The 57671-nt window shown below is 26.1% G+C and carries 51 protein-coding genes, 1 CRISPR repeat array and 1 riboswitch (1 of these 53 running past the window's edge); of the genes, 33 read left to right on the top strand and 18 right to left on the bottom strand.

Features of this window, described 5'->3' with window-relative positions:
* Positions 1 to 438 carry the end of an AbgT family transporter gene (locus HF862_RS06230; RefSeq protein ID WP_170187051.1) on the top strand. 1095 nt of this gene lie to the left of the window's left edge, so 438 of the gene's 1533 nt are visible here — the last part of the coding sequence; its start codon lies off the left edge, out of view; its stop codon occupies positions 436 to 438.
* Between the two features lie 161 nt (positions 439 to 599).
* Here HF862_RS06230 and HF862_RS06225 read toward each other — a convergent pair whose 3' ends face one another.
* From HF862_RS06225 to HF862_RS09945, 3 genes are all read right to left on the bottom strand, one after another.
* Positions 600 to 1886, bottom strand: a complete 1287-nt coding sequence (locus HF862_RS06225) for an FAD-binding protein (protein WP_206039045.1) — start codon at positions 1884 to 1886, stop codon at positions 600 to 602.
* Entirely contained in the window at positions 1831 to 1980 is a 150-nt protein-coding gene (locus HF862_RS09950; protein ID WP_206039043.1) for a hypothetical protein, read from the bottom strand. The genes HF862_RS06225 and HF862_RS09950 overlap by 56 nt, the downstream gene beginning before the upstream one ends.
* Positions 1981 to 2043: 63 nt before the next feature.
* Entirely contained in the window at positions 2044 to 2217 is a 174-nt protein-coding gene (locus HF862_RS09945) for an FAD-binding protein (RefSeq protein ID WP_206039042.1), read from the bottom strand.
* A 149-nt stretch (positions 2218 to 2366) separates the two neighbouring features.
* Here HF862_RS09945 and HF862_RS06220 point away from each other — a divergent pair, with 149 nt between their 5' ends.
* From HF862_RS06220 to HF862_RS06205, 4 genes are all read left to right on the top strand, one after another.
* Positions 2367 to 3758: a Cof-type HAD-IIB family hydrolase gene (locus HF862_RS06220; RefSeq protein WP_170187050.1), complete on the top strand. Its 1392-nt coding sequence runs from the start codon at positions 2367 to 2369 to the stop codon at positions 3756 to 3758.
* 9 nt (positions 3759 to 3767) lie between these two features.
* Positions 3768 to 4520, top strand: coding sequence for an exodeoxyribonuclease III (locus HF862_RS06215; protein ID WP_170187049.1), 753 nt, complete (start codon positions 3768 to 3770; stop codon positions 4518 to 4520).
* Between the two features lie 100 nt (positions 4521 to 4620).
* Complete coding sequence (locus HF862_RS06210) at positions 4621 to 4812, top strand: hypothetical protein (RefSeq protein WP_170187048.1); 192 nt, start codon at positions 4621 to 4623, stop codon at positions 4810 to 4812.
* A 139-nt stretch (positions 4813 to 4951) separates the two neighbouring features.
* Complete coding sequence (locus HF862_RS06205; RefSeq protein WP_170187047.1) at positions 4952 to 5920, top strand: P1 family peptidase; 969 nt, start codon at positions 4952 to 4954, stop codon at positions 5918 to 5920.
* A 53-nt stretch (positions 5921 to 5973) separates the two neighbouring features.
* Here HF862_RS06205 and HF862_RS06200 read toward each other — a convergent pair whose 3' ends face one another.
* Entirely contained in the window at positions 5974 to 7335 is a 1362-nt protein-coding gene (locus HF862_RS06200) for an MATE family efflux transporter (RefSeq protein ID WP_170187046.1), read from the bottom strand.
* A 160-nt stretch (positions 7336 to 7495) separates the two neighbouring features.
* On the opposite strand from HF862_RS06200, the gene HF862_RS06195 reads away from it, so the two are divergent.
* From HF862_RS06195 to aroF, 4 genes are read left to right on the top strand one after another with little or no spacing between them, the layout of a single operon-like run.
* The gene (locus tag HF862_RS06195; protein WP_170187045.1) at positions 7496 to 8413 is read left to right on the top strand and encodes an AEC family transporter; all 918 of its coding nucleotides are present in this window, start codon (positions 7496 to 7498) and stop codon (positions 8411 to 8413) included.
* Positions 8414 to 8429: 16 nt separating this feature from the next.
* Complete coding sequence (locus HF862_RS06190; RefSeq protein WP_170187044.1) at positions 8430 to 9758, top strand: Na+/H+ antiporter NhaC family protein; 1329 nt, start codon at positions 8430 to 8432, stop codon at positions 9756 to 9758.
* A 21-nt stretch (positions 9759 to 9779) separates the two neighbouring features.
* Complete coding sequence (locus HF862_RS06185; RefSeq protein ID WP_170187043.1) at positions 9780 to 12563, top strand: ATP-dependent DNA helicase; 2784 nt, start codon at positions 9780 to 9782, stop codon at positions 12561 to 12563.
* A 55-nt stretch (positions 12564 to 12618) separates the two neighbouring features.
* Positions 12619 to 13641, top strand: coding sequence for a 3-deoxy-7-phosphoheptulonate synthase (aroF, locus tag HF862_RS06180; protein ID WP_170187042.1), 1023 nt, complete (start codon positions 12619 to 12621; stop codon positions 13639 to 13641).
* A gap of 45 nt (positions 13642 to 13686) precedes the next feature.
* Here aroF and HF862_RS06175 read toward each other — a convergent pair whose 3' ends face one another.
* The 4 genes from HF862_RS06175 to HF862_RS06160 all read right to left on the bottom strand — a co-directional run bounded on the left by HF862_RS06175 (position 13687) and on the right by HF862_RS06160 (position 16708).
* The gene (locus tag HF862_RS06175; protein WP_170187041.1) at positions 13687 to 14094 is read right to left on the bottom strand and encodes a hypothetical protein; all 408 of its coding nucleotides are present in this window, start codon (positions 14092 to 14094) and stop codon (positions 13687 to 13689) included.
* Positions 14091 to 15425 (bottom strand): cell wall metabolism sensor histidine kinase WalK, encoded by a 1335-nt coding sequence (locus HF862_RS06170; protein WP_170187040.1) that lies wholly within the window; start codon positions 15423 to 15425, stop codon positions 14091 to 14093. Before HF862_RS06170 ends, HF862_RS06175 begins: the two co-directional genes overlap by 4 nt.
* A gap of 1 nt (position 15426) precedes the next feature.
* Positions 15427 to 16086, bottom strand: a complete 660-nt coding sequence (locus HF862_RS06165; RefSeq protein ID WP_170187039.1) for a response regulator transcription factor — start codon at positions 16084 to 16086, stop codon at positions 15427 to 15429.
* Positions 16087 to 16306: 220 nt separating this feature from the next.
* Complete coding sequence (locus tag HF862_RS06160) at positions 16307 to 16708, bottom strand: hypothetical protein (protein WP_170187038.1); 402 nt, start codon at positions 16706 to 16708, stop codon at positions 16307 to 16309.
* Positions 16709 to 16856: 148 nt separating this feature from the next.
* Between HF862_RS06160 and cas9 the strand changes: the two genes are divergently transcribed.
* The 4 genes from cas9 to HF862_RS06140 all read left to right on the top strand — a co-directional run bounded on the left by cas9 (position 16857) and on the right by HF862_RS06140 (position 22610).
* Positions 16857 to 20153, top strand: coding sequence for a type II CRISPR RNA-guided endonuclease Cas9 (cas9, locus tag HF862_RS06155; RefSeq protein WP_170187037.1), 3297 nt, complete (start codon positions 16857 to 16859; stop codon positions 20151 to 20153).
* A gap of 153 nt (positions 20154 to 20306) precedes the next feature.
* Complete coding sequence (gene cas1, locus HF862_RS06150; RefSeq protein ID WP_170187036.1) at positions 20307 to 21212, top strand: type II CRISPR-associated endonuclease Cas1; 906 nt, start codon at positions 20307 to 20309, stop codon at positions 21210 to 21212.
* Positions 21202 to 21525: a CRISPR-associated endonuclease Cas2 gene (gene cas2 / locus HF862_RS06145; protein WP_206039040.1), complete on the top strand. Its 324-nt coding sequence runs from the start codon at positions 21202 to 21204 to the stop codon at positions 21523 to 21525. Before cas1 ends, cas2 begins: the two co-directional genes overlap by 11 nt.
* Before the next feature lie 11 nt (positions 21526 to 21536).
* Positions 21537 to 22610, top strand: coding sequence for a hypothetical protein (locus HF862_RS06140; protein ID WP_170187035.1), 1074 nt, complete (start codon positions 21537 to 21539; stop codon positions 22608 to 22610).
* Positions 22611 to 22643: 33 nt separating this feature from the next.
* Positions 22644 to 23735: a CRISPR direct-repeat array (repeat unit 36 nt; unit sequence GTTTTAGTACCTTGTAAAATTTAAGTATGAAAAAAT).
* A gap of 36 nt (positions 23736 to 23771) precedes the next feature.
* Here HF862_RS06140 and der read toward each other — a convergent pair.
* From der to trmFO, 8 genes are all read right to left on the bottom strand, one after another.
* The gene (gene der, locus HF862_RS06135; protein ID WP_170187034.1) at positions 23772 to 25085 is read right to left on the bottom strand and encodes a ribosome biogenesis GTPase Der; all 1314 of its coding nucleotides are present in this window, start codon (positions 25083 to 25085) and stop codon (positions 23772 to 23774) included.
* Between the two features lie 88 nt (positions 25086 to 25173).
* Positions 25174 to 26976, bottom strand: coding sequence for a YgiQ family radical SAM protein (locus HF862_RS06130; protein ID WP_370456850.1), 1803 nt, complete (start codon positions 26974 to 26976; stop codon positions 25174 to 25176).
* Between the two features lie 9 nt (positions 26977 to 26985).
* Positions 26986 to 28380 carry an NAD(P)/FAD-dependent oxidoreductase gene (locus HF862_RS06125; protein ID WP_170187032.1) on the bottom strand — a complete coding sequence of 465 codons (1395 nt, stop codon included), beginning with the start codon at positions 28378 to 28380 and terminating at the stop codon, positions 26986 to 26988.
* A 12-nt stretch (positions 28381 to 28392) separates the two neighbouring features.
* Entirely contained in the window at positions 28393 to 28878 is a 486-nt protein-coding gene (locus HF862_RS06120) for a hypothetical protein (RefSeq protein WP_240934798.1), read from the bottom strand.
* Between the two features lie 14 nt (positions 28879 to 28892).
* Positions 28893 to 30017, bottom strand: coding sequence for a ribosome biogenesis GTPase YqeH (gene yqeH, locus HF862_RS06115; RefSeq protein ID WP_170187030.1), 1125 nt, complete (start codon positions 30015 to 30017; stop codon positions 28893 to 28895).
* 14 nt (positions 30018 to 30031) lie between these two features.
* Positions 30032 to 30556 (bottom strand): ATP-dependent protease subunit HslV, encoded by a 525-nt coding sequence (hslV, locus tag HF862_RS06110; RefSeq protein ID WP_170187068.1) that lies wholly within the window; start codon positions 30554 to 30556, stop codon positions 30032 to 30034.
* A gap of 27 nt (positions 30557 to 30583) precedes the next feature.
* Positions 30584 to 31471: a tyrosine-type recombinase/integrase gene (locus HF862_RS06105; RefSeq protein WP_240934797.1), complete on the bottom strand. Its 888-nt coding sequence runs from the start codon at positions 31469 to 31471 to the stop codon at positions 30584 to 30586.
* A 33-nt stretch (positions 31472 to 31504) separates the two neighbouring features.
* Complete coding sequence (gene trmFO, locus HF862_RS06100; protein WP_170187028.1) at positions 31505 to 32818, bottom strand: methylenetetrahydrofolate--tRNA-(uracil(54)-C(5))-methyltransferase (FADH(2)-oxidizing) TrmFO; 1314 nt, start codon at positions 32816 to 32818, stop codon at positions 31505 to 31507.
* A gap of 172 nt (positions 32819 to 32990) precedes the next feature.
* On the opposite strand from trmFO, the gene HF862_RS06095 reads away from it, so the two are divergent.
* The 3 genes from HF862_RS06095 (at position 32991) to rd (ending at position 34024) form a co-directional block, all read left to right on the top strand.
* Positions 32991 to 33404: a hypothetical protein gene (locus HF862_RS06095; RefSeq protein WP_027128369.1), complete on the top strand. Its 414-nt coding sequence runs from the start codon at positions 32991 to 32993 to the stop codon at positions 33402 to 33404.
* Positions 33405 to 33605: 201 nt separating this feature from the next.
* A complete protein-coding gene (locus HF862_RS06090) occupies positions 33606 to 33848 on the top strand; it encodes a hypothetical protein (RefSeq protein WP_170187027.1) in 243 nt (80 codons plus the stop codon).
* Positions 33849 to 33865: 17 nt separating this feature from the next.
* The gene (gene rd / locus HF862_RS06085) at positions 33866 to 34024 is read left to right on the top strand and encodes a rubredoxin (RefSeq protein WP_170187026.1); all 159 of its coding nucleotides are present in this window, start codon (positions 33866 to 33868) and stop codon (positions 34022 to 34024) included.
* 84 nt (positions 34025 to 34108) lie between these two features.
* Here the strand turns inward: rd and gltS are convergent, their stop codons facing one another.
* Complete coding sequence (gene gltS / locus HF862_RS06080; RefSeq protein ID WP_170187025.1) at positions 34109 to 35296, bottom strand: sodium/glutamate symporter; 1188 nt, start codon at positions 35294 to 35296, stop codon at positions 34109 to 34111.
* Positions 35297 to 35740: 444 nt separating this feature from the next.
* On the opposite strand from gltS, the gene HF862_RS06075 reads away from it, so the two are divergent.
* Positions 35741 to 36799 (top strand): autotransporter outer membrane beta-barrel domain-containing protein, encoded by a 1059-nt coding sequence (locus tag HF862_RS06075; RefSeq protein WP_170187024.1) that lies wholly within the window; start codon positions 35741 to 35743, stop codon positions 36797 to 36799.
* Positions 36800 to 37134: 335 nt separating this feature from the next.
* Here the strand turns inward: HF862_RS06075 and HF862_RS06070 are convergent, their stop codons facing one another.
* Positions 37135 to 38484, bottom strand: coding sequence for a hypothetical protein (locus tag HF862_RS06070; RefSeq protein ID WP_170187023.1), 1350 nt, complete (start codon positions 38482 to 38484; stop codon positions 37135 to 37137).
* 149 nt (positions 38485 to 38633) lie between these two features.
* Between HF862_RS06070 and HF862_RS06065 the strand changes: the two genes are divergently transcribed.
* The 16 genes from HF862_RS06065 to HF862_RS05985 all read left to right on the top strand — a co-directional run bounded on the left by HF862_RS06065 (position 38634) and on the right by HF862_RS05985 (position 57567).
* Positions 38634 to 38870: a YdbC family protein gene (locus tag HF862_RS06065; RefSeq protein WP_170187022.1), complete on the top strand. Its 237-nt coding sequence runs from the start codon at positions 38634 to 38636 to the stop codon at positions 38868 to 38870.
* Between the two features lie 9 nt (positions 38871 to 38879).
* Positions 38880 to 39875, top strand: coding sequence for a dipeptidase (locus tag HF862_RS06060; RefSeq protein WP_170187021.1), 996 nt, complete (start codon positions 38880 to 38882; stop codon positions 39873 to 39875).
* 26 nt (positions 39876 to 39901) lie between these two features.
* Positions 39902 to 40864 carry a Gfo/Idh/MocA family protein gene (locus tag HF862_RS06055; protein WP_170187020.1) on the top strand — a complete coding sequence of 321 codons (963 nt, stop codon included), beginning with the start codon at positions 39902 to 39904 and terminating at the stop codon, positions 40862 to 40864.
* An 8-nt stretch (positions 40865 to 40872) separates the two neighbouring features.
* Positions 40873 to 41760 carry a cobyric acid synthase gene (locus HF862_RS06050; protein ID WP_170187019.1) on the top strand — a complete coding sequence of 296 codons (888 nt, stop codon included), beginning with the start codon at positions 40873 to 40875 and terminating at the stop codon, positions 41758 to 41760.
* Complete coding sequence (gene cbiB / locus HF862_RS06045; RefSeq protein ID WP_170187018.1) at positions 41747 to 42703, top strand: adenosylcobinamide-phosphate synthase CbiB; 957 nt, start codon at positions 41747 to 41749, stop codon at positions 42701 to 42703. Before HF862_RS06050 ends, cbiB begins: the two co-directional genes overlap by 14 nt.
* Positions 42700 to 43716 (top strand): GNAT family N-acetyltransferase, encoded by a 1017-nt coding sequence (locus HF862_RS10030; protein WP_240934796.1) that lies wholly within the window; start codon positions 42700 to 42702, stop codon positions 43714 to 43716. The genes cbiB and HF862_RS10030 overlap by 4 nt, the downstream gene beginning before the upstream one ends.
* On the top strand, positions 43717 to 44784 hold the full coding sequence (locus tag HF862_RS06030) for a histidinol-phosphate transaminase (RefSeq protein WP_170187017.1): 1068 nt from the start codon (positions 43717 to 43719) through the stop codon (positions 44782 to 44784).
* A 47-nt stretch (positions 44785 to 44831) separates the two neighbouring features.
* Positions 44832 to 44933: riboswitch (purine riboswitch) on the top strand.
* Positions 44934 to 45168: 235 nt separating this feature from the next.
* Positions 45169 to 45654, top strand: a complete 486-nt coding sequence (gene purE, locus HF862_RS06025; RefSeq protein ID WP_206039039.1) for a 5-(carboxyamino)imidazole ribonucleotide mutase — start codon at positions 45169 to 45171, stop codon at positions 45652 to 45654.
* Positions 45654 to 46763 carry a 5-(carboxyamino)imidazole ribonucleotide synthase gene (gene purK, locus HF862_RS06020; protein ID WP_170187016.1) on the top strand — a complete coding sequence of 370 codons (1110 nt, stop codon included), beginning with the start codon at positions 45654 to 45656 and terminating at the stop codon, positions 46761 to 46763. The genes purE and purK overlap by 1 nt, the downstream gene beginning before the upstream one ends.
* A 43-nt stretch (positions 46764 to 46806) precedes the next feature.
* Positions 46807 to 50499 (top strand): phosphoribosylformylglycinamidine synthase, encoded by a 3693-nt coding sequence (locus HF862_RS06015; protein WP_170187015.1) that lies wholly within the window; start codon positions 46807 to 46809, stop codon positions 50497 to 50499.
* A 29-nt stretch (positions 50500 to 50528) separates the two neighbouring features.
* Positions 50529 to 51593, top strand: coding sequence for a phosphoribosylformylglycinamidine cyclo-ligase (gene purM, locus HF862_RS06010; RefSeq protein WP_240934795.1), 1065 nt, complete (start codon positions 50529 to 50531; stop codon positions 51591 to 51593).
* Positions 51587 to 52159 carry a phosphoribosylglycinamide formyltransferase gene (gene purN, locus HF862_RS06005; protein WP_170187014.1) on the top strand — a complete coding sequence of 191 codons (573 nt, stop codon included), beginning with the start codon at positions 51587 to 51589 and terminating at the stop codon, positions 52157 to 52159. The genes purM and purN overlap by 7 nt, the downstream gene beginning before the upstream one ends.
* Before the next feature lie 11 nt (positions 52160 to 52170).
* Positions 52171 to 53706: a bifunctional phosphoribosylaminoimidazolecarboxamide formyltransferase/IMP cyclohydrolase gene (gene purH / locus HF862_RS06000; protein ID WP_170187013.1), complete on the top strand. Its 1536-nt coding sequence runs from the start codon at positions 52171 to 52173 to the stop codon at positions 53704 to 53706.
* Positions 53707 to 53726: 20 nt separating this feature from the next.
* Positions 53727 to 54962 (top strand): phosphoribosylamine--glycine ligase, encoded by a 1236-nt coding sequence (purD, locus tag HF862_RS05995; protein ID WP_170187012.1) that lies wholly within the window; start codon positions 53727 to 53729, stop codon positions 54960 to 54962.
* A 104-nt stretch (positions 54963 to 55066) separates the two neighbouring features.
* Positions 55067 to 56524: an IMP dehydrogenase gene (gene guaB, locus HF862_RS05990; RefSeq protein WP_170187064.1), complete on the top strand. Its 1458-nt coding sequence runs from the start codon at positions 55067 to 55069 to the stop codon at positions 56522 to 56524.
* 128 nt (positions 56525 to 56652) lie between these two features.
* Complete coding sequence (locus HF862_RS05985; protein WP_170187011.1) at positions 56653 to 57567, top strand: DUF5655 domain-containing protein; 915 nt, start codon at positions 56653 to 56655, stop codon at positions 57565 to 57567.
* Positions 57568 to 57671 lie beyond the last annotated feature (104 nt).

Below are 57671 nucleotides of genomic sequence, written 5' to 3'. Positions count from 1 at the left end.
TTAGGAACAATAGTTGCTGTTAAAGGAGCTGACTTCTTACAATCAATAGGATTTACAGGATTCCCATTAGTAGTAGCATTTATCTGTGTAGCAGCATTTATTAACCTATTTATGGGTTCTGCTTCAGCTAAATGGGCTATCATGGCTCCAGTATTTATTCCAATGTTTATGAGATTAGGATTCTCTCCAGAATTAACTCAAGCAATGTATAGAATAGGAGATTCTTCTACTAACATTATTTCTCCATTAATGTCATACTTTGCTTTCATAGTTGCTTATATGCAAGGATTTGATAAAGAAAGTGGAATGGGAACTCTTATTTCAACAATGTTACCATACTCAATTACATTCTTAGTTGGATGGACATTATTACTAATGATATTCTTCTTCTTAGGACTTCCTATTGGACCTGGTGTTGTAATGCATTATGTAATGTAATAATAAAAATTAAAGGCTATAGAAAATCTATAGCCTTTTTTATATTTAAAAAAATAATTAATATAAAAATGATAAAAATAGAGAAAACATATTAATAAATAAAAATTTTATGATAAATAGATTTATTTAAAATATAAATTAATATAAAATATCATATTGATTTATATTTTTAAAGTTTTTACTATGAAATTATTATTTTTTCTTGAAAGAATAATTTTATAATTATTATCTGAAGAATAAGGATAATCTTCTCTATAGTGAGCTCCTCTACTTTCTTTTCTTTCTAACATACTTAAAACTAACATTTTAGTTACTTCTAATCTCAGATAGATTTCTAAACCTTTACTTTTAATATTTTCTTTTATACTAAAATTATTTTTTAAATTTTCTAACTCTTTAAGTGAAGCTTTTAAAACTTTTTCATTTCTTTTTATATTACAAGCTTTTGAAGTGATAATTTTTAATTTAGTTAAAATTTCATTTTCAGATAAAATATTTTTTCCATCTATTAAAGAATCTAACCAATCATTAAATTTTAATTGGAAATCTAAGAGAGAATATTCTTTAAAATCAGAATTTTTTAAGTAGTTTAGAGCTGAAATTATAGCTCTTTTACCAAAGACTAAAGAACCACCTACAGAATTTCCCCCTAATCTATTAGCCCCCTCAATGCAAGAAGATATTTCTCCAACTGCATATAATCCTTTTACAGAAGATTCAGAATTATTATTTATTTTTATACCTCCATTACAACTATGAACAAAAGGAGTAATTATAACTTCATCTTTACACATATCTATTTCCATAGTATCTTTTAACCAACTTAAATAAACTTTATAAAATTCCCCCTCATCTTTATATAAATCTTTTGAATATTTTAAAATTACCCCTTCATTATCTAAAGAATTTATCATTTTTAAATCTATTTTATGACTTTTAAAATCAAAACTAAAAGGAGCATAACCACTTCTTTCTATCCATAAATTTTTATTTTCAGGATTATTTATACCATCAAAAATTAAATTGTTATTTAAGTCAAACATCCCTTCACAATATTTAAGAGTGTGTTCTCCAAATAAAGTATTATATTTTGGTTTTAAAAAACCAGAGATAAATTGAATAAACTCCATATTTTGTACTTCTGCTCCAGAATCTAAAGCTACAATATGTCCTATTCCATTAACATCTTCAGGATATAATTTATGTTTAAAATTTCCAGCAATTCCACCTGTAGCAAGAATGATAATAGGTGAAGAAATACCAAAGAATCCATCTTTATTTTTAAATATTCCTCCAATAACTTTTTCATTATCTTTTATAATCTTAACTATAGATGTATTTTCAAATATTTTTAAATTTTCAAAATTTGAAAATATCTCTTTTCCTTTTTCTCTAGCCTTTTCCCAATCTTTTATAAGATTTAGCAAAACAAGCTGGTCTTCTATCATTTCTTAACCAAGGTTCAAAACCAATTTCTTTTAGAGAGGAAATATTATTAGGAATTTCCTCTATATAAGTTTTTATTAAATCTTCATTTTCCATTTTGTTTCCTATATTTTTTATATCTTCTAAAAATTTTTTTCTATCTTCATTATTTAAAGTAGATTAAATTCCTAAAGTACCTTTTAAAGGAAAATAACTAGCTCCACCACCAAAATTTTCATTTGTAATTAAACAAATATTTTTACCAGTTTTTACAGCTTCTTTTGTTGAAACTAATCCAGCTATTCCACTACCTACTACAACAATATCAAAATTTAAAATAAAATCTAACTTCAATTTTCCTCCTTAATCTAATATTAATATATTAGATTATATAAATAAATTTAAATCTTTTCAATAAATTAACAGAAAATTTCTTTTTTAGTTTGAAATCTTAACAATGAAAAAAAATTATGGTATAATTTAATTTAGGATAAGGAGGAAAGATGGATAGACTAAAAAAACAAATAGATTTTTTAATAGAAATTGATAAATTAAAAGGAGTTCTTCGTCAAAGTCTTGTATTAAATGGAACTAGAAGAGAAAATGACACAGAACATTCATGGCATATGGCAACTTCAGCTTTTATACTAAGAGAGTATTATAAAAAAGAAGTTGATATGTCAAGAGTGATAAAAATGATATTAATTCATGATATAGTAGAAATTTTAGCTGGAGATACACCAGCTTATGGAGAATTTTCACCAAAAGAAAAATATAAAAAAGAGGTTGAAAGTGCAAATATAACTTTTGGAATGTTGCCTGAAGACCAAAAAAAAGAATATTTAAATTTATGGTATGAATTTGAAAATATGGAAACTGATGAATCAAAATTTGCTAATGCTTGTGATAGATTTCAAGGTTTTATTCAAAATGTAACATCTGATGCTCATACTTGGAGAAAGTTCAAACCTAATAAAAGTAAAATTTTAAAAAGAATGAGACCAATTATTCAATATATGCCAGAAGTTTATAATGGATATATAAAGGATTATTTACAAAAATATATTGATTTAGGTGTGGTAGAAGATGATTTTCCAGTAAAAGCTATTGCTAGTGATTTAGATGGAACTTTTGTAACTAAAGAGAAGAAAGTAACTGATATAAATAGAGAGGCAATAATAAAAGCTCAATCTAAGGGAATAGAATTTATAGCAGCTTCTGGAAGAGATAGAACAAGTATAAATGATTTATTAAAAGATATTCCAAATATTAAATATTTTATCTGTCTAAATGGAGCAAGAGTTTATAGAGAAGATGAAATTATATATGAAGCTTCAATAGATAGAGAGGTATCTTATGATATTTTTTTAAGAGCTAAAGAGGTTGGATTAAATTATAGTGCTACAAGTAGAAAAAATATTTATTATTCTCAATTAGATACAGAATATTATAGAGAATTTTCATTAGAAAATAAAAACTTTAATTTTATTTTTGATGAGAAAAAAGAAAATATTTTAAAAGAAGATTATCAAAAATTAGTTTTTTATGGAGATAAAGAAAAATTTAAAAAATTGAGAGAATATGTTGAGGAGAAATATTTAGATAAAGTAAATATTTTTGAATCTGGTGACAGTGTAATGGATATAGTAAATAAAGAGGCAAGTAAAGGGAATGCTCTAAAAATAGTAACTAATGATATGGGAATAGCATTAGATGAAATAGTGGTTTTTGGAGATAATGAAAATGACTTGGCTATGTTAAAAGATGTAAATTATTCTGTAGCTGTAGAAAATGCTAAAGATTTAGTAAAAGAAAATGTAAGATATAATACTAAATCAAATGAGGATAGTGGAGTAGGAAGATTTTTAAATTTATTTTTGAAATTAGATGTATAAAGGAGGATTATGAAGTTTATTTCGTGGAATGTAAATGGGCTTAGAGCTTGTGTAACAAAAGGATTTATGGATTTTTTTAAAGAAGTAGATGCTGATATATTTTGTCTTCAAGAAACAAAATTACAAGAAGGACAAATAGATTTACAATTAGAGGGATATCATCAATATTGGAATTATGCTGAGAAAAAAGGATATTCAGGAACAGCGATTTTTACAAAAGTTGAGCCTATAAGTGTAGCCTATGGTTTAGGAATTGAAGAGCATGATAAAGAGGGAAGAGTGATAACTTTAGAATTTGAAGATTATTACTTTATAACTGTATATACACCAAACTCTAAAACAGAATTAGAAAGATTAGATTATAGAATGGTTTGGGAAGATGAATTTAAAAATTATTTAAAAAATCTTGAGAAGAAAAAACCTGTAATTTTCTGTGGAGATTTGAATGTTGCTCATAAAGAGATAGATTTAAAAAATCCTAAAGCAAATAGAAGAAATGCTGGATTTACAGATGAAGAAAGAGGAAAATTTGATAATTTAGTAAATGATGGATTTATAGATACTTTCCGTTATTTTTATCCAGATGTAACAGATGTTTATTCGTGGTGGTCTTATAGATTTAATGCTAGAGGAAGAAATGCTGGCTGGAGAATAGATTATTTTGTAGTATCAGAAAGTTTAAAAGCTAGATTAGAGTCAGCAAAAATTTACACAGAAGTATTAGGTTCTGACCATTGTCCTGTAGAACTTGTAATAAAATAGAATAGATTTATAAAATTAAAATTTATTTAAAATTAAATATTGAAATTTTTGTTATAAAGATTTATAATTGGTTTGCTGGAGAGTTTAGGAGATGGTTTTAATGAAAGAACATAAATATGTAAACTTTTTTCAGGATTCAGATATACATTATATAATTAATAAATATCACAAAAAAGAACATGAAGCTGTAAAAGAGTATCTTGAAACTTTAAAAGGTCAAAAGAATTTGACTCATGAAGCTGTCTTTGCTCTAATAGAAAAAAATTTGAAATTTAAAAAAATTGAAAAATAAATTTTAATTTAATTAGTTTTCTCCAGTATAAATAAAAAACAGTCAGTTGTCTGACTGCTTTTTTATTTTTTGATAAAAAGTGAATGTTGAAGAAAAATAAAAATTTTTATATAATTAAAAATATAAAAAGGAGGGGAAAATGAAAGAGATAAATATAACTGAAATAGATGGAATAAAAATAGGTAATGCCCAAAATTTTGAAGCTGGAACAGGTTGTACAGTAATTTTATGTGAAAAAGGTGGTTGTGCTGGAGTAGATGTAAGAGGTGGAGGACCTGCTTCACATGAAACTGAACTTTTAAATCCTATAAATACTATAGAAAAAGTTCATGGGATTGTATTATCTGGTGGAAGTGCTTATGGTTTAGAAGCATCTAGTGGAGTTATGAAATATTTAGAGGAAAAGGGAATAGGTTTTGAAGTTGGAGTAGGAGTTGTACCTATTGTTTGTGGAGCATCTCTTTTTGATTTAGCAGTGGGAAATTCTAAAGTTAGACCTGATAAAAATATGGGATATGAAGCTTGTTGTAATTCTGAAAAATATAATATTCAAGAGGGAAATTTTGGAGCTGGAACAGGGGCTTCTGTTGGAAAATATAAAGGAATGGATAGAGCAATGAAATCAGGACTTGGAGTTTATTGTGTACAAGTTGGAAGATTAAAAGTTGGAGCTATTGTAAGTGTAAATGCTATAGGAGATGTAATTGATGTAGATACTAATAAACCATTAGCTGGAATTTTAAATGAGGAGAAAAATAAAATATTAAGTACAAGAGAGCTTATGTGGGAAGATTTAGGAAAGGATATAGATGTATTTCAAAATACAAATACAACAATAGGATGTATAATAACAAATGGAAAATTAACAAAAGCTCAAGCTACAAAAATATCTTCAATGGCACATAATGGATATGCAAGAGCAATTTGTCCTGTACATACATCTTTAGATGGAGATACAATATTTACTATAGGAACAGGAGAAGTTGAAACTACAGTTGATATAATTGGAAGTTTGGGAGCTTATGCAATGGGGAAAGCTATAAATAGGGCAGTAATAAAGGCAAAATCTAGTTATGGATTAAAATCTTACGAAGAATTAAATAGATAAAAATAAAGGGACTGTTAAATACAACAGTCCTTTTAATATTTTTTAATAAAATTTTATTGAATATTTCTATCTACAACTTTTTTAAAAATAAATACAAATATAAATAGAGTTGTTAAAGCTGAAAGAGTATCAGATATAAGTTCAGCATAGAATACTCCCATAACTCCCATATAATTAGGTAAAATTAAAGCTAAAGGAATAAGAAGTAAAATTTTTCTAAATAGAGCTAAAAATATAGAAGTCTTAGCAAGTCCAATTCCTAAAAATACAGCTTGTCCTCCATTTTGTATTCCAAATATAACCATTCCTCCCATATAAACTGGAAGAGTTTTTCCCATTAGAGCAAGAAGTTCTGGGTCTTTAGTAAACATTGATGAGAAAAATTCTGGGAATATTATTGTCATTAAAGAGGAAAGACCTAAAATTAAAGTAGCATATCCAACAATAATTTTTGTAGCTTTCATAACTCTTTCTTTATTTTTTGCTCCAAAATTATAACTTACTATAGGTTGAGAACCATAAGTAAATCCTCTTATTGGTATAGAAATAAGTTGCATTATACTTTGAGCTATTGCCATAGCTCCAACATATAAATCTCCTCCATGGATTTGAAGACTTTTATTTAAAGTTACTCCTAACATACTTTCTGTTATCTGCATTGTAAAAGAGGAAGTTCCTAATACAAGAATATTTTTTATAATTTTAAAATCAGGAATAAGATTTTTTAATTTTATTTTTATAACTGATTTATTAGAAGTTAAAAAGAAAAATATCCAACAGGCACTAAGTCCTTGAGAAATAACAGTAGCCCATGCTGCTCCTTTAATTCCCATATGAAATTTAAAGATGAAAATAGGGTCTAGTATAAGATTTATAAGGGCACCTATAAGTATAGAAAACATTGCTTCTTTTGGAAAACCTTGACTTGATATAAAAGGATTAAGACCAAGGGCAACTAGAACAAAAATAGTTCCAATTAAATATATATTAAGATAGTCTAAAGCATAGGGTAAAATATTTTCACTAGCTCCAAAACTAAATAAAAGTTTTTCTCTAAAAATATAAACAATAGTGGGAATAATCAGAGTAAAAAATAAAGTAATTGTTACACTATTTCCAAGAATTTTTTCAGCTTTTTTATAATTTTTTCTTCCTAATTCTATAGAAGAAAGAGGAGCACCAGCATAACCAGCAAAAGCACTAAAAGCTGATATTCCAACAATTATAGGGAAAGTAACTCCAATTCCTGTAAGAGCTAAAGTTCCAACTCCCTTAATATGTCCTAAATAAACTCTGTCTATAATATTATAAAGTACATTTACAATTTGAGCTATAACAGCTGGAATAGAAAGTTTTAAAATTAATTTACCAATAGGTTCAGTTCCCAAACGTTCACTAGCTTTTGTTGTTTCCATAAAAATAAATCACTTCCATAATAAAAATTCATATATAAAATATTTTATCATAAAAAATAGAAATAAAATATAATATTTATTAAAAAATTGATAAAAGAAAAAAAATGTAGTAAAATGAGATAGAAAGAGATTTTTAAAGACTTAATAGGGAAGTGAGGGTATGGATTTTAATAAAATAATTTCATTACAAGGAATGTTATTTTTATTAATACTTACAGGTTTTTTTGCAAGAAAGAAAAATATTATACCTAAAACTTCTGGGGAAGTAATGACAGATTTATTAATTAACATAATACTTCCATGTAATATAATAGATTCCTTCAGAACAGAATTAGATATGGATGTTTTAGTAAATTTTGTAAAATTATTTTTCTTAGCTCTAGGAATACAATTTTTTGCTATTGGAATAAATTTCTTTATATACAGAAATCAAGATATAGAAAAACAAAAAGTTTTAAAATATGTAACAGTTCTTTCAAATGCCGGTTTTATGGGAATAGCTGTAATAGATGGAATATATGGAAGTATTGGTTGTATGTATGGAGCTATATCTTTAATATCTCAAAGAGCTCTTTTATGGTCAGTAGGTTTAGCTTATTTTACTAATGCAAGTTCTAAAAAAGAATTGATTAAAAAAATTCTTACTCATCCTTGCTTAGTAACTGTTTATATAGGAATTTTAATAATGGTATTTCAAATACCTTTTCCAGAATTTTTAGGAGGAGCTATAAAAAGTATTGGAAAAACTACAACACCTTTTTCAATGATGTTAGTAGGAGTTATACTTGGAGAAATGAAAAATGTTAAAAACTTCTTTTCTAAAATAATTATATTTTTTTCAAGTATAAGGCTTATAATCTTACCATTAATAGTTTTTATAGTTGGAAAACTTTTAAATTTTGATGATATTATAATTGGGGTTCAAGTATTAATTACAGGAATGCCAGCAGCTAGTACATCAGCAATACTAGCTAGTAAATATAATGGGGATGTGGATTTTGCAACACAATGTATATTAGTAACATCAATGTTATCTATGATAACTATACCAATCTGGTGTATGATATTAAAAGTTTAGTATGGGGGGAGAAAAAATGAAAAAAATAGGTTTTTTAGGTTTACTTGGGGTGATACTTTTTTATGTATTTTATACTAAATTTACTTTAGGTCTAATTGTAATAGGAGTATATTTTTTATTTGTACTTTTATCTTTAAAAAAGAAAAACACAATAGATTCCATAGTAAATGTATCTATTGAATATAGTAAAAAATCAAAAATAGTTTTAATGGTATTTATGTTTGTAGGGGCTTTGACAGCTAGTTGGTTAGCCTCTGGAACAATACCAGGAATTATTTATTATGGAATAAAATTTATAAATCCTAACCTTTTTATATTTTTCTCATTTTTAATAACAAGTATTGTGGCTTTTTTCTTAGGAAGTTCTTTTGGAGCAGCAAGTACAATAGGGGTAGCTCTTATGGCTATTGCTAGAAGTGGAAATATAGATGTAAATATAGTGGGAGCTACAATAATTTCAGGAATATATTTTGGAGATAGATGGTCACCACTTTCTTCAAGTGCCAATCTTGTAGCTAGTCTTACAGGAATAGATATTTATACAAACTTAAAAAATATGATAAAATCAATGATAGTTCCTTATATTTTAACAAGTATTTTTTATATTTTTCTTTCAAAAAATTATGTTTTAAATACAAGTGAAAGTAATCTTTTAGTTTTATTAGAAGATGTTTACAATATAGATGTGAGATTTATATTTATCCCTGTAATATCTATAATTGTTTTCTCTTTGCTTAGAATAAATGTAAGAAAATCTATGGCAGTAAGTATAGTTTTAGCTTCAATAGTGGCTATATTTGTACAAGGAGAAAATATTTTAAAAATATTTGAATATTTATTACTTGGTTTTTACAAATTTAAAGGAACATCTTTAGAAACAATTATAAAAGGTGGAGGGATAAAATCAATGTTAAATGCTTCAGCTCTTATAATTGTATCATGCTCTTTAGTTGGTGTATTTGAACAACTTAATATTTTAAATTATATAAAAGCAAAAATTCAAAATGTAAAAACTAGAGGGGAATTATTTAGAAATACAATATTAGTAAGTATAATAACAGGAATAGTAGGAGCAAATCAAACTATTGCTGTTATAATGACAGAACAGATTATAGAAAGTGTCTATGATGATAAAAAAATTGAGAGAAAAGATTTGGCAAAGGACATAGAAAATACAGCTATTGTAATACCAGCTATCACTCCAACAAATATAGCTTGTTATGTACCTTGTACAATGCTTGGAATTAGTAATGTACAATTTATTCCTTTTGCTGTATATATTTGGTTAATTCCTCTATGTACATATATTTATTATAGATTTATATTAAAAAATAAAGAATTTTAGAAAGGAAGTGAGGACTAGTCTATGGAAAATCTTAATGAAAGACAAAAGGAAGTTGTAAATCAAATAGATGGACCTGTTTTGGTTATAGCTGGTCCTGGTTCTGGAAAAACAAAAACAATGATAGAGAGGGTGGCTCATATATTAAATCAAAAAGGAGTTGAGCCAGAAAATATTTTACTTGCTACTTTTACAGAAAAAGCTTCAAAAGAGCTCATAAGTAGAATATCTAAAAAAATAAAAAATACTATGGATATAAGTGGAATGTATATTGGAACTATACATTCCATTTGTTTAAGAATAATTGACGAAAATTTAGAATATTCATTTTTGGAGAAAAATTATAAAATATTTGATGATTTAGAGCAGAGATTTTTTATCTATTCAAAAATTAAAGAATTTGAAAAAATAGAAGGATATAGAGAATTTATATTGACTACAGAAAGTAGTGGAGCCTGGAAAAAGGCTGGAGAATTTCAAAAATGGATAGATAGAATAAATGAAGAGGGATTATCTAATAAGAAAATTTTAGATACTACTGATGAGAATATAAAATTTTTAAAAAGATTACATAAAAGATATGTAGAGCTTTTGAGAGAGGAAAATGGAGTAGATTTCTCAAATATTCAATTAGAATGTTATAGAATTTTAAGTGAAAATCCAGAGGTATTAAGAAAATTACAAGAAAAAATAAAATATATAATGATAGATGAATATCAAGACACTAATAAAATACAAGAAAAATTATTTTTTCTGATAGCAGGAGATAGAAAAAATATCTGTGTAGTAGGTGATGATGATCAAGGGATATATAGATTTCGTGGGGCAACTGTGAGAAATATATTAGAATTTCAAAAAAATTTTAAAGAGGGACAATGTAAAAAAGTAGAACTTAATATAAATTATCGTTCTAACCAAGATATAATAGAGTTTTGTGAAAAATGGATGGAAGGGACAAATTGGGATAATTGGAGATATAAAAAGGAAATTATTTCAGGTAGAGAGGATATAAACCAATGTAGTGGAGTGGTAAAAATATCTGTAAATGGTTCTCAAAGACAGTGGAATGAAAAAATTTATAAATTTATAAGTTATTTAAAAGCTAGTAGAAAAATAGATGATTACAATCAAATAGCTTTTTTATTTAGAAGTTTTAAAGATAGTAAGATAAAATATTTAGTAGAATATTTAGAAAAAAATGGAATAAAAGTTTATTGTCCACGTTCTGGAAATTTTTTTGAAAGAGATGAAATAAGATTTGTAATAGGTTTTTTACTTTGTATTTTTCATCAAGGAAAAGACTATCTTTTGGAGCAGTATTATAATGAATGTTATATATATGCTAGAAAAGAAATAGTATTAGATGAAGAAGCTGTAGAGTATATAAAAGATATAAGAGAAAAAATAACTGATATGGTGGAAAATGAAAATTCTCAAGAAAAAATAGGAAGCTTTTTAGATATATTTTATAATCTTTTTAATTTTAAATGTTTCTTAAAGTATATAAATCTTTTTGAAGAGGATATTTTACAAAATAGGACAACTTATAATTTAGGGATATTTTCAGATATTTTATTAAAATTTGATATACTTTGTAAAGTTGGTGATATTAATAAGAAAAATCTAAAAAAAGTAAGTGATTACTTTTTTAATCATCATTTGAAATATTTAAAAGAAATAAAACTTCATGAATATGAAAGTGAGGAAACTCCAAAGGGAGCAGTATCTTTTTTAACTATTCATCAAGCTAAAGGATTAGAATTCCCAATAGTTATAATTGGTTCTTTAGATAATGAACCTCATGTATTTGATACTCCACAAAAAAAATTAGAGTTTGAAATATTAGAGGAGTTTGAACCAAAATCAAAGATAGATATTTATGATTTTTATAGATTATATTATACTGGATTTTCTAGAGCAAAAAATCTATTAGCTTTAACATGTATAGAAAGTCAAGGAGATTATAAAGTTCCTAAACCAATATTTAAAAAAGTTTATGATGAATTAAATGATATAAGAAGTGAGAATTTTAAATATCACAGATTAGAAATAGATAAAATAGATGAAAGCAAAAGAAAAGATATATTTTCTTTTACTTCTCATATAGCTTTATATGAAAAATGTCCTCTATTATATAATTTCTTTAGAAAATATAAATTTGTAGAAAAAAGTACAAGAGAAGCTATAATTGGAGTATTGGCTCATGATACTTTAGAATATATAAATAAAAATTTAAAGAGAAATAATCTAATAACAATTGAAGAAATTAAAGATGAATATTATAAAAATTACAATAATATTTTAAGACAAAATACAATAAAAATAGATGAAAAAATTATTTCAAAACTTCTAGAAAATATAATAAAATATTTTATAGAATATAAAAATATAACAAGTTTTATAAAAGAAAATGAAATAAAAATTTCTTTCATAAGAGAGAACTATATCATAGAAGGAATAGCAGATTTAGTACTTGAAAAAGATGGAGAAATTGAAATAATTGATTTTAAAACAGGAAGAGTAGCACAAGACATAAGTAGTTATGAAGCACAGCTTAGAATATATGCTTATCTAATAGGTGAAAAATATAAAAAAACTGTAAAAAGAGCTAGATTATTTTATATTAATGAAAGAGAAGATAGAAAAATAATTGAAATAGATATTAGTCAAGAAGCTATAACTGAAACTATTAAAAATTTTGATATTGTTACCAATAAAATTTTAAACAATTATTTTGATTGTGATGAATTAAAAAAAGAAAGATGTGAAAATTGTTTTTTAAAAAAATATTGTGAAAAAACTTTGTGATTTTCAATAAAAAGTTATATAATATAAAATAGACTAAAATAGAAAGAGGAATATAATGTATATAAAATTTAAGGAAAATACACAAGAGATATTTTTAGATAAAATAAAAAAGTTTATAGAAAAAAGAAAACTTGGAGTTTTAGATATTGAAGATAATGGAATTAGAAAATTTGGGATTTTAGGAAATCAAAAATCAAATCTAAAAGAGGAGCTTTTAAATAATCAAGAGATAAAAGATGTTATAGATGAGATTTTAGAAATATCTGTTCCCTATAAATTTTCTAGTAGAGAGTTTAAAAAATCAGATACTATTATAAAAGTTAAAGATGTGGAAATTGGTGGAGATGATTTTGTTCTTATAGCAGGCCCATGTTCTGTAGAAAATAGAGAGATGGTTATGAAGATAGCCAAAGAAATAAAGAAAAATGGTGGAAAAATTTTAAGAGGTGGAGCTTTTAAACCAAGAACTTCTCCTTATGATTTTCAAGGTTTAGAGGAAGAGGGATTAATCTATATGAGGGAAGCTTGTGACAAATATGGATTAATTCTTTGTACAGAGATAATGGATGGAAAAAATATAGATATGATTTGTAAATATGCTGATATTTTACAGGTTGGAACAAGAAATATGCAAAATTTTTCTTTACTAAAAGATTTAGGAAAAGTTGATAAGCCAATACTTTTAAAAAGAGGCATGAGTGCTACTATTACAGAGTTTTTAATGGCTGTAGAATATTTGATTGCTTATGGAAATAAAAATATTATTCTTTGTGAAAGAGGAATTAGAACTTTTGAGAGAATGACAAGAAATACAATAGATATAAATGCTATTGCTCTTATAAAGGAAATCTGTCATTTTCCTATTTTAATTGATGGAAGTCATGGGACAGGAATAAGAAATTTAGTAGAGCCAATAACTTTAGCTGGTATTATGGCTGGTGCTAATGGTTGTATGATAGAGGTTCATGAAAATCCATGTTGTGCTTTATCTGATGGAGACCAAACTTTAGATTTTAATCAATTTAAAAATACTTCTAAAAAAATATTTAAAACTTATAAATTTAAGAAAAGTTTATAAAAAATTAGGGGGATTGCAAATTTATGCAATATCCCCCATTTTATTTTATATACTTACTTTATATTCAAATTGTTCTTCTTCCATATAAAGATTTATAGGAAGTTCAATCTGTAAAATATTTTCAATTTGTTTTTTATATATTGCTCTTACAAGGTTCCTTTCATTTTTTAAAATACTTATTTGAGAAAGGATAGCTCTATATTCAACTTCATTTCTTTCTTGCATAGCTTTATTTGATAAAGACCTCAAAGATATTAATTTATTTTTAAAATCAATTTCATCTTCAATAATATTTTTTCTTATTAAAAGAAGTTCATTGATTTTTTCTTCTGGTAGTGCTTCTATAATTCTCTCTACTTTATGACGAGTAGATTCATTTTTAGCAAAATATTCTCTGGCAAAAGAGAAAAAAGGCATATTAACAAGTAACAAACCAATTATTAACAGTCTCATTTTTCTCCTCCTTTTATCCAAAATACAATTTTATCTTCTTCCTTGAAAGCACCAAATTTAAAATTTTGTTTTTCTAATAACTCTTTTACAATTGCAAGTCCAAGTCCTGTACCAGAAGTTCTATCTCTAGCAGAGTCAACCCTATAAAAAGGTATCCAAATTTTATCTATTAAAGATTCATCTAAAGAGGATTTATTTGATATTTTAAAAGTATTATTATCAGTAAAAATGTAAATAAATTCGTCCTCTGAATATTTACAAGCATTTTCTAAGAGATTTTTTATAATCACTGAAAAAGTCTTAGAATCTCCTAAAAATTTATGTCCTTTAAAATTATTTTTAAAAATTTTATCAGGATATATTTTACTCAATCTCTCAATCTCACTATTGATAATAACTTTAATATCAAAAGTTGTAGGATTAAATTCTAAAAAATTTCTTTCAGAACGAGAGAGAAATAATAATGAATTAACAAGATTACTCATATTTTCTGTTTCTTCTAAAATAGTATCTAAATAAAAATTTCTAGTTTCTTCATCATCAGCAATTCCTTCACGAAGTCCCTCTGTATAGTTATTGATAATGGCTATAGGAGTTTTTAATTCGTGACTTATATTAGATATAAATTGTTTTCTAGTTTTTTCATTTTCTTTTTCTATTTCTATATCCTTTTTTAATAGTTCAAAATTTTTCTTAAGATTTTCTTCCATTATATTAAGATTTCTTCCTAATTCTCCAATTTCATCATTACCAGAAAAATTAAATCTTTCTGAAAAATCAAGTTCAGCAACTTTTTTAGCTGTATTCACCATAGAAATAATAGGATTACTTAAAATTTTTGTAAGTAATAATGACATAAGATATCCAAAGGCTAAAGCAAATAAAATTAACTTTATATAGATACCATTAATTATTTCAACAGGCTCTATAACAGTACTAAGAGGTGAAAACATAACTAATAGAAGTTCTTTATCATACTTTGTTACAAGTAATAATTTTCTATCAGGAGAATATTTCTCATTAGTAATCTTATAAATAATACTTCCATTTTCAAAAATATCTTTAATTTCCTCTTTATTTAGTGGAAAATTAGTTTCATCTAAAAATTCATGCTTTGTTAAGAAAATTTTAATGTTATTTTCTTCTTCTAATTTTGTAAAATCTACAAAAAAATCAGGTCTTTTAATAAAATCAACAACAGAAATAAGTTTTTTCTTTTTTATATTAAGATAATATTTTTCAAAAGCAAATTGATTAAATCCCAATATTGATACTAAAATAACTGTAATAATCGAGGAGGTAAGTAAAAGGATTTTAGTTTTTATTTTCATATTATTCCTCCTCTATTTTATAACCTACTCCTCTTACTGTAACAATATATTTTCCATTTAATTTTTTTCTAAGTCTTTTTATTTGAGAATCTACAGCTCTTAAATCTCCTTCATAGTCATATCCCCAAAGAGAAGTAATAATTTTATCTCTAGTAAGCACTTGATTTCTATTTTTTATTAAAAACATAAGTAATTCAAATTCCTTTGAAGATAAATCAATAGATTCTCCATCTAAAGTGATTTCCATACTTTCTACATTAATATTAAGTCCACCAAAAATTATTGTTTCAAAAGAAGTTTTATTCCTTAGGAAAGCCTTTATTTTTGCAACTAAAACTTTAAGACTTACAGGTTTTACAATATATTCATCTACTTTTAATTCGTAACCTTTTAAAACATCATCTTCATTTCCACGAGCTGTAAGCATAATCACAGGAATTGTTTTATCAATTTCTCTAATCTCTTTTAAAACTTCAAACCCATTAAGTCCAGGTAACATAACATCAAGGACTATAATATCGGGCTTTTCAGAAAAAAATAAATCAACAGCTTCGATGCCATCGCCACTTTCAATAACTTTATAATTTTCTTTTTGTAAAAAATCTTTCATAATTCTTCTTAATTTTACTTCATCTTCAACAATAAGCACTTTATTTTCCATAAAAACTCCTTGAAAATTTTTATAAGTTTATCTATATTATAATTGTAACAAAAATAGGAGAAGAAAGCTATCATCTCCTATTTTTTAATTTTTATAAATTATATACTTAATAGATTTAAGTTATACGTACATTTTATATAATAAGTTTTTTTAGGCAATGGAACAAATATATAATTTATGTATTTAGTCTAAAAAAAAATTATGTCAATTTTATGTCAAATTATGCTTTATTTTGAACCTTTAATGGCTTTTCTTCAATTTGACGAGTTCTAGCTGGTTCAGGAATTGGGTTTTCTACAAAATATTTTTGTAGTTTTGTTTTTAATTGAGCTCTTTCTAAAGCAATTTCTTTATTTAAATCTTCAACTTTATTCCAATCTATTTTGTCATCCAATAAAAGTTTTTTTACTTGTATTTCTTTTTCACGGATGTCTAAATTAGTTCTTCTAAATTCTTTTTGTAATTGAGGGGTTAAACAATTAAACATTTTACCACCTTTAAAGCCTTCGTGATGGAAATACTCATAATTTTTTGTATATTTAGGTGTTCCATGTACTCTTGTTGGATGAGCTAAGGCTATTGTTGAAAGAATAAATAATCCTGCTAAAATTTGTTTTTTCATAAATATCACCTCATATTTTATTTGTTAAAATAATTTTATTTTAGGATTGTGACATGGGAATGACAATAGAAAAATAGATAAATTTATATTATGAAAGATAAAAATATGATATACTTATAATAAGAAAATTATAAAAATGGGTGATGTTATGAAATTTAGATTAGGGTTAGATATTGGAATTGCTTCAGTTGGTTGGTGTTTATTAGATGATGATAACAAAATAATAAATGCAGGAGTAAGATTATTTCCTGAAGCTAAAAGTGATGAAAATGGAAAAAGAAGAATGAGAAGGGCTTCAAGAAGATTACTTAGAAGAAGACAACATAGGTTAGAAAGACTAAGAGAATTATTATTTGATTATAAAATCATAGATAATAAGGAATATGATTTCTATACAAATGAAGTTTTACCTTATGAGATTAGAAAAAAAGGATTATATAATCAATTAACAAATAAAGAATTAGCAATAGCTCTTTTTCATTTAATTAAAAGAAGAGGAGCAGGAGAATTTAATATTGAAACTTCAAGTGTAGAAGAAGAATCTACTAAAAATATTTTATCTAAAAATGAAGCTAGATTGAAATCAGAAGATATTTTTGTTTGTGAATTACAATTAGAAGCCTTAAAAGAAAATAAAAAAATAAGAGGAATTGAAAATAATTTTAAAACTACATCATATATAAAAGAAGCTAGTCAAGTTTTAAATACACAAAAAAATTATTTTTCTCAAATTGATGATAAATTTATAGAAAAATATATAAATATTTTAGAAGGAAGAAGAAAATATTATGATGGTCCAGGAAAAACTAGTCCATATAGTTGGAAAGATGAAGAAGAATGGATGGATAATTTAGTAGGAAATTGTTCTTATTTTCCAGAAGAACGCAGAATGGTAAAAAAATCATATACAGCAGAGTTATTTAATCTTTTAAATGATTTTAATAATCTTAATTTAAAAAGAGAAGAGAATACTAAACTAACAAAAGAAGAAAAGTTAAGATTAATAGAAATCTTTAAAAAAACAAAAGAAGTTTCTCTTAAAACAGTAGCAAAAACTTTAAAAATAGATGAAAATGATATTTCAGGATATAGAATAAATAAGGATAATAAAGCTATATTTACATCTTTAGAAAGTTATATAGAAATAAATAAGATTTATTTTTGTAATGATACAGATATTTTAAATGAAATTGGAAAAATTGCAACTTATTATCAAGATGTAAATACAAGAACTTTAAAATATAATGAATTGTTTAGTGAAAAGAAAATAGAAATTGATAATGAAATAGTAGAAAAATTAGCAAATAAATTAAAATATACAGGAACTCATTCTTTATCTAAAAAAGCTATGGATTCAATAATGGAAGATTTATTAGAAACTTCTAAAAATCAAATGGAACTTTTTACAGAAAAAGGAATCATTCCATATAAAATGGATTTTAGAAGTGAAAAATATAAATATATTCCAAAAACTTTTGTAGATAATTGGGTAGTAAGTCCAGCAGTAAAAAGGTCTATGATTCAGAGTATAAATGTAATTAATGAAATTTTAGCTCTTTATGGAATTCCTGATGAAATTGTAATAGAACTTGCTAGAGAAAAAAATTCTGATGAAGCTAAAAATATACAAAAAGAAATCCAAAAAAGAAATGAAGTTGAAAAAAATAAAATAAAAGAAATTTTAGCAGAAAGAAAACTTGATAAAAAATATTTTGAACTTATTAGATATTGGGATAAACAAGATGGAAGATGTATGTATTCTAATGAATATATTCCAATAGAAAATTTAATAGAAAATCCACTTGCTTATGAAATAGACCATATAATACCTCGTTCTATATCTTTTGATGATAGTCAAGATAATAAAGTTTTTGTAAAAAGAATAGAAAATCAAAATAAAGGTCAAAGAAGCCCTTATGAATATTTTTCTTTAAGTGGTACTAATAGAAGTTATGAAGATTTTAAAAAGCAAGTGTTAGAAATGTATAATAGAAAAATGATTTCTATGAAAAAAAGAGATAATCTTTTATTAGAAGAAGAAATTACAAAATATTCTCCTAATTTTATAGCTCGTAATTTGGTAGATACTCGTTACTCTACAAGAGAACTTATGAATTTGTTAAGAAGATTTTTTATTGATAAACAAAAAAATGTTAAAATAAAATCTATTAAAGGAAGCTTTACAAGTCAAATTAGAAAACAATGGGATTTAACTAAATTAAGAGATGTATCACATATTCATCATGCACAAGATGCCTTTATTATTTTAATGGGAGAAAAAATTCTTAATAATTTAAGATGGGTTAAGGAATATTACCATAAAGATGAAAATATTAGATATCATATTAGGACAGGAGAAATTTTAGATGATAAATCTTTTAAAGAATTGTTTAATTATGAATATTCAAAAATTATAAAAAATTATAAAGATTTTAAATTTTCTTATTTTGTAGATAAAAAACCTAATCGTCAACTTATGAATGAAACTATTTATAGTACTAGAAAATATATAGAACAAGATAAAAAAGGTAAACCAATAGAAACAGAATATGTTATAGGAAAAATTACAGATATATATGATAAAAAAAGTAAAATTGTTAAATATTTTTCTGATGAAAAATTATATAAAGACCTTTTAGTATATCATAATGACAGACAAACTTTTGATAAAATGTTAAAAATATTTAATGAATATGGAGGAAAAACTGCTAAAGTAAATCCGTTTACTAAATATTTTGAAGAGTTTGGACCGATTACAAAATATGCTAAAAAGGATAATGGACCAGCTATAACAACTTTAAAATATAGAGTTTCTCAATTGGGAAATCATTTAGATATAACACATAAATATAATACTACTAAGAAAAGAATAATAATGGATACAATTCCAACATATAGAGCTGATGTCTATTTTAATGGAAAAGAATATAAGTTTGTAAGTACTAGATATTTAATGTTGAGGGATAAAGGAAATTACTTTGAAATAGATAATGTAAAATATGAAAATGAAAAATTAAGAAAAGGAATAGATAAAAGTTATAAATTTGAATTTTCTATTTATAATGGAAATATTATAAAAATAACTAAAAAAGATGGTAGCATAGAAAAAGTTAGATTTAAAGGTGTCAATAATGATGAAAGAAAATATATAGAAGTTGATTTGATAGATAAAAATTATGGAAATGTAATTGAAATTTTAAAAAGCTTAAAAGAGTTATCAAAAAATAATAAAGAATATCCAATAGAAGACACTATAAATTTACTTTTTAAGAAAAATTTATCAAATGAGGAAGCCAATATATTTTTAAATAAATTACCACTAAGTTCTAAACAAAAAATTATAACTATTGGAAAAGATGTAGTTAAATTTGAAAAAATTCATACTAATATGTTAGGAAAAGAGTATGTGGCAAAAGATAGGTTTGAAAATATTATAAAAAAATAGTTGAAATAAAAAAGTAAAAATGTTATACTGTGAATGACAAAGGACGCTTTGTCTTCATACTTAAATTTTTCAAGACCTACTAAAATAAGGTCTTGTACCGGAATCGTCCCTCTTTTGAGGGACTTTTTCTTTTTTTGAATTTTTGGAGTAAAATTGAGTTGGAGAACGATCTATATAACTGAAAGTGAGAGATTATCTCTTTATTTAGATAGCTTAATGATAATAAAAAACGGTGAAGAATATAAAATTCCTTTAAAAGACATTGGAAGTATAATTTTAGAAGATAATAGAACATCTTTAACTGTAAAACTTATGAATAAAATTACTGAATATAATATTTTATTAATATTTTGTGATGATAAATACAATCCAACAACTATGATTTTTCCTTTAAATAGTTATTTTAGACAATATAAAATAGTTGAAGAACAAATTAATTGGGATAATAATCTAAAAAAATTGTTATGGAAAGAAATTGTAAAAGTAAAATTAGAAAATCAAAAAGAAATTCTAAAGAAATTAAAAAAAATAGGAGAAACAACTATACTTTTAGATAAATATATATCTGAAGTAAAAGAAAATGACTTAGAAAATAGAGAAGGTCTTGGGGCAAAAATATATTTTAGAGAATTGTTTGGAGAAAACTTTATAAGGGGTAATAATGATGTTGTAAATAGTGCTTTGAACTATGGATATACTATTTTTAATAGTAAAATTTCTAGAATAATAGCAAGTAAAGGACTATTAACTTATTTAGGTATACATCATAAAAATGAATATAATCAATTTAATTTAGCTAGTGATATTATAGAAGTATTTCGTCCTATTATAGATTATTATGTTTTTTTAAACATAAAAGAAAGTGAGTATTTTTCACGAGAAGATAGAATAGAACTTATCAATCTTTTAAATAGTAAAATTAAATATAATTCTTATATGGAAACTGTTTATAATTCTATGGAAAAGTACATAGAATTTATTATAGAATTTTTCAAAACAGGAAAATTTAATAAAAATAAAATGCCATATCTTGAAATAATAGAGTTTTATGAGTTATAAATACATGCGACTTTTAATTATGTTTGACCTTCCAATGAATGATAATTTTGAAAAAAAAGAGTATAGGGAGTTCAGACATTTTTTAATAGAAAATGGATTTTTAATGTTACAATATTCTGTATATACAAGAATATGTACAAATCAAGCTATGGCAGATAATTATATAAAAAAGATTGAAAATTATATTCCAACTGATGGTTCTATAAGAGGACTTATAATAACAGAAAAACAATATGAAAAAATGAAAATATTTTTAGGTAAAAAAAGTAAGCAAGAAAGTATAATAACAGATAAAAAAATGATAATTTTTTAAAAGGAGAAACTATGTTAGAGATAAATAATTTTAGAAATATCTCTTTTCTTCAATTTAAAAATAGAAATTATACTGTTCTTACAGGAGATGATGAGATACTACTAAAAAATATTTGTGATAGTATATATTTTTATTTTTCAGGAAAAAAGATAGGAAAAAATGATAAAAACTTAGATGATTTAAAATTAAATATAGTAAATTATTTTTCAAGAAAAAAAGAGCCTATTTCTTCAAAAGAATGTATATATCTTGATAAAGAAAATTTAGATATAGAATTTGAATTAGGAAGTAAAAGTGAATTATATTCAAAACTAAACAATTTTTTTAAAGAAAAATTACCAACAGAACCTTTGCTTATAACAATTAATAATTTAATAAAGGATTTAGAAATAGAAGAAACAACAGAAAATTTATCAAAAGAAATTACAAAATATAGTAATTTAGATATTATATTTTCCTTTAATGAATTAACTTCTTCTGATTTAGTAAAAAAGATAAATATAATTATAAAAAAAGAAAATAAAGAAATTATAATGAATGATTTAAGTACTTTTGAAAAAATAAAATTAAATTTAGGAATTTTAGAAAAAGAAAATATAAAGGATAAAATATTTATTTTTCTTTTTCCTGAAAGAAGTTTATCTTTAAAAGAATTAATGAAATTAAAAAAATTTCTAAAAAATCTTTCTATTGATAATCAAGTTATAATAGCAACCTTTTCAAAATATCTTTTTGATTTTTCTAATTTAGATTTGATTAATATTTATCAAGAAAATAAGTTAAAAAATTTTTTATTAGAAGATGAAGTAATAAATAAGTTTGAAGAAAATTATCCTATTTTAGAAACAGAAGAAAATATAAAAAATAAATTAAAGTTTGTTTTGGAATTATATTTAGGAGAGATTTTTTATAAGGATACTATATCTAACAAATTTATTTTAGATGAAAGTAGATGTTTTATAGAAAATTATGAATATATATTTTTATTATTATTTTATTTAAAGCTATCAAATATAAAGTATAAAAAGGATATTCTATATGATAACTCTTCTCCATTTTCAAATTATATAGAGAAATTACTTTAAAAACTAGATAAAAAATGTTAAAATAAATTTGAGGTTTTAGTACCTTGTAAAATTTAAGTATGAAAAAATCAGGAATTAGAAAAGAAATAGACAAGCTGTGTTTTAGTACCTTGTAAAATTTAAGTATGAAAAAATCAGGAATTAGAAAAGAAATAGACAAGCTATGTTTTAGTACCTTGTAAAATTTAAGTATGAAAAAATGAATAAAGCAAAAACTAGAATAGAAGATAAGTTTTAGTACCTTGTAAAATTTAAGTATGAAAAAATCGGCCACTTCTGCAACTATTAATGATATTAGTTTTAGTACCTTGTAAAATTTAAGTATGAAAAAATTCTGGTATCCTCCAGCAGTAACAGTAAATTGTTTTAGTACCTTGTAAAATTTAAGTATGAAAAAATTTGTGTCATCCCGCCTTTTATAAAACAAGTGTTTTAGTACCTTGTAAAATTTAAGTATGAAAAAATTATAACAAATTTAAAGAGAGAGAAGAGACAGTTTTAGTACCTTGTAAAATTTAAGTATGAAAAAATTTAGATTTTCTTGAAGTTCGTTTATGATGTGTTTTAGTACCTTGTAAAATTTAAGTATGAAAAAATAAGTGATGATGTATACGAAATAACAATTAGGTTTTAGTACCTTGTAAAATTTAAGTATGAAAAAATCTGCGTCTACTTATAATAACTCTAAAGAAGGTTTTAGTACCTTGTAAAATTTAAGTATGAAAAAATTTAAAAAATTATTTGGAGAAAGCATAATGGGTTTTAGTACCTTGTAAAATTTAAGTATGAAAAAATAATCAAGAAGTTTATTCCCTAGTCCTCCTAGTTTTAGTACCTTGTAAAATTTAAGTATGAAAAAATAGGGAGACCCTGTTATTCTTCCTTTAGGTGGTTTTAGTACCTTGTAAAATTTAAGTATGAAAAAATCAACAGGAAGTATTGAATGGACTGATACCTGTTTTAGTACCTTGTAAAATTTAAGTATGAAAAAATAAAAAGAACAATTGACAGCCGAAATAATTAGTTTTAGTACCTTGTAAAATTTAAGTATGAAAAAATATACATTTCTTCTGAGATTTCTTTAATAGGGTTTTAGTACTTTGTAAAATTTAAGTAAAATAAAAATGTGTAGATATTTTACCTACACATTTTTTTATTTCATTAATTTTTCTTTTCAAAAGAAATCTCTATTGGAGAACCTTCAAATCCAAATGCTTCTCTTAATTTATTTTCTATATATCTAGAGTATGAGAAGTGTACAAGCTCTGGATAATTACAGAATAAAACAAATTTAGGTGGTGCAGTACCAACTTGAGTAGCATAATTGATTTTAGTAACTCTACCTTTTCTTGTAGGAGGTGGATTCATAATAACAGCTTCATTAATAACAGTATTAAGAAGTCCTGTAGAGATAGTTCTAGTATACTCTTCATAGATATTATCAGCTATTTCAAAAAGATTTATAGTTCTTTGTCCTGTTAAAGCTGAAATAAATTCAATAGGAGCATAAGCAAGGAAAGGTAACTCAGCAAGTAAACTTTCTTTCATCTCTTTCATAGTATCCTTAGATTTTTCTATTAAGTCCCATTTATTAACAACTATAACTATTGGTTTCTTTTCTTCATGAGCAATACCAGCTATTCTTTTATCTTGTTCAGTAAGTCCCTCTTTACCATCAAATAATAAGAAACATACATCAGCTCTTTTTATAGCTTTTAAAGCTTTTAATACTGAATAATACTCTAAAGCTTCTTCAACTTTAGATTTTCTTCTAATTCCAGCAGTGTCAATTAAAATATATTTATTCTCATTGAACATTACAGGAGTGTCAATAGCATCTCTTGTAGTTCCAGCAATATTACTTACAATAGTTCTATTTTTTCCACATAATTTATTAACAAGAGAAGATTTTCCAGCATTAGGTTTACCGATAATGGCAATTTTTAATCCATCTTCCTCTTCTTCTGGAATTTCAACAGTATCAATTAATTCCACAACTAAATCTAACATATCTCCTAAGTTTGTTTTATGTTCAGCTGAAATTCCTATAAGATTATCAAAACCTAAAGCCCAGAAATCTATTAAATCATCTTGTTGTTCTGTATAGTTATCTATTTTATTTACACAAAGGATAACAGGTTTTGTTTTTTTTCTAAGATAGTAAGCTACCTCTTCATCTAAAGCTGTAAGTCCAGCTTTTCCATCAACAACAAATAAAATAACATCAGCTTCAGTAACAGCAACCTCAGCTTGTTCTTTTATTTTTGTCATCATAAAATCATTATTTCTAGGTTCTAGTCCTCCAGTATCAACTAAAACAAATTCTCTTCCATTCCATTCAGTATCTCTATAAAGTCTATCTCTTGTAACACCTGGTTGGTCATCAACAATAGCAACTCTATCTCCAACTAGCTTATTAAAAAGAGTAGATTTTCCAACATTAGGTCTTCCAATAATAGCAACAATTGGTTTCATATTTCCTCCTTTATACAAATTTTTTATAATAAAAATTTAAGTTTTTTATCTTAAAGGGTTCAGGATTTAAGATATGAAATTAAATTTATTATCTAGTTTTTTTGAAATTTTTATTTTTAAAATTATTTTTATCAGATTTATTTGATAAAACTTTTTTATCTTTATTAAATGTAGATTTATGAGAAGTATTTTGATTTTTCTCACGAGGAATAATAATATTTTTTTGTTTTTCTTTTTTACCATTATCCTTTTCTACAAATATTTTCTTTTCTGTAAAAGGATTTATCTCTGTATAATACATCAAAGTAGCATAAGTAGATGGTGTAGGGGTAAAGATTTGAACTTGTTCAGGGCTTATTTTTAATTCCTCAGAAGCAAAAATCTTTAAATCTAACATATCTTTTTCGTTACAACCTGGATGAGCAGCTATTAAATAGTAAGTTAAAAATTGTTTTTTATCTAACTTTTTATTTAATTCATAAAATCTTCTTTTAAATTTAATAAGTTCATCTTTTCCAGGCTTTCCCATTAAGTCAAGGATTTTATCCTCTGTGTGTTCTGGAGCAATTTTCATCTGTCCAGATACATGATGAGCAACTATTTCTTCCAAATATTTATCACCATTTACTTTATCTCCTAAGATTAAATCATATCTTATACCAGAAGCAATAAATACTTTTTTTATTTTATCAAGATTTCTTATTTTTGTCAAAATATCAATTTGTTTTTTGTGGTTAGGTTTTAGAGCTGGACAAACATTTGGATAAAGGCATCTTTTATCACTACAAGCTCCAAATTTTAATTTTTTACTACATTCCATTTGATACATATTAGCAGTAGGCCCACCTAAATCTGATATATGACCTTTAAATTTTTTATCCTTAGTAATATCTTTTATCTCTTTTAGTATTGATTCTTCGCTACGAGATGAAACTGTTCTTCCTTGATGAATAGCAATAGCACAAAAATTACATTCTCCATAACAACCTCTATGAGTTGTAAGAGAATATTTTATAGTATCAATAGCTCTTACAAATCCTTGAGCTTTATAATATGGATGTACATCTCTTTCGTAGTCTAAACCATAGATTTCATCAAGTAATTCTTGAGAAAAAGTTTCTGATGGTGGATTTTGTATAAGCCATCTATCTCCATGTTTTTGATTTAATCCCTTAGCTGTAATTGGGTCACAATTTTTATAGAATATATTAAACATATCTATAAATTTAAATTTATCTTCAACACATTCTTCAAAAGATGGAACAGTAATATAATCAGGATTTGCTTCTTTTGAAATATATGCAAGTCCACGAATATTTCTCCAATCTTTGTTGTTTTTTATAGCCTCAGCTAGAGAAAGCATAGATTTTTCTCCCATTCCATAAGAGAGAATATCAGCTTTAGCATCGAAAATAAGAGAACGACGAAGATTATTAGACCAATAATCGTAGTGAGTAATTCTTCTAAGACTTGCTTCTATTCCACCTAAAACAATAGGAATTTTACTGTTTTTAAAAAATCTTCTAATAAGTCCTGTATAAACTATAGAAGCTCTATCAGGACGACGATTATTTTCTCCACCAGGAGTGAAATCATCTTTATGTCTTCTTTTTTTTGTAGCTGTATAATTGGCTACCATTGAATCAACACAACCAGCAGAAACTCCCCAATAAAGTTTTGGTTCACCAAGACGAGTAATATCATCTGGAGAATTTATATCAGGTTGAGCAATAACTCCAACTTTATAACCATTTTTTACAAGCCATTTTCCAATAAGGGCAGTTCCATTGTATGATGAATCAATATAGGTATCTCCTGATATAAGAATTACATCAAGAGAATCCCAACCTAATTTTTTTACTTCTTCTAAAGTAGTAGGTAAAAACATAATTTCCTTCCTTTATATTCTAGTTAGCATATGTCTAACAGCCAATATTCCCATTACAGCAGCAATATTTAATCCACTACCATAACCAGAACCATCTCCAGCAGCATAAAGTCCATCTATATTAGTCATCATATTAGAATCAATTTCCATTCTTGTACTTCTGAATTTTATTTCTGGGAAATAAAGAAGTAAATCAGCAGAAGCAAATCCTGGAGTAATTTTATCATGAGCTTCTATAAACTCAATAATGTTATCTAATATTCTTTTTGGACAAGCAAGAGAAATATCTCCAGCTACATAATCAGAAGTAGTAGGAACAATATTAAGTCTTTCTAATTTTTCTTCAGTAGAACGTTTTCCCTCTTTTAAATCTCCATAAGATTGAAGAAGAAGTTTTCCCCCTGTAAGCATTGATGACATTTTTGCTATAGCTGTAGCATACTCAAATGGTTTGTCAAAAGGTTCTGTAAATGTTTTTGTACATAGTAAAGCTAAGTTTGTATTTTGAGATTTTTTATTTTTATAGGCATGTCCATTGGCTAAAACTACATCATCAGCATGTTTTTCCATAGCTATAAATCCACTAGGATTACTACAGAAAGTTCTCATTTTATCTTTATAAGTTTTTGAATAATATATCATTTTAGCTTCATAGAAATTTTCATTTATTTCTTTCATAACAATATCAGGAATCTCAACTCTAACTCCTACATCAATAGCTCCGTTAGAACATTTAACTCCAGTTTTATGGCACATTTCCATAACTTTTTGAGCTCCACTTCTACCCATAGCAAGTAAAACATTATCAGAATAATATTCTTCTGGCTCACCTTTATATAAAACTTTAGCTCCATAAATTTTTCCATCTTTTATAAGAAGCTCTTCTATATCTCTTTCAACTTTAAACTCTACACCTTTTTCTAAAAGAAAATCTATAAGTTTTGTATATAATTTTCTAGAACCATCAGTTCCTAAATGCATAGTAGGAGTATCTATAAGTTGAACTCTATTCTCTATACATTTTCTTTTTATTTCTATCATAGCTGGATTATATTTAAGTCCTGTAGGCTCTTCATTAAATCCAAATTTTCTATATATATTAACAACATCTTTTATAGTTTCATTAACAATCTCTTTTCCTGTAACTTTATGAACATCTCCTCCAACTTTATAATCCATATTAAATTTTGAGTCAGAGAAAGCTCCAGCTCCACTTACTCCATATATAATAGAACAAGTAGGGCAATTAGCACATTTTCCTGTAAGTTCCTTTGGACAAACTCTATTTTTTAACATTTTTCCTTTATCAATTACTAAAACTTTTAAATCAGGATTTTTTGTTATAGCTTCATAAGCTCCAAAAACTCCAGCTTGTCCACCACCAAGAAAAATTATATCGTATTTCATTTATCCTCCTATTTATCTTCTAGTCCAAATAATATTTTGGAAATAAGCATTTTTTGGTAAATTAGGGTGAATTTCTCCTGTTTGACCAGAAGAATCATATAGCCAACCACCATTTAATTCAGCATTTTTAAAATCATTTGTATCTATAACTTTATTAGTTCTTATTAATTTTTCTGTATCTTCTGTAGGTTTTAAAGAATCATTTCCATAAATATCAGCAAAGGAAATAAGAATTCCTTTTTTATTTGTATAATCTAAAATTCTCAAGTTATCAGCAGCTCCATCTTTACTAAGTTCTGGATAATGTCCAGCTATTTGATAGTATTTTTCAAGTGCTATTCTAAGTTCTATAAGATTTTTTTCTACAATTTCAGCTTTTTTAACATATTTTATTTCATAAAAACTAGGTTTTAAAAAATAAATTCCTAAAAATATAATGGATACAATAATTATTATAATTTCAATATAATATCCCTTTTCTTTTAAAGAGTTAAGCATCATATTATCACCTGTTATCTTTTTGGTTTAATAAAAGCTCTTCTAGTGATAATTTCACCTTTTTTAGGGTAAGTAACTTCTAAATGAAGAGGACCTCTTTTTACAGATAGCCAAGCTAGTCCTTTAAATACCAATTCTTCTCCACTTTCTACAATAAATTCTTCTGTAACCAAATCTTTTAAATCTGGATTTGTATAACATTCTTCACAAGGTGGATAGAATAAATCTCTTCTATTAGAAGATTCTAACTCTTGAGCTTTTTCTAAATTTGTATCGTGATAAGTTATATTTTTAGAAGCATATACAGAGAAAATAGGGTCAAATTCATTTTCACTAAGAACTCTTATTTTTACAAGTCCTCCTATAAATATTACTCTATCTTTTCCTGTTTTATATGTTTTTCTTGAAATCTCCATTGATGGAACTATATCAAGATTACATTTTTCACAAACTAAATCAGAAAATCTTCCTTCAGGAATTAATCCTGGAGTATCTATTAAAGTTATATTTCCATTAGTAATTTTTTTCTTAGAACTTTTCAATGTAGTTCCAGGATATTTTGATTCAGTAGCTATATTTTTTCCAATGATTTTATTTATAATACTAGATTTTCCAACATTTGTAACACCTAAAACTATGGCAGTTACACCCTCAGGGAAAAAGTGATTAAGTTTTTTATAAATTCCACTTATTCCATAACCTTTTTTACTACTTACAATAGCTACATCAAGAGGAGCTATTCCTTCTTCACCAAGACGATATTTTATCCAATCAGCTACTTCTGATGGATGTTTATCATCAGGAATTAAATCTATTTTATTTAAAACTACTATTGAATCCATCTCTCTTAAAATATCTAAAATTTCATAATCAAAAGAACCTTCAAAGTCTATAGCATCAAATATAGCCACAGCCACATTAGCTTCTTTTAAAGTTTCATGAACTTCTTTTCTATAATCAGCTCTTGTAAGATTGATGGGGATATATTCCCCATAATTTTTTATTTTAAAACATCTTTGACAATATAAATCTTTTCCTTGATTTTCCTCTTTTTCTAATACAGATAAAGGTAAAAATCCCTCTTTATTTTTGTCAATTCCTTGTAATTCTACTCCACAACCTACACAGAATTTTGCCATATATCCTCCAAAAATTAAATTTCTTCTACTATAATATTAGAACTTGTATATATACATATAGAACTAGCTATATTTAAAGATTCACGAGCTATTTCAGAAGCTGTCATATTTGTATGTTTAAGTAAAGCTAATCCAGAAGCATAGGCGTAATTTCCACCACTACCAATAGCTATTAAATCTTCTTCAGGTTCTAATATATCTCCATTACCAGATATAGAATAAATTCCATCTTTTCCACCAACTACAAGAGCTGCTTCCATAACTCTTTGGAATTTATCATTTCTAATATCTTTAGCAAGTTCAACAGCTGCTTTTTTTAAATTACCTCTATACTCATCAAGGTATTGTTCAAATTTTTCTTCTAAAACAAAGGCATCAGAAGCTATTCCAGCAAATCCCAAAAGAATATTATGGTCTTTTATTTTACGAATTTTTTTAGCCTTTGATTTTACAATAGTATCCCCTAAAGTAACTTGTCCATCTCCAGCTATAGCTACATTTTCACCTTTTTTTACAATCAAAATTGTAGTTGCTTTCATTTTTTCCACAAAAATATACCTCCATTTTTATGAATTATTATCTATAATATTTAAACTTTTTAATATAATTGGTTTTTTAATAAGTTCTTGATAAATTTTAGTAGTTTCTATATTTAAATGTCCCATAAGTTTTTTTAAATGATAGATATTCATTCCATGAGAAAGCATGTAAGCACCAAAAGTATGTCTAAATATAAATGGGTTTACCTCTTTTTTAATTCCTGCTCTCTTTCCATATCTAACCAATAATCTTCTTAAAGACCTATCGCTTAATCTATCTCCAGAACCATTTACAAAAATAATATCTTCATTATATTTATCTTTATATTTTATTTTTTTTGCTTCTAAATATAATTTTAAATATTTTCTAGTAGTTTCACTAAAAAATATCCGTCTAATCTCTTTTCCATTGGAAATAATTGCTTCTCTTTCATCTATTTTTATAGCTCTTTCACTAAGATTTATAAGCTCAATAGGAGTTATCCCAGAAGAAAAAAGCAATTCTAAAATAAGTCTATCTCTAATACCATTACATTTAGAAGTATCCATAGAATTTCTTAAGATATTTATCTCGTCTAAAGATAAAATTTCAGGAATTTCTATATTAAAATTAGGTGTCTTTATTGGTGCCATCGGATTTTTGTCAATGATTTTATTTTCCATAAGGTATTTAAAAAACACTCTAATAGATGATAATTTTCTACTTAAACTTCTTTTTGTAACATTATCTTTTTGAAGTTTTATAGAAAAATCTCTAATATCAGTAGATGATATTTTCTTTATATCTGTAATATTATTTTCAAGGGAATATTCTAGAAGTTGTTCTAAATCTTTTTTCAAAGATTTTATACTACTGTCTTTTTTTCTAATTGTAAATTCTGAATAGAATAAAAAATCTTTTATAAGCTTTTCCAAAATATCACCTCCATAATAACATTTTATCATATTTTATTTTATATAATTAGGAAAATTTTTCTTTAAATACTCTATAGCTCTCTGTGAAATTTTATTGTATCTCTCTCTTTTATCTCTAATTTTTTTACCTTCTAAATCTCTAATCATACCAAAATTTGGTCCCATAGGTTGAAAGTCTTTTTTCTCCTCTGTAATATATTTAATAATAGCACCTATTGAAGATATATCTTCTAATACTAAAGATTCTTTTCCTTCTAATTTATTATAAATATTTATTGCTGCCATAAGTCCTGTGGCTATAGCACAAACATATCCTTCACTACCTGTAATTTGTCCAGCAAAATATATATTATCATATTCTTTTAAGTTTAATGATGTAGTTAAAACTTTTGGAGAATTTATAAAAGTATTTCTGTGCATAACACCATATCTTACAAATTCAGCATTTTCAAGTCCAGGTATCATAGAAAATACTCTCTTTTGTTCTCCCCATTTAAGATTAGTTTGAAAACCTACAAGGTTATACATTTTTCCCTCTTTATCATCTTGTCTAAGTTGGACTACAGCATAATCTCTTGTATTTGTTCTAGGATTTGTAAGTCCTTTTGGTTTTAGTGGACCATATAAAAGAGTTTTTATTCCACGTCCAGCTATTCTTTCAACAGGCATACAAGCTTCAAATAATTTTTCCTCTTCAAATTTTTTAAGAGGGATTCTTTCAGCTGTAATTAAATTCTCATAAAATCTATTGTACTCCTCTTCTGTCATAGGACAATTTATATATTCACCATCCCCTTTATCATAACGAGATTGGAAATATACTTTTTCTTTATCTATTGATTCAAATGTTACAATAGGAGCAGCAGCATCATAGAAATATAAATATTCATCTTTTGTAAGATTTTTAATATTTTGTGAAAGTTCAAAAGATGTAAGAGGACCACTTGCTAAAAGAACTATTTTATCCATTGGAATCTCTTTTAACTCTTCATTAATAATCTCTATATTTGGATGATTTTTTAAAATTTCAGTTACTTTTTCAGAAAAAAGAGTTCTATCAACAGCAAGAGCTTGTCCAGCTGGTACTCTAAATTCATCAGCTATTTTAATAAGTAAAGAACCAAAAAGTCTAAGCTCCTCTTTCATAAGTCCACTGGCATTTCCTAAATGGTCACCTCCTAATGAATTACTACAAACAAGCTCAGCAAAATTTTCTGTTTTATGAGCTTCTGTAGAAATTTTTGGTCTCATTTCATAAAGTTTTACATGTATTCCTCTTTGAGCTAGTTGATAAGCAGCCTCACTACCAGCAAGTCCAGCTCCTACAATAATTACTTCTCTATTCATACATTCTCCTATCTAATTTTTTTACACACTCGGACATAATATTATACTATATTTTCTAAAATATTTCATGAGATTTTTTAGAAATTAATAGAATTTTTTTGTTTTTTATGCTATAATTAATCGTTATGCCAAAATTTTTGTATATGTGTGTTTAAGTAAGAGAGGTGAAAATATGGAAGTTATAAGTAAAAATAAACCAAAGGGAAAAGAATATTCTGTTATTAAAGCTAAAAGAAAACAAAAAAGAATTTTAGAAGAAAAAGCTATAAAACAAAGAACTGAAAATAGAAGACAAAATGCTGAAAAAAGAAAGGCTCAAAATTTAGAAGCTGCTTATCAAGATAAGTGTAGAGAAGTAGAGATTGTTGGAGTAAGAAAAAATATGTTACTTCTTAATATAGAAGGAGAAATTGAAAAAAGAGCCCCTTTATATGACAAGAAAAAAGTTAGAAAAGATAATTTAGATACTGAAATTTTAAATATATTTGTAAAACTTTATGGAAGTGATTTCCCTATCAGAAAATTAAAAAATTTTAAAGAGAAGAGAGAAGAATTAGTATTTTCTTTAGAAGAATTATTTGATTAAAATATTTTGTAAATTATACACCTAAATCTTTGTGAGATAGGTGTATTTTTTATTTAGTTATTAAATTTTAACTAAATTATTATTTAAAAAATATTATTGTAAAAAAATTATAAAATGTAATGATTATAAAAATATAATCTTTACTTTTAGATAAAAATATGATATAATTAAGATATAAAAGAATAAAGGAGGATTAGTTTTATGAATAAAGATTTAAGTCAAAAATTGAATTATTTATTATTAGGTGATGAAAAATATACTGAATGTCCTCATATACTTACAATAACTCCAGAGGAAAATGGAATTTCTCTTACAGAAGATTGTGGAGACTTAAAAGAATTAAAAATTTCTTATGAAGAGATAATAGATAATATATTAAATGAAGAAGCTGGAAAAGAATTAATGGCTGAAATTATAAAAGGATTAATTTTGAAGAAAAGATAAAATAGGAGGAAAAAATTATGAAAAAATGGAAATGTGAACCTTGTGGATATATTTATGACCCAGCATTAGGAGATGAAGAAAATGGAATAGCTCCAGGAACTTCTTTTGAAGATTTACCTGAAGATTGGGTTTGTCCTATCTGTGGATTAGGAAAAGAAGTATTCGTAGAAGAATAAATGAAAAATAAAAATAATTAAAAAGATACACTCAAATCTTGTAAAAGATAAGAGTGTATTTTTTATTTGGAAAATATAAATTTTTTATTTTACTAAATTTATAAAAAATGTAATTATACCAGCATTAAAGAAATCTATAAATAAACTTCCAACTATAGGTATAACGAAAAATGCTTTTGGCGATGGAAGATATCTTTCAGTAAGGGCTTCCATATTAGCAAGAGCCTTTGGAGTAGTACCAAAACCACAACCACAATGACCACCAGTTATAATAGCAGCATCATAGTCTCTACCTGTAAGATTAAAAGTAATAAAATAAGCAAAAGCTCCCATAAGAATAGTTTGACCTATTAACATCAATACAAGTGGAAGAGCCAATTCTTTTAATTCCCAAAGTTTAAATGCCATAAGAGTCATTGATAAAAACATTGCTAAAGTAAAACTTCCAATAGTAGAAATTATATTCAAATCAATTTGAAATTTTCCTGTATAATCAGAAATATTTCTCATTAAAGCAGCAGCAAACATAGCCCCAATATATGGTGGTAAAACTAAACCTAAACTATTCAAGAAACTTGAAATTAAACTTCCAATTCCCATAGCTATAATAACTTGAAATCCTGTAGGGATAACTTTTTTTGTAATAAGAAATTCATTTTTATTTTCACTTGATGAAAAATTATTAGAATCTTTATGTTTTTCTAAAAGTGAATGTTTTTCTATTAATCTTTTACAAATAGGACCAGCAATAATACTACCAGCTATTAAAGCATAAGTGGCTGTAGCCATAGCCACCATTGTAGCTCCAGGAGCTCCAAAACTTTCCATAATAGGTCCAAAAGCTCCAGCTGTACCAGGTCCTCCTGTTGTAGCTAAAGAACCTGTAGCTAAACCAATAAGTAAATTAACTTTTAAAAATTTTGCCATAAGAATACCAGCTGCATTTTGGAAAAAAGTTAACCCAACAGCAGCAATTAAAAACATAAGAACAGGAAGTCCAGCTTTCTTTAAAAGTTTTATACTTGCTGAAAAACCAACTGTTGTAAAAAATGCAATCATAAATATTTCTCTTAAAGTATCATCAAATACAAATGAAAAAAGATGAGTTTCATAACCTATTAAAGTAATAATTGAAAAAACAGTTCCTCCAGTTACTGCATCTGGAATACAATTTTCCTTTAAAAATTTAAAAGTATTATTAAGAAATTTTCCTAGATATAAAACTAGGATAGCTAATGTCATAGTTTGGATACTAGTAAGTTCTAATATCATTCAAATGTTCCTCCTTAAAAAATATACACATAATAATAAAAAGCAAATAAAATATATCATAAATTTCACATATATTACAAATATATATTATATATAGTTTGATTTATTAAAGAGTTAAAAGAAATAAAATTATTATAATATTACATAAAAAGTATTGAAATTATTAGAAAAAATAATTTTATATGATTAAGTTATACTGAAATTATTTTTATACTATATTTTATTAAATATGGAAAATATAATACAAAAGCTCATATAAAATCTGAAGAAGATTTATTTGGAATAATAAAAAAAGAAGAAGCACAAATATATATAAAATTAAATGATATATATAAAGGTATTCATTCAAGTGGAGAAAATAATTTTAGTGCTCTTAATGGTATAGTAACTTCTATTAACTGGGGAAATGTAAATGGAGAAAAATATACAGAAGAAGTAACTCAAATGGCTACTTTACTTGGATATTTAAGAAGTGTTTATACAGAAACTCCTTACTCTTTCTCAAATGAAGCTACTAGAAAATCTATGGAATTATTCCACGATACTGTAAGAGATAATCAATTTAAACCATTAAAAGATGAATGGATTATTTTTGGTGGACTTACACATGAAAATGGAGACCAAGAACAAACTTACTATGGAAGAAATTATCATGGATTTGATACAGACTCTGCTGATACTAATGTAGATATAAAAATGACTGGTGCTTATGGACAATTTGAATATGGATTCACTGATACATTATCAGGAGGTATTTTATTAGGAGGAAATAATATTGATACAACTGTTGCTTTTTCAAAATTAGATGGAATATCAGCATACTTAGGATTATATACTAAAAAAGATATTAAAGATTTAAGAATTACAACAGGAATAGGATATCAATATTCAGAATATGATTCTACAAGAAGAATAATAAATAATTCTTATGACAAAAATTACTCAGATAATGCATTTAATGTTTACTTAGATGCAAAATACTCATTGAAATTAAGTGATGGATTATATTTTGAGCCAAAAGCAGGATTATCATATTCATATATAAAACAAGAGGAAATAAATGAAGGAAATGATAGACCTTTATCTTTAAATGTTGATTCAAAAGACTTTAATGTCTTAGAGGGAAGTATAGGAGCAAACATTAAGAAAGTAATAATGACAGATAAAGGAAAATATACATTATCAGGAGGAGTAACATATACAAGAATTTTAGATGGATATGAAGAAGATACTATAACAGCAAACTATGGTGGAAGTAGTTTTGATGTATTAATTCCTCATAAAATCCAAGATGAAATCTCTATAGGAGCAAAATATGAAACAGAATTAGAAAATGGAATTCTATATAATGTAAAAGTAAACTATAATATAAATATGGATTCTACGGAAAATGGAAATAAAAATGCTTATGATAAAGAATGGAGAGTAGGATTAGGATTTGGTTATAAATTTAGCACTTTAAAAGATTTCTCATTAACAACTTTATTTGATTTTGATAAATAAGAGATAAAAACAGAAGAAAAGATTTTATTAAAAGAAATAGCTAAGAAGTTGAATTAAAGAGAAAAAAGAACAGTAAAGATATAAGGACATGTATACTGGACAGGAACAAATAAATATAATCAAAAACTATCAGAAAAAAGAGAAAAATTAAAATTAGAAGAAGAATCAAAGAAAAATATAACAAATGAAGATATAAAGTACAAAGTAAAAGCTTATGGAGAAAATAATCTAATAGCAATAATACAAAAGAAGAAAAAGTATCAAATAGAAGAGTAGAAGTAAAATATAAAAGATATTTAAAAATAAAAGCTCGATGAAAAATCACCGAGCTTTTATTATAATATTTTATTTAATAATAATATCATAGCAGGACATAATAAAATTAAAAGAATAGAATAAATTTTATTGTATTTAAAAGTTACTTTTAATATATCCTCATCAATAGTTTGGGCTACAACAGCAGGGAATGGGACAAAAGGAGATATACTCATAGCTGATATCCAACAACACATTACAACAAGAGGATAAGAAGCAGGAGCTATTCCTAAAAATTCAGGTTTTACAATCATAAGAATAGCAGCCACAGGGATTAACATATGAACTCCCACTAAAGCTAAAGCTACAGTAAAAAGAATTAAAGTAAGAATTAAAAAATAACTTGGTAAAAACATTATTTTTAAAAATCCTTTTTCAATAATCTCTCCAATAGAAGTGTTTTGAATAATTTCTCCTAGACAATTTGTAGAAATTAGAAAAACTATTATAGTTCCAAAATTAGTAGTTCTTTCAATATAACTTTTAAATTGAGTTTTATATTCTTGAAAATTAGCATTTTGAAAACTCCAAAATAATGAATACCCAACAACTATTAGAGATATAAATAACATAGGATTTTTAAAAGTAAACATATAATCTCCTAAAATAGTTACAAATATTAAAAAAATTATATTTCCTACAAGGGAGAAAATTTTCTTTTTATCAAAAGAAGATAACTTTTGAATAATTTGATTTTTTTCTTCTTCTACTTCTTTTTCATAGAATGAAAGAAGAACGGAAGAGAGCCCAACAATAAATAAACACATTAAAAGTGCATAAGGGAAATATTGATAATGTTTTACAGAATACATAATAAGTATCATATTAAGAAGTCCATCATAAGGAGAAAAAATCATAAAACAACAATATCCAGCAGTATACATTCTAGTAAGATATTTTTTAGAAAAATTATTTTTCTGTATAATTTCTTGCATTATAGGTATAGATGGAATATTTAAAATTATTGTAAGTATCCAATGAAAAAGCGATAATATAGTAAAAATAAATTTATTGTTTTTGCTAAATCTACTTACAAAATTTTTAATTGAATGAGAGTAATCTCCTTTTTCAATAGGAAATGTAAGAAGTGGTATTACTGTAAATATACAAATAATTCCAACACTTTTTTCTAAACTTTTATAGAGCAATTTTGTATCAAAATGTTGACTAAGAAGTAGTAGAGAGATAGTAAAACAAAGTAGAGAGATACTTCTTTGCATTCCCTTTGCAAAAAAATAAACTGAAAAAATTAAAATTCCTAAACCTAAAGAGATAAAATAAGGATAAAAATTTTCAAACCCTATAAAAAATTCCTTGAGAAAGACACAAAGAAATATAAAAACCATTGCTCCAAAAAATATTTTTTTCATAAAAACCCCACCCTTAAAAATAATTAATTTATTATTTTAATTAAATAACAAAAAATTATTTTTGTCAATAATAATTTATAAAAAAAATTTTTAAAAATATTGATGATATTGTATAATTAAAATATAAAAGGAAATAGGAGGAGAGAAAAATGGCAGAAATAAAATTTGATATCATAGAAGAGTTAGGAGTTATAGGAGAAGGGTCAAAAGGTTGGAAAAAAGAAGTGAATATAATTTCTTGGAATGGAAGAAAAGCAAAAGTTGATATAAGAGATTGGGATGAAAATCATGAAAAAATGGGAAAAGGTTTAACTTTTACAAAAGATGAGTTAAAAACTTTAAAGGGACTTTTAAATTCAATAGATATTGATGATTTAGATATATAGTGGTGTTATATGAAAATATTTGATTTACATGCTGATATATGGTATGACATTCATAGAAAGAAAAAAGAGGGAATAGAAAAAGATAGATTTAAAAAATTTCATTTAGAAAGATTGAGAAAGGGAGAAATTTTTGGTGGAATATTTGTAGCTTGGCTTGATTCAAAATATGAAAAAGAACAAGTTGAAAAAGAGATGATGTTGATGATAAATGCCACTATGAATGAGATAAACAATAATAAAGATATATTTCATATTTTAAAATCTAAAGAAGATTTTTTAAATCCAAATTTAAAAAAAATAAATGTTTTAATGGGAATAGAGGGGTTAAGAGTTATAGAAAATAATCTTGATTGGTTAGATACATTTTATAATTTAGGATTCAGACATGCTACTCTTACTTGGAATGAAGAAAATTCTCTAGGAACAGGGGTTTTAGGAGATAAAGAGAGAGGTCTTACAGAATTAGGAAAGAAAGCTATAGAAAAAATGGATAAATTGGGAATGATAATAGATGTGTCTCATGCCAATGAAAAAACTTTTTGGGATATATATAATACTACGAAAAGACCAATAATAGCTTCTCATTCAAATTGTAAATCTTTTTGTGATGTACCTAGAAATTTAACAGATGAACAAATTAAAGCTATAGCTAAAAAAGGTGGACTTATAGGTCTTAATGCTTATATTGGTTTTATAAAAAAATATGAATATTTTAGCCCTATAAAAATAGATAATGTAGATTTTACCAAAAGAGCAACTTTAAAAGATTTAGTAAACCATATAGATTATTTAGTAAATTTAGTAGGAATAAATCATGTAGCTTTTGGTTTTGATTTTTGTGAATATTTAGAGGGACATAGTGATTCAAATCCTATAGATTTAGAAGATGCTTCTAAAAGTCAAAATATTATACAAGAACTTTTAAATAGAGGTTATACAAAAGAGGATATAGAAAAGATAGCCTATAAAAATTTTTGGAACTTTGCAATAAATTTTTTTAAATAACACAATATTTTACTAGGAGGGATAGTATGATAAGATTTGGAATAATAGGAACAAATTGGATAAGTAGAGATTTTGTAGAGGCAATAAAAAGAAATCCAAAATGTGAAGTGGGAGCTATTTATTCAAGAAAAGAGGAAACAGCCTTAGAATTTCAAAAAGATTGTGGAGTAGGTGGAAAAGTTTTTACAGATTTAGAAGAGATGGGAAAATCTTCTGATATAGATGCTGTATACATTGCTTCTCCTAATTCATTACATGGAGAACAAACAACAATATTTCTTCTTAATAAGAAACATATAATTTGTGAGAAGCCAATAACAACAGATTTAGAAATTTTTGATAGAAATATAAAAATAGCTGAAAAAAATAAAGTTGTATATATGGAAGCTATGAAAACAACTTTTTTACCAAATATGAAAGTTTTAAAAGAAAATTTGCATAGATTAGGGGATATTAGAAATGTAGTATTTAATTTTTCACAATATTCTTCAAGATATGATTTATTAAAAAATGGAGAACTAACAAATGTATTTGATACTAAATTTCATGGTGGTTCATCTTTTGATTTAGGAATATATCCATTATATGTTACTTTAGATTTATTTGGAGAACCACTTTCTTTTACTGCTAGAAATTATCTTGTAGAATCTGGGGTAGACGGAACAGGTACAATGATTTTAACTTATAGTGATAAAATTGTTACAATAATTCATTCTAAGATAACTCAAACTTTTGTTCCAAATGAAATTTTAGGTGAAAAAGGAAGTATTCTTATAGATGATGTATCTAAAATGAGAAGTATAAAACTTATCCTAAGAGATGGAACATCAGAAGAATTAACAGTAGAACAAGATAGTAATCAAATGGTTTATGAGTTAGATGAATTTTTAAATTTAATAGAAAATGGGGAATTAGAATCAAAAGTAAATACTTTTAAAAACTCAAGAAAATCTGTAGAAATATTATCAAGAGTAAGATTTAAAATTTAGAGGAAATAATGAGAGAAAAACATAAAAATATAATGATATTAGGAACATCTTCAGGAGCAGGAAAAAGTCTTATAACAACAGGACTTTGCAGAATATTCACAAGTGATGGTTATGATGTAGTACCTTTTAAGGCACAGAATATGTCTAGAAATTTTTGTAAAATTAGAAATAATAAAAAAATTGCAATCTCTCAAGTCTTACAAGCTTATGCTTGTAAAAAAGAGCCACAATCTTGGATGAATCCAATTCTTATAATTCCAAAAGGAAATGGGATTATAGATGTAGTTTTAGATGGAAAGTATGAGAGAACTATTACAGGTGAAAAATATTCATCTGAAAAAGTAAAATATAGAGAATATTTGCAAAAGACTTATGAAACTTATCCTAAGAAATATCAGGTTTGTGTATTAGAGGGAGCTGGAAGTCCTGTAGAGATAAATATAAAAGAAAATGATATTGTAAATACATCTATGGGAAAAATAGCTAATGCTCCTTTTATTTTAGTAGCTGATATAGATAGAGGTGGAGTTTTTGCTTCAATAATAGGAACATATACTTTATTTAATGAAGAAGAAAAAAGAAATCTCAAAGGGATAATAATAAATAAATTTCGTGGAAAAAAAGATATTTTACAAAAAGGTATAGATGAGATTGAAAAACTTACTAAAACAAAAGTTTTGGGAGTTGTACCTTATGAAATTATAGATATAGAAGATGAAGATGGACTTATTTCTAAAAGAGATAGTGAAGATATAAAAAAAAGATGTGGAGACTTATCTTTTGAAGATTATAGAGAGAAACAATTTGAAAAATTAGAAAAACTTTTAAGAGAAAATTTAGATATAGATTACATTTATAAGATACTAAATAGAGAGGAAACAGATGATTTTTGCTAGTAGATACTTTATAGCTTATGTATTAGATTTAATTTTAGGTGACCCAGAATTTTTTTATCATCCTGTAAGGGTTATAGGAAAATTAATAAGTTTTTTAGAAAAAAAATTATATAGTTTTAAGAATAAAAAAATATTTGGTGGAGTATTAGTAATTTTAGTTTTAACAGTAACTTTTATAATTTCATATATTTTGGCAATATCGAAAATAATAGAAATCTTTTTTCTTTATACAACTTTGGCTACTAAATGTTTAGCTGATGAAGGAAAAAAGATATATGAAATTTTAAAATCTAATGATATTGAGAGAGCAAAAAAAGAAGTTTCCTATTTAGTTAGTAGAGATACAGGAAAAATGAATGAACAACAAGTGATAAGAAGTGTAGTAGAAACAATAGCAGAGAACTCTGTTGATGGAGTTATTGCTCCTATGTTCTTTGCTATAATTGGAAGTTTTTTTACTTGGAATGGAGTATCTTTAGCCCTACCTTTTGCTATGACTTATAAAGCTATAAATACTATGGATTCAATGTTAGGATATAAAAATGAAAAATATATAGATTTTGGAATGATAGGAGCTAAGGTTGATGATATGGCCAATTTTTTTCCAGCAAGGATAGCTGGAGGAGTTATCATTCCAATAGGAGCTTTTATTTTAAGAATGGATTATAAAAGTGCTTGGAGAATATTTCTAAGAGATAGATTAAATCATGGAAGCCCAAATTCTGGACATGGAGAAGCTGCTTTTGCTGGAGCTTTAGGTTTACAATTTGGTGGTAAAACAAGTTATTTTGGAAAAATTTATGATAAACCTACAATAGGAGATAAAAAAAGAGCTTTTATTTTAGATGATATAAAAAATGCTAGAAAACTTTTATATATTTCATCTGGAATAGGACTGATTATATTTCTAATCTTGTCTCAGTTAATAAAGGTGGTTTTATGATAATTTTAATAGCTGGAACTTCATACACAGGAAAAACTTTGTTAGCTCAAAAATTATTAGAAAAATATAAATTTCCTTATCTATCAATAGACTATATAAAAATGGGATTAATAAGAAGTAAAAATATAAATTTTACAGTAGAAGATGATGAAAAACTTATTCCATATCTTTGGGAGATTATAAAAGAAATTATAAAAACAGCTATTGAGAACAAACAAAATTTAATAGTAGAAGGGCTTTATATCCCTTTTGATTGGAAAAAAGATTTTGATAAAGAATATTTAGAAAATATAAAATATTATTGTCTAGTAATGACTAGAAAATATATTGAAAATAATTTTGAAAAAATATTGAAGTATGCTGATGTAATAGAAAAAAGATTAGATGATTCTTATTGTACTAAAGATTTTCTTATTAGAGAAAATGAAAAAAATTTAAAAGAATGTAAAAAATATAATTGTAATTATATTTTAATAGACAAAAATTATAAGAAGGATATTTTTCAGATATTTTCACAAGATAAAAAATATTATTTAGTAGATGTAGAACAAAATTTTATAAAACTTAGAAAATATAAATCTTCAGATTGTAAAGAAATAATAGAACTTTTTTATAATACAGTACATAATATTAATAAAAAAGATTACACAAAAATACAGTTAGATGTATGGGCTCCTAAAAATATAGATATAGAAAAATGGAATATTTCTCTTTCAGAAAGTTATACTGTTGTTGCTGAAAATAATGGTGTAATAGTTGGATTTGGAGATATTAATAAAGATGGATATTTAGATAGATTATATGTACATAAAGATTTTCAAAAAATGGGAATAGCCACAATGATTTGTGATGAATTAGAAAAGAAAGTAAATAAAAAGTTGATATATACCCATGCTTCTATAACAGCAAAGAGATTTTTTATAAAAAGGGGCTATAAAGTTATCAAAGAACAATTTGTAGAAAGAGATAAAATCTTATTAAAAAATTATATTATGGAGAAAAGAGAGAATTAAATGGATATACATGGAGGAAATATTTATAAATTTCAAAGAGATGGAAAAAGAGAAATCTTAGATTATAGTTCAAATATAAATCCTTTAGGAGTGCCAAAATCTTTAGAAGAGGGAATAAAAAATAATATCTCTCTTTTAGAAAGGTATCCTGATGTTCACTATGTGGAGTTAAGAGAAAGTATAGGAGAGTATAATCATATATCAAGTGATAATATAATTGTAGGAAATGGAGCAACAGAAGTTTTATTTCTTTATATGAAAGCATTACTTCCTAAAAGAGCCTTAATAATTTCTCCAACCTTTGCAGAATATGAAAGAGCTTTAAAAAATATAGATTGTGAAATAGGATATTTTAAATTAGATGAAAATATCCAAAATGAAAAGAGGAATTTTTATTTAGATGTAGAAAAATTAAAAAGAGAGGCTATTAATTATCAGTTAATAGTTTTATGTAACCCTAACAATCCAACAGGTTCTTTCGTCAAAAAAGAAATATTAGAAGAATTAAATGAATTTTTAGAAACAAATAATATAAAATTATTTGTTGATGAGTGTTTTTTAGAATTTGTTGAGGGTTGGGAAGAAAAAACTCTGAATACCTTAAAAAGTAAAAATATATTTATATTAAGAGCTTTGACAAAGTATTTTGCTTTACCAGGAATAAGACTTGGATATGGAATAACTTATGATAATGAAATTATAGAAAAGATAAATTCTATAAAAGAACCTTGGACAGTAAATACTTTTGCTGATTTAAGTGGTAAAATTATATTAAAAGATAGAAATTATATAGAAAAAACAGATAATTGGATAAAAAAAGAGAGAGTAAGATTTGTAGAGGAATTAAAAAAAGTAGATTATATTGAAGTCTATGAAACCTATACAAACTTTGTGCTACTAAAAATAAAAAACATGAAAGCAGAAGAATTTCAAAAAAGATTATTAGAAAAAAATATTCTTGTGAGAAATTGTTCTAATTTTAAATTTTTGAGTAATAATTTTGTAAGGATAGCAATAAAAGATACTGAAAAAAATAACATTTTCTTAAAAAGTATAAAAAATTTATAATTTTTCTTGAAAAAAATAAAAAAATGTGATATTCTATCTTATTCTTAAAATTAGACCTCAAAGAAGCTTATATAATGGTTGTAATATGGACAACGAGTTTCTACCTGTAAACCTTAAATTTACAGACTATAAGTGATTAAAATATATAGACTTCTTTCGTTTTGTTTTAATGATTGGTGTAATCATTTTTAAAATAAAGGAGATAAAAAGGTGTTTTTTGTTTTTCTTAAAAAAAGAAAGAGGAATAATTATAATTGTATAAATAATATGTGTATAAGTGTGCACTATGAAAAATATGGACAAGATAAGTGTGTCCAAATTTCATAGTGCATTTTTTTATTATAAATTTAAAATATCTTTACTAAAAGTTTAAGGAGGGTTTAGATGCCTAGAGTTGGTGTGATAATGGGAAGTCGTTCAGATCTTCCTACAATGGAAAAAGCTGTAGAAATGTTAAAAAGATTTGGAGTTGATTATGAAGTAAAAATAGTTTCAGCTCACAGAACACCAGAATTAATGTTTGAATATGCAAAGACTGCTAAAGAAAGAGGATTAAAAGTTATAATAGCAGGAGCTGGAGGAGCTGCCCATCTACCAGGAATGGTATCAAGCTTAACTCCTTTACCTGTACTTGGAGTTCCTGTAAAATCAAGAGCTCTAAGTGGACAAGATTCTCTTCTTTCAATAGTTCAAATGCCTGGAGGAATTCCAGTAGGAACTTTGGCAATAGGAGAATCTGGAGCTAAAAATGCTGGAATATTGGCCAGTGAAATTATAGCTCTTATAGATGAAGAAGTGGCTAAAAAAGTTGATGAATTTAGAAGAGAGCAAAGAGACCAAGTTTTAGAAACAAGTGAGGTAGAATTATAATGTTAATTGAAAAAGGAAGCACAATAGCAATTTTAGGTGGTGGACAATTAGGAAAAATGCTTTGTGAAAGTGCTAAGAAACAAGGATATAAAACAATGGTATTAGAGCCATCTCCATCAGCTTGTGCTAAATATGTAACAGATAAACATTTAGTAAAACCTTATGATGATAGAGAAGCTTTACTAGAAATAGCTAAAGAATCTTCTGTTGTAACTTATGAGTTTGAAAATGTTACTGCTGAGTCAATAGATATATTAGAAGATAATGGAGGATATGTACCACAAGGAATAAGACCATTATATATTAGTCAACATAGATTTAGAGAAAAATCTAGTATAAATGCTTTAGGAATAAAGACAGCAAAATTTGTAGAAGTTCTTGATGAAAAAACTTTAGATAAAGCTATTGAAGAAATTGGATATCCAGCTATATTAAAAACTTCAATGGGAGGATATGACGGAAAAGGTCAATGGGTCATAAAAACTCCTGAAGATTTAGAAAAAGCAAAAAAAGATTTAGAAAAGAGAGAATATATTTTAGAACAAATGGTAGATTTCCAATGTGAATTATCTTGTATAGCAGTTAAAAGTACAGATGGAACTATTGGAGTTTTTCCTGTTGTAGAAAATATACATAAAAAGGGAATTCTTCATATAACAATAGCTCCAGCTAGAGTATCAGAGGAAATTCAAGAAAAAGTAAAAGATATTACAAAAAAAATTATAGATGGATTAAATTTTGTAGGACCTTTAGCTATTGAATATTTCTATGGAAAAGATGGAGAGATTTATGTAAATGAAATGGCTCCAAGACCTCATAACTCAGCTCACTATACTTTAGATGGTTGTGATAAATCGCAATTTGATTTACATATTGAAGGAATTTGTGGAAGAAAATTACAAGACCCAAAATTATTACACAAAAGTGTTATGTTAAATATTTTAGGACAAGATGTTGAAAGAATAGAAAATGCAAAATTAAGAGAAAATGAGTTTCTTCATATGTATAAAAAGGGAGAAGCTAAGATTGACAGAAAAATGGGACATCTTAATTTAATTGGTGATGATGTAGAAAAACTTTTAGAAAGAGCAATTGAATTAAGTAAATAAACATATAAGCAAAAAAATTTGTATATATTAAATTGGAGGAAAGATGGATAAGAGAATTTTCGTTTCTAAAAAACCAGGTTTTCAAGTAGAAAGTGAATCAATATTAAGAGAATTACAAGAAAATCTTTATGAAACAGGACTTAAAAAAGTTCAACTAATCAATGTTTATGATGTGTTTAATTGTGATGAAGATGATGTAGAGCTTTTAAAAAATAAAGTTTTAGGAGAAAGAGTTACAGATAATGTATATGAAGAAATAGATTTATCTGGAAAAACATATATAGCTATAGAAAATTTACCAGGACAATATGACCAAAGAGCTGACTCTGCAGAACAATGTTTAGTTCTTTTAAATAGTAAAGATACAGTTAAAATCAAAAGTGGAAAAATAGTTGTTCTTGAGGGAGAAATTAAATCATTAGAAAAAATTAAAAAATATTTAATTAACCCTATTGAAACAAGAGAAAAAGATTTAACTGTATTAGATAATACAGAAGATGTTAAAATTGAACCTGTACCAGTATTAGAAGGATTTAACGACTACACAAAGGAAGAGTTAGAAAGATATTTAACAACAAATGGTCTTGCTATGACTTTAGAAGATTTAGCTCACATCCAAAAATATTTTAGAAGTGAAAAAAGAAATCCAACAGAAACAGAAATAAAAGTTTTAGATACTTATTGGTCAGACCACTGTAGACATACAACATTTGAAACTTTCTTAAAAGATGTAAAAATAGAAAAAGGTCAAATGACAGAGGCTATTCAAAAAGCTTATGAAAGATATTTAAAATTAAGAGAAGAAGTACACGGAAATAGAAAACCTATGACTTTAATGGATATGGGAACTATTGGTGGAAAATATATGAGAAAAATCGGAAAACTTGATGATATGGAAGTTTCTGAAGAAATAAATGCTTGTAGTGTTGAAGTTGATATAGATGTAGATGGACAAACTGAAAGATGGCTTTTAATGTTTAAAAACGAAACTCATAACCATCCAACAGAAATAGAACCATTTGGAGGAGCTAGTACTTGTATAGGTGGAGCTATAAGAGACCCATTATCAGGAAGAGCTTATGTATATCAAGCAATGAGGGTTACAGGAGCTGGAGATATTTGTGAAAAATTAGAAGATACATTAGAAAATAAATTACCACAAGTAAGAATTTCTAAAGGAGCAGCCCATGGATATGCTTCTTATGGAAACCAAATTGGACTTGCTACAACTTTTGTAAAAGAGATTTATCACAATGGATATAAAGCAAAAAGAATGGAAGTTGGAGCTGTAGTTGGAGCTGTTAAAAAAGAATATGTATTAAGAGAAGAACCTATCCCTGGAGATATAATCATAGTTCTTGGAGGAAAAACAGGAAGAGATGGAGTAGGAGGAGCTACAGGTTCATCAAAAGAGCATAATGATTCATCACTTACTAAATGTTCTTCAGAAGTTCAAAAAGGAAATGCTCCAATAGAGAGAAAAATTCAAAGAGCTTTCAGAAATCCAGAAGTTACAAAACTTATTAAAAAATCAAATGACTTTGGAGCTGGAGGAGTTTCAGTTGCTATTGGAGAGTTAGCTAGAGGAATAGAAGTTGACTTAGATAAAGTTACTGTAAAATATTTAGGACTTAGTGGAACAGAGTTAGCAATCAGTGAATCTCAAGAGAGAATGGCTGTTGTAGTAGCTCCAGAAAATGTAGAAAAATTCAATGAATTAATGAAGGCTGAAAACTTAGAAACAAGTGTTGTGGCTAAAGTTACAGCTAAAGAAAATCTTGTTATTAAATTTAGAGGAGAAACAATAGTTGATATAGCTAGAAGTTTCTTAGATACAAATGGAGTTAGACAAGAACAAGATGTAGAAGTAGTAGCTCCAGAAGTAGTAGATGTATTTAAATCTTCTAAAGAGGGAGAATTAAAATATAAATTAATTGAAACATTAAAAGATATGAATGTTGCTTCTCAAAGAGGTATGGTAGAGATGTTTGACGCAACAGTTGGTAGGTCAACAGTTCATATGCCTTATGGAGGAAAATATCAATTATCAGAAAGTGAAGCAAGTATCCAAAAATTCCCAACAAAAGGATTTACAAATACAGCTTCAATATTAACTTTTGGATTTAATCCATACATTTCAGAAAAATCTCCATATTTAGGAGCTATCTATTCTGTAATTGAGTCACTTGCTAAAGTAACAGCTGTAGGAGGAGATTATTCTAAAGCAAGACTTACTTTCCAAGAGTATTTTGAAAGATTAGGAAAAACTCCAAGTAGATGGGGTAAACCATTTATGGCTTTACTTGGAGCTATAGAAGCTCAAGTTGAATTTGAAACTCCAGCAATTGGTGGAAAAGACAGTATGAGTGGAACATTTAAAGATATAGATGTACCACCTACATTAATCTCTTTTGCTGTAGTACCAGAAAAAACTCAAAATATAATTTCTTCTGAATTTAAAGGAGAAGGAAACTATATTTATTTAGTAAAACCAAAATATAATAGTGACTTTACTCCTGTTTATGAGTCAGTAAAAGAAAACTTTAGAAATGTTAGAAAAGAAATACTAGCTAAAAATATAATTTCTTCATCAGTAGTAAAATTTGGTGGAGTAGCTGAAGCATTAATGAAAATGACATTTGGAAATAAATTAGGTATAGTAGTAGAAACTAAAGAAAATCTATTTGATTTAATGCCTGGAGCAATAGTTGTAGAATCTACAAAAGAATTAGATTTTGGAATTTTACTTGGAAAAGTTCAAGGACATTCAATCAAAATTAATGAAGCAGTATTACCAATAGATGAAGCAATATCTATTTGGGAAGAGAGATATAGAAAAATATATCCATATGAGGCTAGTAAAAAAGCTAATGGAGAGGCTGTAAAACCTACTGAGAAGAAAGGAAATATGATTCAAAAAGCTTCTAAATTATATGATACTCCAAAAGTATTAGTTCTTGCTTTCCCAGGAACAAACTCAGAATACGATACAGCTAAAGCTTTTGATAGAGCTGGAGGACAATCAGAAATATTTGTAATAAATAATTTAACAGTTAAAGATATGGAAGCTTGTATAGATGAGCTATCTAAAAAAATACTTGAAAGTCAAATTATAGCAATTCCTGGAGGATTCAGTGCTGGAGATGAGCCAGATGGTTCAGGTAAATTTATAACAAATATCTTACAAAATCCAAAAGTAAAAGAAAGTATAAATAAATTCTTAGCTAATGAAGGATTAATGTTAGGAATTTGTAACGGATTCCAAGCTTTAATAAAATCTGGATTATTACCTTATGGAGATATGGATATGTTAAATGAAAATTCTCCAACATTATTTAGAAATGATATTAACCGTCATGTTTCAAGAATGGCTACAACAAGAATAGCTTCTAATTCATCACCTTGGCTATCATCATTTAATATTGGGGATGTTCATTCAATAGCTATATCTCACGGAGAAGGAAAATTTGTAGTAAGTAAAGAGTTTGCTGAAGAATTATTTAAAAATGGACAAGTAGCAACTCAATACTGTGATATAGAAGGAAATCCTACATTAGACCCTAAGTATAACTTAAATGGTTCTTACTACTCAATAGAAGGAATAACTTCAAAAGATGGAAGAATCTTAGGAAAAATGGGACACTCAGAACGTTATGAAGAGGGAGTATTCCAAAATATCTATTTTGAAAAAATGCAAGATATATTTGCTAACGGTGTAAATTTCTTTAAAAAATAATTATTAAATACTAAAGGAGAACTTAAAAAATGAGTAAAGAATATATGGAAAACAATATGAGTAGCCAAAAATATATGGAATCAGGAGTAAACTTAGAGGCTGGATATGAATCAGTTAGAAGAATAAAATCTCATGTAGCAAGAACAAAAGTTAAAGGTGTAATAGACAGTATCGGAGCTTTTGGAGGAATGTTTGATTTATCAGCTTTAGGATATAAAGAACCTGTATTAATAAGTGGAACTGATGGTGTTGGAACAAAATTAATGTTAGCATTCAAAATGGATAAACATGACACAATAGGACAAGATGTTGTAGCTATGTGTGTAAATGATGTATTAGTTCAAGGAGCTATGCCAATATTCTTCTTAGACTATGTTGCTGTAGGTAAAAACTTCCCAGAACAAATAGAGCAAATTGTAAAAGGTGTAGCTGATGGTTGTGAACTTTCAGAATGTGGATTAATTGGTGGAGAAACTGCTGAAATGCCAGATATGTATGAAATTGGAGATTATGATTTAGCTGGATTCTGTGTTGGAGTTGTAGAGAAATCAAAATTAATAACAGGAGAAAAAGTTAAAAAAGGAAATAAAGTAATAGGACTTCCTTCAACTGGAGTTCATTCAAATGGATTCTCTCTTGTTAGAAAAATAGTTATGAAAGATAACCAATTAGATTTAAATGGATATAAAGATGTATTTGATGGAAAATCTTTAGGAGAAACTTTACTTACTCCTACAAGAATATATGTAAAAACTATTAAAAAACTTCTACAAGAAGTTGAAGTTAATGGAATGTGTCATATAACAGGTGGAGGATTCTATGAAAATGTACCTAGAATTATTCCAGAAGGATTACAAGCAAAATTAGATACAAAAGTAATTGATACTCCAAAAATCTTTAAATTCTTACAAGAAGTAGGACAAGTACCAAAAGAAGAGATGTACAATGTATTTAACATGGGTATTGGATTTATGATAGTTGTTGATGAAGATAAAGTAGAAAAAACTATGGAAGTTTTAAAATCTTTAGGAGAAAAACCTGTATTATTAGGAGAAATAGTAGAAGGTAAAGAGGGAGTAGACTTAGTATGGTAAGAGTAGCTGTATTTGCTTCTGGAAATGGTGGAAATTTCCAAAGTATAGTTGAAACAAGTAGAAACTATGAAGAAAAACTTTACTCTGTTGAACTTTTAATAGTTGATAAAGAATCTGCTTATGCAATAGAAAGAGCAAAAAAATTAGGAGTACCATATTATGTGGTACTTCCTAAAACTTTTCCTTCAAAGAAAGAGTATGAAAAAAAAATAATAGAAATTTTAAAAGAAAATAATATAGATTTAATAGCTTTAGCTGGTTATATGAGAATAATATCTCCAGTATTATTAAATGAATACAGAGATAAAATAATAAATATTCATCCAGCTTATTTACCAAATTTCCCTGGAAAAGATGGGATAGGAGATGCTTTTAGAGCTGGTGCTAAAGAAACAGGAGTAACTATTCACTATGTAGATGAAGGTGTAGATAGTGGAAAGATAATTTATCAAGAAAAATTGACAATTGAAAAAGATTGGGATTTAGAAAAATTAGAAGAAGAGATTCATAAAATAGAGCATAGAATTTATCCAGAAACATTAAAGAATTTATGTAAAAATTTTTAGGAGGATTTAAAATGAAAAGAGCTTTAATAAGCGTTTCAGATAAAACAGGAATAGTTGAATTTGCAAAAGAGTTAGTTACTTTAGGATATGAAATAATATCTACTGGTGGAACAAAAAAATCTTTAGATGAAGCAGGAATAAAAACTTTAGGAATTTCAGATATAACAAAATTTCCTGAAATGATGGATGGAAGAGTAAAAACTTTACATCCAAATGTACATGGAGGACTTCTTTGTGTAAGAGATAATCCTGAACATATGAAAGATTTAGTAGATAACCATATTGAATTAATAGACATGGTTGTAGTAAATCTATATCCATTTAAAGAAACTCTTAAAAAAGGTGGAACTCACGAAGAATTAATAGAAAATATAGATATTGGTGGTCCAAGTATGTTAAGGTCAGCAGCTAAAAATCATAAATTTGTAACTGTTTGTGTTGACCCAGCTGATTATCAAAGAGTATTAGATGAAATAAAAGAACATGGAGATACAACTTTAGAGTTTAGATGTGAATTAGCAGCTAAAGTATTTAGAACTACAGCAGCTTATGATTCATTAATAGCTGGATACTTAACTTCTAAATTAGGAATTGAATATCCAGAAAAATTAACATTAACTTATGAAAAAGTTCAAGATTTAAGATATGGAGAAAATCCTCATCAATCAGCAGCTTTCTATGCCTCACCTATGACAGGATATTCTTTAGCAAGTGCAAAACAGTTACATGGAAAAGAGTTATCATATAACAATATTCAAGATGCTAACGGAGCTATTGAAATTTTAAGAGAATTTTTAAATTCTGGTAAAAAAGCTGTAGTAGCTGTAAAACATACAAATCCTTGTGGAGTTGGAATAGGAGATACATTAAAAGAAGCTTGGGATAGAGCTTATAGTGCTGACCCTATCTCTATATTTGGAGGAATTGTAGCTGTTAATGATGTTATAGATGTAGATGTAGCAAATGAATTACATAAATTATTCTTAGAAATCGTAATAGCTCCTGGATTTACAGATAAAGCTTTAGAAATATTAATGGCTAAGAAAAATATAAGACTTATGACTTTAGATATTACAAAAGAAATTTATAATAAGAAAAAAGTAGTTGGAGTTAATGATGGAATTCTTATTCAAGATATAGATTTTGGAGAGATAACAGCTGATGATTTAGTTTGTGTTACTGAAACACAACCAACTAAAGAGGATATTGAAGAGTTATTATTTGGATGGAAAGTTGTAAAAAATGTAAAATCTAATGCAATAGTTGTAAGTAAAAATAATCAAACTTTAGGTGTTGGAGCTGGACAAATGAACAGGGTAGGGGCAGCTAAGATAGCATTAGAACAAGCTGGAGAAAAATCTCGTGGAGCTTATTTATCATCTGATGCTTTCTTCCCAATGCCAGATACCGTTCAATTAGCAATAGAATATGGAATAAAAGCAATAATTCAACCTGGTGGTTCTATAAAAGACCAACTTTCAATAGATGAATGTAATAAACATGGTATAGCTATGGTATTCACAAAAATGAGACATTTCAAACATTAATATTTGAGCGAGGAGATAAAATGAAAGTATTAGTTATAGGAAAAGGTGGAAGAGAACATGCTCTTGCTTGGAAAATAAATCAAAGCCCACTAGTTGAAAAAGTATATGTGGCTCCAGGAAATCCAGGGGTTGAAGAATTTGGAGTAAATGTAAATATAAAAGATAATGATATTGAAGGATTAGTAAATTTTGCTTTAAAAGAAAAAATAGATTTAACAGTTGTAGGGCCTGAAACAACTTTGGCTCTAGGAGTAGCTGATGCCTTTGAAGAAAAAGGTTTAAAAATATTTGGACCTAAAAAAGATGTGGCAAGACTTGAAAGTAGTAAAGATTTTGCTAAAAAAATCATGGAAAAATACAATGTTCCAACAGGAGCTTATAAAACTTTTGATAATAAAAAAGATGCTTTAGAGTATGTAAATAAAAAAGGAGCACCTATTGTTATAAAAGAAGATGGATTAAAAGCTGGAAAAGGTGTAACTGTAGCTATGAAAATAGAAGAAGCTTATGAAGCTTTAGATATAGCCTTTGATATTCCAGGAAATAGAGTTGTAATAGAAGATTATCTTGATGGATTTGAATTTTCTCTTATAGCTTTAGCTCATAATGATAAAGTTATTCCATTAGAAGTTGGACAAGACCATAAAAGAGTTTTTGATGGAGATAAAGGACCTAATACAGGTGGAATGGGAGTTTATTCTCCAGTAAAAAGAGTTACAAAAGATATTATTGAAGCAAGTGTAAATGAAATTATAAGACCTACTTTAAAAGGACTTGTAGAAGAGGGGCTATCATTTACAGGATTTATTTTTGCTGGAATTATGGATACAAAAGATGGAGTTAAAACAATAGAGTTTAATGCTAGATTTGGAGACCCAGAAGCAGAATCAATTTTACCTAGAATGGAAAGTGATTTAGTTCAACTTATACTTGATATAATGAATGAGAAAGAAACTTTAGTTAAATGGAAGGAAACAACTACTTGTGGAGTAGTAATGGCTTCAGAAGGATATCCAGCAAGTTCTACACCAAATGCTGAAATTATAATACCAGATGATGTAAAATCTCAAATTTTTCATATGGGAACAAAGATGGAAGATGGAAAACTTTTAACAAATGGTGGAAGAGTTTTAATAGTTGTTGGAGAAGGAAAAAATTTACAAGAAGCTATGAAAAATGCCTATGAAGATGTTGAAAAAATAAAATGTGAAAAATTATTTTTTAGACGTGACATAGGTGCTAAAGATATGATATAATATATTATTATTTAAAAATTATTCTAAATAGAGGCTGCATATAACTACAGCCTCTTTGTTTAAAAATTTTAATTATCGTATAAGGAGAAAATGAAATGGATAATATGAATGGAAAAATAGTTAAGGAAGCTATTACTTTTGATGATGTATTGTTAATACCAGCAGAGTCACATGTATTACCACAAGATATTGATTTAAAAACAAAACTTACTAAAAATATTACATTAAATGTACCAATAGTTAGTGCTGCTATGGATACTGTTACAGAGGCTGATTTAGCTATAGCTTTAGCTAGACAAGGTGGACTTGGATTTATTCATAAAAATATGACAATTGAAGAACAAGCTAAAGAAGTAGATAAAGTAAAAAGAAATGAAAGTGGAATGATTCAAAATCCTATTACATTAACTAAAGATAAAACTTTAGGAGATGCTGATGATTTAATGGGACAATATAAAATTTCTGGATTACCTGTTGTAGAAGAAGATGGAAAATTAATAGGTATTATTACAAACAGAGATTTAAAATATAGAAAAGATTATGATACATTAATAGAAGAGGTAATGACAAAAGAAAATTTAATTACAGCACCTGTTGGAACAACATTAGACCAAGCAAAAGAAATCTTATTATCTAATAGAATAGAAAAATTACCTATCGTTGATGAAAAAGGATATTTAAAAGGATTAATCACAATAAAAGATATAGATAAAATTGTTGAATATCCAAATGCTTGTAAAGATGAACATGGAAGATTAAGAGTTGGAGCAGCTGTTGGAATTGGAAATGATACTTTAGAAAGAGTTAAAGCTTTAGTAGAAGCTGGAGTTGACGTAATTACAATGGATTCAGCTCATGGGCATTCAGCTGGAGTTATAAGAAGAGTTAAAGAAATAAGAGAAGCTTTCCCTAATCTAAATTTAATAGCTGGAAATATAGTTACAGCTGAAGCTGCTTTAGCTTTAATAGAAGCTGGAGTTGACGCTGTAAAAGTTGGAATTGGACCTGGTTCTATTTGTACAACAAGGGTTGTAGCAGGAGTTGGAGTACCTCAATTAACAGCTGTAAATGATGTATATCAAGTATGTAAAGATAGAGGAATAGGAGTTATAGCTGATGGAGGAATTAAACTTTCAGGAGATATAGTTAAAGCTTTAGCTTCAGGAGCTGACTGTGTAATGTTAGGAGGAATTTTAGCTGGTACTAAAGAAGCTCCAGGTGAAGAAATTATATATGAAGGAAGAAGATATAAAGTTTATGTGGGAATGGGTTCTTTAGCAGCTATGAAGAGAGGTTCTAAAGATAGATATTTCCAAAATGATGCTAAAAAATTAGTTCCAGAAGGAATTGAAGGAAGAATAGCTTATAGAGGAGATTTAAAAGACGTAGTATTCCAATTATGTGGAGGAATTAGAGCAGGTATGGGATATTGTGGAACTCCTACTGTAAAAGACTTACAATTAAATGGAAAATTTGTTAAAATAACAGGAGCAGGATTAAGAGAAAGTCATCCTCATGACATTCAAATAACTAAAGAAGCTCCAAACTATTCTTCAAAATAGAATAAAAGAAATATTATAAAACTAAAAGAGATGTTGTAAATTTAACATCTCTTTTTCTATCTAAAAATTAAAAAGTATGGTATACTTAAATTAAAAAAAATTAAGATGTCAGTTAAGAGAGGAGAGGTATGTTATTACTACATCAGACAAATGAAAAAGTAAGTGTATTAAAACAAGAAGAATTTGGATTAGAAAAAGAATTACAAAATTTTGTAGAAAAAAATTTAGATGAATTATTACATTTAGAATTGGTAAAAACTGAATTTGTTATAGAAAATTATAGATTAGATACTTTAGCTTATGATAAAGAAAATAAATCTTTTGTAATAATAGAATATAAAAGAGGAAATAGTTATAGTGTAATAGATCAAGGATACTCATATCTTTCTACAATTTTAAATAACAAGGCTGACATTATTTTGGAATATAATGAAATAATAGGAAAAACTTTAAAAAGAGATGAAATAGATTGGAGCCAAACAAAAATAATTTTTATTTCTCAAAGTTTTAATAAATTTCAAAAAGATAGCTTAAATTTTAAAAATCTTCCAATAGAATTATATGAAATAAAGAAATATGAAAATAATTTAATAACTTTTGAAAGAATAAGAGGAAGAGAAAATTCCGAAGATATAAATCTTATAGCTAAAGATAGTATAGATATAAATAAAGTTTCTAAAGAAATAAAAAATTATAGTATAGATTATCATTTAGAAAATTCAAATGAAAAAATAAAAAATTTATTTAATGAATTTAAAGAGAAAATAGAGGAAGAAATTCCTGAAGTAGAAATAATTCCCAAAAAAGTTTATATTGCTTTTAAATTAAATGGAAGAAATATAATAGATTTTAAATTACAAAAAAGCTTTCTTAAATTTTGGATAAATGCTAAAAAAGGTCAGTTGAATGATTTTAAAAAATTAGCAAAAGATGTATCAAATAAAGAGCATAATGGGAATGGAGATTATGAATTTAATATTTCTGATAGTAATAATATAAATTATATAGTAAATTTATTATCTGAATTTTTAAAGAAAAATTAAAAAAGAAAGGGGAACCTTTCTTTTTTATTATTTCTAAGGAAATTATAAATTGATTTTATATAAAAATTTTTTAATTTTTTATATGAAAATAGACAAAAATAAGT

This window comes from Fusobacterium sp. FSA-380-WT-3A, assembly GCF_012843705.1.
Taxonomy (GTDB): domain Bacteria; phylum Fusobacteriota; class Fusobacteriia; order Fusobacteriales; family Fusobacteriaceae; genus Fusobacterium_B.
Note: the sequence above shows the minus strand (reverse complement) of the source record. Positions and strands in the feature narration are given on the sequence as shown.

What these genes read in the sequence shown, in the direction of transcription:
- HF862_RS06225 (WP_206039045.1), bottom strand. Translation starts at nt 1,886, where the DNA reads ATGATAGAAGACCAGCTTGTTTTGCTAAATCTTATAAAAGATTGGGAA.
- HF862_RS09950 (WP_206039043.1), bottom strand. Translation starts at nt 1,980, where the DNA reads ATGGAAAATGAAGATTTAATAAAAACTTATATAGAGGAAATTCCTAAT.
- HF862_RS06220 (WP_170187050.1), top strand. Translation starts at nt 2,367, where the DNA reads ATGGATAGACTAAAAAAACAAATAGATTTTTTAATAGAAATTGATAAA.
- HF862_RS06215 (WP_170187049.1), top strand. Translation starts at nt 3,768, where the DNA reads ATGAAGTTTATTTCGTGGAATGTAAATGGGCTTAGAGCTTGTGTAACA.
- HF862_RS06210 (WP_170187048.1), top strand. Translation starts at nt 4,621, where the DNA reads ATGAAAGAACATAAATATGTAAACTTTTTTCAGGATTCAGATATACAT.
- HF862_RS06205 (WP_170187047.1), top strand. Translation starts at nt 4,952, where the DNA reads ATGAAAGAGATAAATATAACTGAAATAGATGGAATAAAAATAGGTAAT.
- HF862_RS06200 (WP_170187046.1), bottom strand. Translation starts at nt 7,335, where the DNA reads ATGGAAACAACAAAAGCTAGTGAACGTTTGGGAACTGAACCTATTGGT.
- HF862_RS06195 (WP_170187045.1), top strand. Translation starts at nt 7,496, where the DNA reads ATGGATTTTAATAAAATAATTTCATTACAAGGAATGTTATTTTTATTA.
- HF862_RS06190 (WP_170187044.1), top strand. Translation starts at nt 8,430, where the DNA reads ATGAAAAAAATAGGTTTTTTAGGTTTACTTGGGGTGATACTTTTTTAT.
- HF862_RS06185 (WP_170187043.1), top strand. Translation starts at nt 9,780, where the DNA reads ATGGAAAATCTTAATGAAAGACAAAAGGAAGTTGTAAATCAAATAGAT.
- aroF (WP_170187042.1), top strand. Translation starts at nt 12,619, where the DNA reads ATGTATATAAAATTTAAGGAAAATACACAAGAGATATTTTTAGATAAA.
- HF862_RS06175 (WP_170187041.1), bottom strand. Translation starts at nt 14,094, where the DNA reads ATGAGACTGTTAATAATTGGTTTGTTACTTGTTAATATGCCTTTTTTC.
- HF862_RS06170 (WP_170187040.1), bottom strand. Translation starts at nt 15,425, where the DNA reads ATGAAAATAAAAACTAAAATCCTTTTACTTACCTCCTCGATTATTACA.
- HF862_RS06165 (WP_170187039.1), bottom strand. Translation starts at nt 16,086, where the DNA reads ATGGAAAATAAAGTGCTTATTGTTGAAGATGAAGTAAAATTAAGAAGA.
- HF862_RS06160 (WP_170187038.1), bottom strand. Translation starts at nt 16,708, where the DNA reads ATGAAAAAACAAATTTTAGCAGGATTATTTATTCTTTCAACAATAGCC.
- cas9 (WP_170187037.1), top strand. Translation starts at nt 16,857, where the DNA reads ATGAAATTTAGATTAGGGTTAGATATTGGAATTGCTTCAGTTGGTTGG.
- cas2 (WP_206039040.1), top strand. Translation starts at nt 21,202, where the DNA reads ATGAGTTATAAATACATGCGACTTTTAATTATGTTTGACCTTCCAATG.
- HF862_RS06140 (WP_170187035.1), top strand. Translation starts at nt 21,537, where the DNA reads ATGTTAGAGATAAATAATTTTAGAAATATCTCTTTTCTTCAATTTAAA.
- der (WP_170187034.1), bottom strand. Translation starts at nt 25,085, where the DNA reads ATGAAACCAATTGTTGCTATTATTGGAAGACCTAATGTTGGAAAATCT.
- HF862_RS06125 (WP_170187032.1), bottom strand. Translation starts at nt 28,380, where the DNA reads ATGAAATACGATATAATTTTTCTTGGTGGTGGACAAGCTGGAGTTTTT.
- HF862_RS06120 (WP_240934798.1), bottom strand. Translation starts at nt 28,878, where the DNA reads ATGCTTAACTCTTTAAAAGAAAAGGGATATTATATTGAAATTATAATA.
- yqeH (WP_170187030.1), bottom strand. Translation starts at nt 30,017, where the DNA reads ATGGCAAAATTCTGTGTAGGTTGTGGAGTAGAATTACAAGGAATTGAC.
- hslV (WP_170187068.1), bottom strand. Translation starts at nt 30,556, where the DNA reads ATGAAAGCAACTACAATTTTGATTGTAAAAAAAGGTGAAAATGTAGCT.
- trmFO (WP_170187028.1), bottom strand. Translation starts at nt 32,818, where the DNA reads ATGAATAGAGAAGTAATTATTGTAGGAGCTGGACTTGCTGGTAGTGAG.
- HF862_RS06095 (WP_027128369.1), top strand. Translation starts at nt 32,991, where the DNA reads ATGGAAGTTATAAGTAAAAATAAACCAAAGGGAAAAGAATATTCTGTT.
- HF862_RS06090 (WP_170187027.1), top strand. Translation starts at nt 33,606, where the DNA reads ATGAATAAAGATTTAAGTCAAAAATTGAATTATTTATTATTAGGTGAT.
- rd (WP_170187026.1), top strand. Translation starts at nt 33,866, where the DNA reads ATGAAAAAATGGAAATGTGAACCTTGTGGATATATTTATGACCCAGCA.
- gltS (WP_170187025.1), bottom strand. Translation starts at nt 35,296, where the DNA reads ATGATATTAGAACTTACTAGTATCCAAACTATGACATTAGCTATCCTA.
- HF862_RS06075 (WP_170187024.1), top strand. Translation starts at nt 35,741, where the DNA reads ATGGCTACTTTACTTGGATATTTAAGAAGTGTTTATACAGAAACTCCT.
- HF862_RS06070 (WP_170187023.1), bottom strand. Translation starts at nt 38,484, where the DNA reads ATGAAAAAAATATTTTTTGGAGCAATGGTTTTTATATTTCTTTGTGTC.
- HF862_RS06065 (WP_170187022.1), top strand. Translation starts at nt 38,634, where the DNA reads ATGGCAGAAATAAAATTTGATATCATAGAAGAGTTAGGAGTTATAGGA.
- HF862_RS06060 (WP_170187021.1), top strand. Translation starts at nt 38,880, where the DNA reads ATGAAAATATTTGATTTACATGCTGATATATGGTATGACATTCATAGA.
- HF862_RS06055 (WP_170187020.1), top strand. Translation starts at nt 39,902, where the DNA reads ATGATAAGATTTGGAATAATAGGAACAAATTGGATAAGTAGAGATTTT.
- HF862_RS06050 (WP_170187019.1), top strand. Translation starts at nt 40,873, where the DNA reads ATGAGAGAAAAACATAAAAATATAATGATATTAGGAACATCTTCAGGA.
- cbiB (WP_170187018.1), top strand. Translation starts at nt 41,747, where the DNA reads ATGATTTTTGCTAGTAGATACTTTATAGCTTATGTATTAGATTTAATT.
- HF862_RS10030 (WP_240934796.1), top strand. Translation starts at nt 42,700, where the DNA reads ATGATAATTTTAATAGCTGGAACTTCATACACAGGAAAAACTTTGTTA.
- HF862_RS06030 (WP_170187017.1), top strand. Translation starts at nt 43,717, where the DNA reads ATGGATATACATGGAGGAAATATTTATAAATTTCAAAGAGATGGAAAA.
- purE (WP_206039039.1), top strand. Translation starts at nt 45,169, where the DNA reads ATGCCTAGAGTTGGTGTGATAATGGGAAGTCGTTCAGATCTTCCTACA.
- purK (WP_170187016.1), top strand. Translation starts at nt 45,654, where the DNA reads ATGTTAATTGAAAAAGGAAGCACAATAGCAATTTTAGGTGGTGGACAA.
- HF862_RS06015 (WP_170187015.1), top strand. Translation starts at nt 46,807, where the DNA reads ATGGATAAGAGAATTTTCGTTTCTAAAAAACCAGGTTTTCAAGTAGAA.
- purM (WP_240934795.1), top strand. Translation starts at nt 50,529, where the DNA reads ATGAGTAAAGAATATATGGAAAACAATATGAGTAGCCAAAAATATATG.
- purN (WP_170187014.1), top strand. Translation starts at nt 51,587, where the DNA reads ATGGTAAGAGTAGCTGTATTTGCTTCTGGAAATGGTGGAAATTTCCAA.
- purH (WP_170187013.1), top strand. Translation starts at nt 52,171, where the DNA reads ATGAAAAGAGCTTTAATAAGCGTTTCAGATAAAACAGGAATAGTTGAA.
- purD (WP_170187012.1), top strand. Translation starts at nt 53,727, where the DNA reads ATGAAAGTATTAGTTATAGGAAAAGGTGGAAGAGAACATGCTCTTGCT.
- guaB (WP_170187064.1), top strand. Translation starts at nt 55,067, where the DNA reads ATGAATGGAAAAATAGTTAAGGAAGCTATTACTTTTGATGATGTATTG.
- HF862_RS05985 (WP_170187011.1), top strand. Translation starts at nt 56,653, where the DNA reads ATGTTATTACTACATCAGACAAATGAAAAAGTAAGTGTATTAAAACAA.